The sequence below is a fragment of the Carnobacterium gallinarum DSM 4847 genome, assembly GCF_000744375.1.
Lineage (GTDB): Bacteria > Bacillota > Bacilli > Lactobacillales > Carnobacteriaceae > Carnobacterium > Carnobacterium gallinarum.
Map to the genome: position 1 here is coordinate 2,883,572 of NZ_JQLU01000005.1, position 57,671 is coordinate 2,941,242.

General features: G+C 34.5%; 51 protein-coding genes and 1 other annotated feature (2 of these 52 running past the window's edge). Of the genes, 32 read left to right on the plus strand and 19 right to left on the minus strand.

The annotated features are described in order from the left end of the window. Both BR43_RS18085 and BR43_RS18090 read right to left on the minus strand, forming a co-directional pair. Positions 1–11 carry the 5' portion of an aminotransferase gene (locus tag BR43_RS18085; RefSeq protein WP_034564542.1) on the minus strand. Its footprint begins 1,114 nt before the window's first position, so only the first 11 of its 1,125 coding nucleotides appear in the window; its start codon is at positions 9–11; the stop codon falls past the left edge of the window. A 96-nt stretch (positions 12–107) separates the two neighbouring features. After that, entirely contained in the window at positions 108–434 is a 327-nt protein-coding gene (locus tag BR43_RS18090; RefSeq protein WP_034564545.1) for a hypothetical protein, read from the minus strand. 179 nt (positions 435–613) lie between these two features. Between BR43_RS18090 and BR43_RS18095 the strand changes: the two genes are divergently transcribed. Continuing rightward, positions 614–1,516 (plus strand): ABC transporter ATP-binding protein, encoded by a 903-nt coding sequence (locus BR43_RS18095; protein WP_034564548.1) that lies wholly within the window; start codon positions 614–616, stop codon positions 1,514–1,516. Next, complete coding sequence (locus tag BR43_RS18100; protein WP_034564552.1) at positions 1,497–2,315, plus strand: ABC transporter permease subunit; 819 nt, start codon at positions 1,497–1,499, stop codon at positions 2,313–2,315. Before BR43_RS18095 ends, BR43_RS18100 begins: the two co-directional genes overlap by 20 nt. Positions 2,316–2,425: 110 nt before the next feature. Here BR43_RS18100 and BR43_RS18105 read toward each other — a convergent pair whose 3' ends face one another. The 5 genes from BR43_RS18105 to recA all read right to left on the minus strand — a co-directional run bounded on the left by BR43_RS18105 (position 2,426) and on the right by recA (position 7,845). Further along, complete coding sequence (locus BR43_RS18105) at positions 2,426–4,330, minus strand: PTS fructose transporter subunit IIABC (protein WP_034564557.1); 1,905 nt, start codon at positions 4,328–4,330, stop codon at positions 2,426–2,428. Then, complete coding sequence (gene pfkB / locus BR43_RS18110; RefSeq protein WP_034564560.1) at positions 4,327–5,271, minus strand: 1-phosphofructokinase; 945 nt, start codon at positions 5,269–5,271, stop codon at positions 4,327–4,329. Before pfkB ends, BR43_RS18105 begins: the two co-directional genes overlap by 4 nt. Then, positions 5,268–6,020 (minus strand): DeoR/GlpR family DNA-binding transcription regulator, encoded by a 753-nt coding sequence (locus BR43_RS18115; protein WP_034564562.1) that lies wholly within the window; start codon positions 6,018–6,020, stop codon positions 5,268–5,270. The genes pfkB and BR43_RS18115 overlap by 4 nt, the downstream gene beginning before the upstream one ends. Positions 6,021–6,155: 135 nt before the next feature. Further along, positions 6,156–6,665, minus strand: a complete 510-nt coding sequence (locus BR43_RS18120; RefSeq protein WP_034564564.1) for an Rrf2 family transcriptional regulator — start codon at positions 6,663–6,665, stop codon at positions 6,156–6,158. Positions 6,666–6,807: 142 nt separating this feature from the next. Beyond that, complete coding sequence (gene recA, locus BR43_RS18125) at positions 6,808–7,845, minus strand: recombinase RecA (RefSeq protein WP_034565405.1); 1,038 nt, start codon at positions 7,843–7,845, stop codon at positions 6,808–6,810. 583 nt (positions 7,846–8,428) lie between these two features. On the opposite strand from recA, the gene BR43_RS18130 reads away from it, so the two are divergent. Both BR43_RS18130 and BR43_RS18135 read left to right on the plus strand, forming a co-directional pair. Continuing rightward, positions 8,429–8,818: a GntR family transcriptional regulator gene (locus BR43_RS18130; protein WP_034564566.1), complete on the plus strand. Its 390-nt coding sequence runs from the start codon at positions 8,429–8,431 to the stop codon at positions 8,816–8,818. Beyond that, on the plus strand, positions 8,815–9,936 hold the full coding sequence (locus BR43_RS18135; protein ID WP_034564568.1) for a DUF1648 domain-containing protein: 1,122 nt from the start codon (positions 8,815–8,817) through the stop codon (positions 9,934–9,936). Before BR43_RS18130 ends, BR43_RS18135 begins: the two co-directional genes overlap by 4 nt. Before the next feature lie 107 nt (positions 9,937–10,043). Here the strand turns inward: BR43_RS18135 and BR43_RS18140 are convergent, their stop codons facing one another. Then, positions 10,044–10,811, minus strand: coding sequence for a peptidylprolyl isomerase (locus BR43_RS18140; RefSeq protein WP_034564570.1), 768 nt, complete (start codon positions 10,809–10,811; stop codon positions 10,044–10,046). A 334-nt stretch (positions 10,812–11,145) separates the two neighbouring features. On the opposite strand from BR43_RS18140, the gene BR43_RS18145 reads away from it, so the two are divergent. From BR43_RS18145 to BR43_RS18180, 8 genes are all read left to right on the plus strand, one after another. Then, positions 11,146–12,237, plus strand: a complete 1,092-nt coding sequence (locus BR43_RS18145) for a DUF871 domain-containing protein (RefSeq protein WP_034564572.1) — start codon at positions 11,146–11,148, stop codon at positions 12,235–12,237. 212 nt (positions 12,238–12,449) lie between these two features. Then, complete coding sequence (locus BR43_RS19335; RefSeq protein ID WP_051934033.1) at positions 12,450–13,205, plus strand: LPXTG cell wall anchor domain-containing protein; 756 nt, start codon at positions 12,450–12,452, stop codon at positions 13,203–13,205. A gap of 390 nt (positions 13,206–13,595) precedes the next feature. Further along, positions 13,596–14,903: a GTPase ObgE gene (gene obgE, locus BR43_RS18155; protein WP_034565412.1), complete on the plus strand. Its 1,308-nt coding sequence runs from the start codon at positions 13,596–13,598 to the stop codon at positions 14,901–14,903. Between the two features lie 185 nt (positions 14,904–15,088). Further along, complete coding sequence (locus BR43_RS18160) at positions 15,089–16,966, plus strand: acyltransferase family protein (protein WP_034564574.1); 1,878 nt, start codon at positions 15,089–15,091, stop codon at positions 16,964–16,966. Between the two features lie 94 nt (positions 16,967–17,060). Then, positions 17,061–17,999 (plus strand): ribonuclease Z, encoded by a 939-nt coding sequence (gene rnz, locus BR43_RS18165; protein WP_034564576.1) that lies wholly within the window; start codon positions 17,061–17,063, stop codon positions 17,997–17,999. Positions 18,000–18,023: 24 nt separating this feature from the next. Then, positions 18,024–18,827 carry an SDR family NAD(P)-dependent oxidoreductase gene (locus tag BR43_RS18170; RefSeq protein WP_034564578.1) on the plus strand — a complete coding sequence of 268 codons (804 nt, stop codon included), beginning with the start codon at positions 18,024–18,026 and terminating at the stop codon, positions 18,825–18,827. Positions 18,828–18,978: 151 nt separating this feature from the next. Continuing rightward, positions 18,979–19,380: a LapA family protein gene (locus tag BR43_RS18175; protein WP_034564580.1), complete on the plus strand. Its 402-nt coding sequence runs from the start codon at positions 18,979–18,981 to the stop codon at positions 19,378–19,380. A gap of 229 nt (positions 19,381–19,609) precedes the next feature. Then, positions 19,610–20,251, plus strand: a complete 642-nt coding sequence (locus BR43_RS18180) for an acetate uptake transporter (RefSeq protein WP_084679979.1) — start codon at positions 19,610–19,612, stop codon at positions 20,249–20,251. Positions 20,252–20,296: 45 nt separating this feature from the next. Here the strand turns inward: BR43_RS18180 and BR43_RS18185 are convergent, their stop codons facing one another. Beyond that, a complete protein-coding gene (locus BR43_RS18185) occupies positions 20,297–20,731 on the minus strand; it encodes a GNAT family N-acetyltransferase (RefSeq protein ID WP_034564585.1) in 435 nt (144 codons plus the stop codon). Between the two features lie 94 nt (positions 20,732–20,825). Then, the gene (locus BR43_RS18190; RefSeq protein WP_034564587.1) at positions 20,826–21,569 is read right to left on the minus strand and encodes a VOC family protein; all 744 of its coding nucleotides are present in this window, start codon (positions 21,567–21,569) and stop codon (positions 20,826–20,828) included. 180 nt (positions 21,570–21,749) lie between these two features. On the opposite strand from BR43_RS18190, the gene recJ reads away from it, so the two are divergent. From recJ to BR43_RS18205, 3 genes are all read left to right on the plus strand, one after another. Continuing rightward, entirely contained in the window at positions 21,750–24,083 is a 2,334-nt protein-coding gene (gene recJ / locus BR43_RS18195; RefSeq protein WP_034564589.1) for a single-stranded-DNA-specific exonuclease RecJ, read from the plus strand. Positions 24,084–24,105: 22 nt separating this feature from the next. Continuing rightward, positions 24,106–24,618, plus strand: a complete 513-nt coding sequence (locus BR43_RS18200; RefSeq protein ID WP_034564590.1) for an adenine phosphoribosyltransferase — start codon at positions 24,106–24,108, stop codon at positions 24,616–24,618. 276 nt (positions 24,619–24,894) lie between these two features. Further along, entirely contained in the window at positions 24,895–25,641 is a 747-nt protein-coding gene (locus BR43_RS18205; protein ID WP_034564592.1) for a DeoR/GlpR family DNA-binding transcription regulator, read from the plus strand. Positions 25,642–25,777: 136 nt separating this feature from the next. Here the strand turns inward: BR43_RS18205 and BR43_RS18210 are convergent, their stop codons facing one another. The 3 genes from BR43_RS18210 to lexA all read right to left on the minus strand — a co-directional run bounded on the left by BR43_RS18210 (position 25,778) and on the right by lexA (position 27,482). Continuing rightward, positions 25,778–26,230 carry a hypothetical protein gene (locus tag BR43_RS18210; RefSeq protein WP_034564594.1) on the minus strand — a complete coding sequence of 151 codons (453 nt, stop codon included), beginning with the start codon at positions 26,228–26,230 and terminating at the stop codon, positions 25,778–25,780. 198 nt (positions 26,231–26,428) lie between these two features. Beyond that, positions 26,429–26,722, minus strand: a complete 294-nt coding sequence (locus BR43_RS18215) for a hypothetical protein (protein WP_034564596.1) — start codon at positions 26,720–26,722, stop codon at positions 26,429–26,431. A 136-nt stretch (positions 26,723–26,858) separates the two neighbouring features. Next, positions 26,859–27,482 (minus strand): transcriptional repressor LexA, encoded by a 624-nt coding sequence (lexA, locus tag BR43_RS18220; RefSeq protein ID WP_034564598.1) that lies wholly within the window; start codon positions 27,480–27,482, stop codon positions 26,859–26,861. 182 nt (positions 27,483–27,664) lie between these two features. Here lexA and BR43_RS18225 point away from each other — a divergent pair, with 182 nt between their 5' ends. From BR43_RS18225 to BR43_RS18235, 3 genes are all read left to right on the plus strand, one after another. Beyond that, entirely contained in the window at positions 27,665–27,904 is a 240-nt protein-coding gene (locus BR43_RS18225; RefSeq protein ID WP_034564601.1) for a DUF896 family protein, read from the plus strand. A gap of 331 nt (positions 27,905–28,235) precedes the next feature. Beyond that, entirely contained in the window at positions 28,236–30,227 is a 1,992-nt protein-coding gene (gene tkt, locus BR43_RS18230) for a transketolase (RefSeq protein ID WP_034564603.1), read from the plus strand. Between the two features lie 239 nt (positions 30,228–30,466). Continuing rightward, positions 30,467–30,703: a YneF family protein gene (locus tag BR43_RS18235; RefSeq protein ID WP_034564606.1), complete on the plus strand. Its 237-nt coding sequence runs from the start codon at positions 30,467–30,469 to the stop codon at positions 30,701–30,703. Positions 30,704–30,721: 18 nt separating this feature from the next. Here the strand turns inward: BR43_RS18235 and BR43_RS20245 are convergent, their stop codons facing one another. Then, a complete protein-coding gene (locus BR43_RS20245) occupies positions 30,722–30,862 on the minus strand; it encodes a hypothetical protein (RefSeq protein ID WP_169741077.1) in 141 nt (46 codons plus the stop codon). Between the two features lie 32 nt (positions 30,863–30,894). Here BR43_RS20245 and BR43_RS18240 point away from each other — a divergent pair, with 32 nt between their 5' ends. Together BR43_RS18240 and BR43_RS18245 are read left to right on the plus strand one after the other, a co-directional pair. Beyond that, the gene (locus BR43_RS18240) at positions 30,895–32,646 is read left to right on the plus strand and encodes an ABC transporter ATP-binding protein (RefSeq protein ID WP_034564608.1); all 1,752 of its coding nucleotides are present in this window, start codon (positions 30,895–30,897) and stop codon (positions 32,644–32,646) included. After that, positions 32,646–34,436, plus strand: coding sequence for an ABC transporter ATP-binding protein (locus tag BR43_RS18245; RefSeq protein ID WP_034564610.1), 1,791 nt, complete (start codon positions 32,646–32,648; stop codon positions 34,434–34,436). Before BR43_RS18240 ends, BR43_RS18245 begins: the two co-directional genes overlap by 1 nt. A 59-nt stretch (positions 34,437–34,495) precedes the next feature. On the opposite strand, the gene ppdK is transcribed toward BR43_RS18245, so the two are convergent. Together ppdK and BR43_RS18255 are read right to left on the minus strand one after the other, a co-directional pair. After that, a complete protein-coding gene (ppdK, locus tag BR43_RS18250) occupies positions 34,496–37,120 on the minus strand; it encodes a pyruvate, phosphate dikinase (protein WP_034564613.1) in 2,625 nt (874 codons plus the stop codon). A 34-nt stretch (positions 37,121–37,154) separates the two neighbouring features. Beyond that, positions 37,155–37,958 (minus strand): pyruvate, water dikinase regulatory protein, encoded by an 804-nt coding sequence (locus BR43_RS18255; RefSeq protein ID WP_034564616.1) that lies wholly within the window; start codon positions 37,956–37,958, stop codon positions 37,155–37,157. Between the two features lie 315 nt (positions 37,959–38,273). Here BR43_RS18255 and BR43_RS18260 point away from each other — a divergent pair, with 315 nt between their 5' ends. Next, the gene (locus BR43_RS18260; RefSeq protein WP_051934034.1) at positions 38,274–39,074 is read left to right on the plus strand and encodes an ElyC/SanA/YdcF family protein; all 801 of its coding nucleotides are present in this window, start codon (positions 38,274–38,276) and stop codon (positions 39,072–39,074) included. Between the two features lie 50 nt (positions 39,075–39,124). On the opposite strand, the gene BR43_RS18265 is transcribed toward BR43_RS18260, so the two are convergent. Next, positions 39,125–39,742 (minus strand): lysophospholipid acyltransferase family protein, encoded by a 618-nt coding sequence (locus tag BR43_RS18265; RefSeq protein WP_034564618.1) that lies wholly within the window; start codon positions 39,740–39,742, stop codon positions 39,125–39,127. Between the two features lie 180 nt (positions 39,743–39,922). On the opposite strand from BR43_RS18265, the gene BR43_RS18270 reads away from it, so the two are divergent. The 4 genes from BR43_RS18270 to BR43_RS18285 all read left to right on the plus strand — a co-directional run bounded on the left by BR43_RS18270 (position 39,923) and on the right by BR43_RS18285 (position 48,494). After that, the gene (locus BR43_RS18270; RefSeq protein WP_034564620.1) at positions 39,923–41,071 is read left to right on the plus strand and encodes an exonuclease SbcCD subunit D; all 1,149 of its coding nucleotides are present in this window, start codon (positions 39,923–39,925) and stop codon (positions 41,069–41,071) included. 1 nt (position 41,072) lies between these two features. Next, a complete protein-coding gene (locus BR43_RS18275) occupies positions 41,073–44,246 on the plus strand; it encodes an AAA family ATPase (RefSeq protein ID WP_034564622.1) in 3,174 nt (1,057 codons plus the stop codon). 171 nt (positions 44,247–44,417) lie between these two features. Continuing rightward, positions 44,418–47,645, plus strand: coding sequence for a DEAD/DEAH box helicase (locus BR43_RS18280; protein WP_034564624.1), 3,228 nt, complete (start codon positions 44,418–44,420; stop codon positions 47,643–47,645). A 39-nt stretch (positions 47,646–47,684) separates the two neighbouring features. Beyond that, complete coding sequence (locus tag BR43_RS18285; protein WP_034564626.1) at positions 47,685–48,494, plus strand: DUF2785 domain-containing protein; 810 nt, start codon at positions 47,685–47,687, stop codon at positions 48,492–48,494. Between the two features lie 42 nt (positions 48,495–48,536). Here the strand turns inward: BR43_RS18285 and BR43_RS18290 are convergent, their stop codons facing one another. Next, positions 48,537–48,992: a 2-thiouracil desulfurase family protein gene (locus BR43_RS18290; protein WP_034564628.1), complete on the minus strand. Its 456-nt coding sequence runs from the start codon at positions 48,990–48,992 to the stop codon at positions 48,537–48,539. A gap of 210 nt (positions 48,993–49,202) precedes the next feature. Here BR43_RS18290 and BR43_RS18295 point away from each other — a divergent pair, with 210 nt between their 5' ends. Beyond that, a complete protein-coding gene (locus tag BR43_RS18295; RefSeq protein WP_211252976.1) occupies positions 49,203–49,913 on the plus strand; it encodes an HAD family hydrolase in 711 nt (236 codons plus the stop codon). A 48-nt stretch (positions 49,914–49,961) separates the two neighbouring features. Here the strand turns inward: BR43_RS18295 and BR43_RS18300 are convergent, their stop codons facing one another. Beyond that, positions 49,962–51,626: a peptide ABC transporter substrate-binding protein gene (locus tag BR43_RS18300; RefSeq protein WP_034564633.1), complete on the minus strand. Its 1,665-nt coding sequence runs from the start codon at positions 51,624–51,626 to the stop codon at positions 49,962–49,964. A 74-nt stretch (positions 51,627–51,700) separates the two neighbouring features. Continuing rightward, positions 51,701–51,955, minus strand: a binding site (T-box leader). 178 nt (positions 51,956–52,133) lie between these two features. Between BR43_RS18300 and pepT the strand changes: the two genes are divergently transcribed. From pepT to BR43_RS18330, 6 genes are all read left to right on the plus strand, one after another. Continuing rightward, positions 52,134–53,369 (plus strand): peptidase T, encoded by a 1,236-nt coding sequence (gene pepT / locus BR43_RS18305; protein ID WP_034564635.1) that lies wholly within the window; start codon positions 52,134–52,136, stop codon positions 53,367–53,369. Positions 53,370–53,553: 184 nt separating this feature from the next. After that, on the plus strand, positions 53,554–54,345 hold the full coding sequence (gene rpsB, locus BR43_RS18310) for a 30S ribosomal protein S2 (RefSeq protein WP_034564637.1): 792 nt from the start codon (positions 53,554–53,556) through the stop codon (positions 54,343–54,345). Positions 54,346–54,509: 164 nt separating this feature from the next. Further along, positions 54,510–55,391 carry a translation elongation factor Ts gene (gene tsf / locus BR43_RS18315; RefSeq protein WP_034564639.1) on the plus strand — a complete coding sequence of 294 codons (882 nt, stop codon included), beginning with the start codon at positions 54,510–54,512 and terminating at the stop codon, positions 55,389–55,391. A 108-nt stretch (positions 55,392–55,499) separates the two neighbouring features. Continuing rightward, positions 55,500–56,222: a UMP kinase gene (pyrH, locus tag BR43_RS18320; RefSeq protein WP_034564641.1), complete on the plus strand. Its 723-nt coding sequence runs from the start codon at positions 55,500–55,502 to the stop codon at positions 56,220–56,222. Between the two features lie 2 nt (positions 56,223–56,224). Next, positions 56,225–56,782, plus strand: coding sequence for a ribosome recycling factor (gene frr, locus BR43_RS18325; RefSeq protein WP_034564644.1), 558 nt, complete (start codon positions 56,225–56,227; stop codon positions 56,780–56,782). Between the two features lie 750 nt (positions 56,783–57,532). Further along, positions 57,533–57,671 carry the 5' portion of a BlaI/MecI/CopY family transcriptional regulator gene (locus BR43_RS18330; RefSeq protein WP_051934074.1) on the plus strand. It continues 242 nt past the right edge of the window, so 139 of the gene's 381 nt are visible here — the first part of the coding sequence; its start codon is at positions 57,533–57,535; its stop codon lies off the right edge, out of view.

Here is a 57,671-nt window from a genome sequence, read left to right on the forward strand (position 1 = left end):
GCAATATTCATAGGACATCCTCATTTCTTTCAAAAGGTCTTCCTTAACTTTACAGCAAAAAAGTAAATAAATAAATATAAATTTTTATGAATAAAGAAATACCGTTGTTAATGCTGAAATTCCAATGGCAACGAAACATATTTTTGATAATAAGCAAAACTAGCGCAATGTATAAATTCTGCTAAAGCTAAAATTGAAAGAGAGGCATTCTCAATAATAAAATAATGTGTTTCTGAAAATGTAAATGAAAGAGTATGACGATTTTGTTTTATTGAAAACTGGATATTCTCTAATTGATTTAATGGGATACAAAGTGGTTTAGCTTGATAAAATACATGTTGACGTGTAATGTAAATCGAATTCTCCTTCATAATAATCGTTACATATTGATAGTCTAAGCCTAACATATCTGATACTTCAATAATTCCATGCATTTATTTCTCATCCTTTCAAATAATCGTTTGAATGATCTTTAGTATAATTTATGAAACGCGTATCAGGTCAATAGGAATGTTCCAATTTTTAATCCTATCTATTGACTCAGTAGGAAATAAAGGGTATTCTTTGGTTGATTTATTGACCATTTGAAGTCTTATAAAGGAGTGTAGTAGCTATGAAAGCAATTGAAATTATAGGATTAACTAAAAATTATCAACACCATTCAGTAATTAAAAATATTTGCTTAGATGTGAGTGAAGGTGAGATGTATGGCTTTATTGGACCTAATGGAGCAGGCAAATCAACAACAATTAAAGCGCTTTTAAATTTTATTTATCCAACCAGTGGAACAGCTAAAATTTTAGGTAAAGATAGTGTTCGTGAATCAAAAACGATCAAAAAAGAAGTGAGTTATGTATCAAGTGATGTTCGGTTTTATCCAAATATGACAGCGGCAGAAATTATTGGGTATGCAGCTTCTTTTCATGGAATTCATCAGGCAACGAAAAAAGCAAATGATTATTATGACCTTTTTGAGATTGAACCACAGAAAAAATTAGGCGAGATGTCCTTAGGAAATAAGAAAAAAATTGCCATTGTAAGTGGTTTAATTGCAGAACCTCGACTAATGATCTTAGATGAACCAACAAATGGATTAGATCCCTTGATGCAGCATCGTTTGTTTGAATTGCTCACTAAAAAAAATCAATCAGGCATGACTGTTTTTCTGTCTAGTCATGATTTAACAGAAGTACAAAATTATTGTACACGGGCAGCGTTTATTAAAGCAGGTGAGATTTTAACTGTTGAAGATATTGATAAAGACAAGGCAGATGGTAAGATTATTCAATTACGTGGAAAAAACTTAGATTCAAAATTGTTTCAGGTTGCTGGTATGCGGAAGATTCATCAAACTGAAGATCAGCTTGATTTGTTTTTTGATGGGGATATTCAAACAGTCTTACCCTTGTTTATACATCCAACTATTACGGATATTGTTATTAAGAATCAAGATTTAGAAGATAAATTTTTAGCAATGTATGAGGGGGAATACAATCATGAACATTCTAAAAATTGAATGGAGAACACAATTTAAAAGTGTTTTTGTTTGGTGTGGAGTTGTTGGACTAATCCTATTATTGTTTATGTCTGTATTTCCTAGTATGAAGAATGCAGGTTTAGCTGATATTGTGAATTCAAAGATGAATGCGTTACCTCAAAATATTTTAAAAATATTTAATCTAAATGATAGCGGAAGTTTATTAAATGTAATGGGCTATTTTGCTTATGTTTTTCAATACATTGTTCTAGCCTCAGGAATATATGCCGTTTTGTTAGGTTCTCAGTCATTAATTAAAGAAGAAAGCGATGGAACAATTGAATTTTTATATGCTCAACCAATTACCCGTAAAGAACTGGTTTGGACAAAATTTATTGCGAGTCTCTCTATTTTAATAGTATTTTGGGCAATCACATTTAGTTTATCGACTATACTTGTTCTGCTTTTTAAAAATAGCAACGATCGATCTAGTGTTGTATTGGCAAAATTAAGTACAATTTTCTTAAATGATGGTCTTATTTTGATTGCGTTATTAGCCATTGGTTTCTTCTGTTCAACGCTTCTTCAATCGAGTAAGCAAGCAACAGGACTATCTTTAGGAATAGTTTTTGGTACTTATGTGTTAGGTGTTTTATCTGAAATAAATGATAGAGTCAGCTTTTTTAAATATATGTCACTGTTACATTATGGTGTGCCAGCTAATCTTGTAAAAGGTTGGATGGGTTGGACTTATTTAATAATTCTAGTAGGAGTTATCGTATTTTTTTCTGTAGCAAGTAGCTTCATTTATCAAAGGAAAGATTTAAAAATCAGTTAAACAAATGGAGATGACTGACTAGAAGTCAACACAATACCCCTCACAAGAAATATAAATTCCTTGTGAGGGGTATTATGTTAAGACTTATATTTCAACTTTTTTTAAACTAATTAACTTTTTAGTGCATTAACTGGTTTACGCCAGATGCCTAAAATTAAGGCAGATATCACCGTTCCAATTGCTAAGGCTAGTAAGAAGAGAAGAGCATGGTTTGCAAGTGAAATAACAAATATACCACCATGCGGAGCTGGAATACTAATTCCCCAGAATTGTGTTAAACCACCTGCAACAACAGCACCAATTACTGAAGAACCGATAACATGTATTGGATCAGCTGCGGCAAAAGGAATTGCCCCTTCTGTAATGAATGATAAGCCTAAAATATAATTAGTTAAACCTGATTTTCTTTCATCAGCTGTAAATTTATTTTTAAAAATAGTAGAGGCAAGAGCGATTGCTAATGGAGGTACCATACCCCCCGCCATAACAGCAGCCATTAACTTACCATCACCCGTATCTGTAAAGACACCAATAGAGAAGGTATAAGCGGCTTTATTAAATGGACCACCCATATCAAAAGCCATCATTCCACCAAGCAAAGCACCAAGTAAAACAGCATTACCAGTTCCTAGATTTTCTAAGAAGTCAATCATAGCTGTATTAATCCCACCAAAAATTGGATCAATAATAAAGTACATGACCGCCCCAATAATAAGCAAGCCTAAGACAGGATAAAGTAAGATAGGTTTAATTCCATCAAGAGATTTAGGTAGTTTTCTAAATATATATTTTAAGCCAACAATAATGTAACCAGCAATAAAACCAGCAGCTAAACCACCTAAGAAGCCAGCGCCACTTTCAACAGCCATAAATCCACCAACCATACCAGGCATTAATCCAGGTCGATCGCCAATACTCATAGCAATGAATCCGGCTAAAATTGGAATTAAGAAGCTAAATGCATTTCCACCAATTGAATTAAGGAAAAGAAAGGCTTCACTTTTATCGCCTGCCATATTTTCAACTAAGAAAGAAATAGCCATTAAAATCCCGCCGCCAACAACAAAAGGCAACATGTGGGAAACACCGTTCATTAAATCTTTATAAATTTTACTCCAAAGAGAACCACCACTACGTTCACTTGAATCATTAGCTGATTTTTCACCAGTCCCATGATAAATCGGAGCATCGCCTGCAACTGCTTTTGTAATTAGCTCTTCAGATTTACGAATGCCATCACTAACAGGTCGTTCTAATACAGGTTTTCCACTGAAACGATCCATTTCAACATTTTTATCAGCAGCTACGATAACACCACTAGCACGAGCAATTTCAGCATCCGTTAAGCGATGCTTGATTCCTTCAGAACCATTTGTTTCCACGCGGATTTCTACGCCCATTTCAGTCGCTTTTTTCTTTAAAGCATCCTCAGCCATATAAGTATGAGCAATTCCTGTTGGACAGGCAGTTACAGCAACAACAAAAGGTTTCTTGCTAGTATCAGCAGTTGTTGCCGCTAGTTTTATAGCTTCTTCTTCTGCCTTTTCTTCAGCATCATGTTTTGCTTCAGCAGCGGAAAAAAGTTCTTGTACTTCTTCAGGAGTGGTTGCTGTTTTCAAAGAAGCAACAAAGTCAGGATTGATTAATAAACGCGATAAACCAGCCAATGCTTGCAAATGTGTATCGTTAGCGCCTTCTGGAGCAGCAATCATAAAGAAGAGAAAGGCTGGTTGTCCATCTAATGAATCATAATCAACACCATGGTTACTTTTAGCGAATAATACAGTTGCTTCGTTTACTGCTTTTGTTTTTGCATGAGGCATAGCAATTCCATCACCTAAACCAGTTGAAGTTTGTCCCTCGCGTTTCATAATTCCTTCTTTATATAAGACTGAGTCATTAATACGTCCGCTAGCAGCTAAACTAGTAATCATTTCATCAATAGCCGCTTCTTTAGTTGTTGCTTTTAAATCCATAATCATGACATTTTTGACTAATAGATCTTTAATTTTCATGATAATTCCTCCGATATATCTGATTTGTATTGTTTTCTGGTTACATGAACTTCTGAAACTAGAGTGAAGACTTTTTCTTTAGTTGCTAAATCATCTGAGAATGCAGTGGCACTACCAGTAGCAACGCCCATTTGGAAAGCTTTTAAAGGATCAGCAGTTGCTACAAGCGTACCGATAAAACCAGCAATCATAGAATCTCCTGCTCCAACTGAATTTTTTACAGAACCTTTTGGAACATTTGATGTATAAATCCCCTCTGGAGTGAAGAAGAGGGCTCCATCACCAGCCATAGAAATCAAAGCATACTGAGCCCCAAGTTCTAATAATCTTTGTCCGTATGGAAGCATATCTTCAATGCTAGTAAATTGAACATTAAACAAATCAGCCAATTCATGATGATTTGGTTTAACTAAAATTGGATGGAAAGGTAAGGCATCCATCAGATCGGCTCCAGTCGTATCAATGACAAATTCAGCTCCAGATTGTTTGATTAATTGAATCATTTGATGATAATAATCATTTGGAAGAGAGGGCGGTTTGCTACCAGATAAAATAATAACATCCTGTGGCGTTAGTTTTTTTAATTGTTCTAACAATGCGTGTGCTTCTTCATTTGAAATAACAGGACCTAAGCCATTAACCTCAGTTTCAGAAGTCGATTTTAATTTAATATTGATTCGAGTATCATTTTTTATTTGAATAAAGTCAGTAGCTACTCTTTCTTTTTTTAACCAATCATGAATAAAGTTTCCAGTGAAACCACCAAGAAAACCTAAGGTAGTGGTGGTGTAATTTAATTGGTTTAAAACTCGTGAAACGTTAATTCCTTTTCCACCTGGTAATTTAATATCGCTGTCCATTCGGTTAAGCTCACCTAGATTAACTTCTTTTAGATGGACAATATAATCAATTGATGGATTTAATGTAACTGTATAAATCATTTTCTCACCTCTATAATTTTTGTATAATTTAAATACGTTTGAAGATGCTGTGGCTCGAGAGTCTGGGTAATAATTGTAGCTTCCTCAAGTGTGCCAACTTTAGCAAAATTAATTTTATCAAATTTACTACTATCCACTAAAACAAAATTTTCAAAACTTTGTTTTAACGCAACCGATTTTAACGCAGCTTCATCAGGATCAGGTGTTGTAAAACCAAATTTAGGATGAATACCGTTCATACCAAGAAAGGCTTTATCAAATTGATAACCAGATAATTCAGCAACACTTGTGGCCCCAATAATAGCTTTAGTTGAATTTTTAAGTTGACCACCAACTAGAAATGTTTGGATATTAGCATCTGCTAGAAGTGAGGCATGTTGAACGCCATTTGTGACGACTGTAATATTAAATTGAGTTAAAAAAGGAATGAACTCAAGAGTAGTTGAACCAGCATCAATATAAATCATGTCATTATCTTTTACAAAAGTAGCGGCTAATTCCGCAATTTGTTTTTTTTCGTGGATGTTTTTGAATGATTTTTCTTTCATGTCTAATTCAGTATCTAAGTGATAATTTCGTTTAGCACCACCGTGGACCCGAATCAGTTCGCCAGCTTCTTCTAAAAGGGCTAAATCTCTTCGGATAGTTGATTCAGAAGCTTTTAAATCAATAATTAAATCTTGAGATTTAACAATTCCATCAGTCTGCAATCGTTTTAAGATAAAGGCATGTCTTTCTTCAGTAAGCATATAATCCCCCCTTTGATAAAATTAGTTTACCATCAAAAACGTTCAAAATCAATCATAAAGTGTCAACGTTTTCAAAAAAAGTGTTAATAAAAAGCTTAAACCCATAAAATAGTGGTTTAAGCCTTTAACAATTTTTTATTTAGTAGGAAGTATTTTTTGTAATAAACTTTGATGTTCATCAAGTTCATTCCAATTTAAAACAAGAATCTCATTTCTTCCTAAAGTTTTATAAAGCAAATCAGCAACAGTTTGAGTAGCTAAAAAGTTTGTCCACAATGCATCTGCTTCATCAAATACATTGGCTAACACGATTTCTCCTTGATTCGCAGCGACTTGCATATCTTGGAAGACGATATCGATTAAGCCAGAATTCGGATAGGTACTAATGTTGCCTTCAACTGCTTCGATAATCTGCAGAATTGAAATCTTTTTTGGAGAATCAACTAGCGTAAATCCACCGTTATTTCCTGATACCGAAGTGACTAGATTTTTAACAACTAGTTTACGCATTAATTTCTTAATGTATGTAGGAGAGCCGTTTAGGCGATGATTAATGACAGCTGATGTGACTGGAATTTCTTTATCTTGAGTAGCCAGTAATGTCATAATACAGATTGCTTGTTCTAAACTTTTAGTTAGTTTCATCTTTTTACCTTCTTTCTATATACTATGGAGTAAAACTCAATAATAGTATAACATAACCTCCAAGAATGTTGAATTATCATTAAAAATTGAGTGAAACTATGTATACAAAAAAGAACAGCAGCTAAGTGCTGTTCTTTTTTGTTTATTTTTCTGTAGTCTCTGTTTCTGTTGAAGTTGGGGTTGTTGGATCAGCTTCAGCAAAATAAATGTCACGAACTTTTTTCTCGATTTCAGCATAAAGCTCAGAATTATCTAGTAAATATTTTTTTGCATTTTCACGGCCTTGACCGATTCGCTCGCCATTATAAGAGTACCAAGCACCAGCTTTATCGATAATATCACGATCAGCTGCCATATCAACTAATTCACCAGCGCGTGAAATACCTTCTCCATACATAATGTCTACTTCAGCAACTTTGAAGGGAGGAGCAACTTTATTTTTGACAACTTTTAATTTTGTACGGTTTCCTAGAATATCCGTACCCGTTTTGATTTGTTCAGCACGACGTACTTCTAAGCGAATAGTTGCATAGAATTTTAACGCACGCCCACCAGGAGTAACTTCGGGATTTCCAAACATTACACCAACTTTTTCGCGAATTTGATTAATAAAAATACAAATTGTTTTTGTATTGTTGATTGAACCAGATAGTTTACGTAGTGCTTGTGACATTAGACGGGCTTGAAGTCCAACGTGGCTTTGTCCCATTTCGCCTTCAATCTCAGCACGTGGAACTAAAGCTGCTACAGAATCTACTACTAGTATATCAACTGCACCACTAGAAACTAAGGCATCAGCGATTTCCAATGCTTGTTCACCAGTGTCGGGCTGAGATAAAAGTAGATCATCAATATTTACGCCTAAAGCTGCTGCATATTTTGGATCTAATGCATGTTCAGCATCAATAAAAGCGGCTGTTCCACCAGCTTTTTGAGCTTCCGCAATTGCATGTAAAGCCATTGTTGTTTTACCAGAACTTTCTGGTCCGTATACTTCAAGAATTCTTCCTTTAGGGTAACCACCAACACCTAATGCAACATCTAAAGCAATTGATCCTGTTGAAATAGTTTCAATCTTCATAGAAGTTTTTTCACCTAACTTCATAATAGCGCCTTTACCAAAATCTTTTTCAATTTTACTTAAGGCTTTACTTAAAGCCGCTTGTTTGCCATCGCCCATTTTTTGTGATAGTTCTCTTGGAGCTGATTTTTCTTTTGCCATTATTAATTTTCCTCCTCTAAACTATATCTCTATTTATAGTATACGAACAATCGTTCGATAAGTAAAGAACATTTGACTAAATAAGTAACATATTTTTCTGGTATAACGTAATTTTCCTTGTTCTGCATCAGCTTTGGATGAAAGCGAAGCTCATTAAAGTCGTTACATAAAGAGTATATGCAAAAAGTAGAGAATAGTGTGAAAAAATTTTAATTTAATTAAAAGGACTGCTTTAATTTGTGTTAAAAGTAGCCCTTCATTGACTTAAGCTTTTTTATTTAATTCGTTTTTTAGTTTGGTAATGGCTGTAAATAGAGCAAAACTTAAAGTGATAATTTGAAAGATGGTGCTTATTGTACGGAAAGATTGTTTCATGTAAATCACCTCCAAGGAATATAGACTTAGTTTAACTGATTATATGGTGACTGTCATTTGAGAACCCTTTTTTACTAAATTTAAAAATGTTCTATTTGTAATAGAACGTATCTGGTGTTATAGTGATGATGTGCTAAAAGAAATTAGTCTCTAAGGAGGAGCCTGCATGTACATTCGTATTCAACCGAATAGTGAAACACCTATTTATACACAATTGATTTACCAAATTAAGCGGGGAATCATCAAGAAAGAGCTGCTTCCAGGAGAAGGATTGCCTAGTGTTCGTAGTTTAGCTGGTGATATTGGAATTAATATGCATACGGTTAATAAAGCTTATAAACTATTAGTTGAAGAAGGTGTTTTAGCTCAACAGAAAAAAGGTTTCATGGTGAACCCTAATTTGATGATAGAAATGAATCAAAAATATCTCCACAATTATCGTGAACGATTGGAAGAATTATTGATTGATGCAAAGATTTTTAATTTAACAGAAGAGAGTATTTCTAAAATGCGAAATGAAATTGAAAATACGCTGAAAGAGAGTGACAAATCATGATTGAATTTGCAGGATTAATGAGTATCATAATAATTTTTGTTGGAGTGTCTAGTGGTGTGACTCCATATTTTAATCGTAGTAGTCAATTTGGTGTGACTTTACCAGAAAAATATCAAAATAACTCTTTAGTAAAAACACAACAAAAAAAGTTCCTTTGGGTAAATATTCTACTGGGGATTATTTTAGCAGTACCCATAATTTATTTTATTGGATTTGAAGATGCTGAGAAAGCTGCTCTTTGGATTTCTTTTTATTTGCTTTTTGCTTTAGTAGTATTCTTTACAGTTACAAGCATATTATTTTTGACAATTCGTAAAAAAATAATGAATTTCAAAGCTGAATTGCCTGTTTCAGAGCTAGAATTGCAAGATTTAGTGATTGATACAAACTATCGCCATAGAAAATTGATCGTTCCTAGCTACTTTATTCTACTGACGAATCTTTTGATCATTGTTTTAGTTGTAGCAATTACCTTTGTCAATTATGATCGTATTCCTCACCAGATAGTCACTCATTGGACTATTGATATGCAACCAGATAGAATGACGACTAAAACTATCTTTACGATACTTTACGTACCTATAATTCAAGTGTTTATGATGGGGATTTTTTATCTTTCTAATTATTCGTTTCAAAAAGCCAAACAAAAAATTGATCCACGACACCCGGAAGTATCTGTTGAAAAGAATCGAGCGTTTCGATATGCTTGGTCTGTATTTATGCTGATACTTTCAATTGCTGTTCAATTGTTGATGGCGGTGATTCAATTGGTAATGATTTTTAATTGGATGGATAAAATTAATTTTCCGCTAGTTCTTGTGCTATTTTTCGTCCTAATACTTGGTGGATCAATTTATCTATCATTTAAATACGGACAAAGTGGTGAACGTTTTAAAGTAAGAAATGCAACAGATTCAGAAACTAAAACAGTATCTGGTTATGACGATGACGCTAGTTGGAAAATGGGGGCTATTTATTTTAATCCTAAAGATCCTTCTGTCTGGGTAGAGAAACGTTTTGGTATTGGAATTACGATGAATATGGCTCGTTGGCAAACATGGTGCTTTTTACTGGGGCTGTTATGCTTTCCAATTATGATTACTCTGCTATTTATGTAGGCTTTAGATGCACCTAAAATTGTGGGAGAAACAATGTATAGAATAAAAAAACTCTTAGCTTTATTCCGTAATGGAATAAGCTAAGAGTTTTTTTACTAAAGAAGTTTTTATTTTGCTTCTTGAATAATATTGATTTTTTCGATTTTGATATCTTCATCAGGTTTGTCATTCGTAACTTTGACAGCTGCGATTTTATCTACAATATCCATACCTTCAATAACTTGACCAAAAACTGTATATCCACCATCTAAACTTGGATATCCACCTTTTTTATAAGCATCAACAATTTTTTCAGGGGTTGTACTTGAATTTGTTTGTCCGCTCATATCGTCTGTATTTTGAACGATATAGAACTGACTACCAATTGAAATAGGTTCGTTTGTTTTTGCCATGGATAATGCGCCACGAATGTTATAAAGCTCAGGGGAAGTTTCAACGCCAAATGGTTTGCCCCAGATACTTTGTCCACCCATACCTGTTCCATCAGGATCGCCACCTTGAATCATGAAATTCTCAATAACGCGATGGAAAATTGTTCCGTTATAATATCCGTTTTTACTGTGAGTTATAAAGTTCTCAACTGCTTTTGGTGCATATTGTGGGAATAATTTAATCTTAATCGATCCCATGGTTGTTACGATTTCAACAACAGCTTCTTTATCAGTTACATCTGTTGTCAGTTGAGGTAAGGTTAAGTTTGAGAAATCAACAGCTTCTACGCTGCTACTACTTTCCGTAACTTGACTAATCGAAGAAGATTGTGCTGTTTTAGCATCATCACTTTTATTATTATTCGCATAAACAACTCCTACAACAATTGCGATAATCGCAATAATTAATAGAATGACGCCCCAGACTAATTTTTTATTTTTCATATTTTTACCACACTTTCCTACTTTTTTGTCAGAACTCTTTTATTCTACCTGAAATTAGTTTGTTTTGAAATAGTAGGTTTATAATTTACTTGATTTTTATTTTTTCGTGTAATGAGTAAAGAAATTAAAATAGACTATACCAGTTTGGTGATAAGTAGTTTATAGAACACGCTTACAGTATTGGATGGCATAATACCAATTATTTATAGTCGGTTTTTCAAAAAAAGAATTGCGAAATTGCCTAGATGAAATTGCTTTCATTTGCTATAATGCAAGTGTTAGGCAAATGATTTGATTGTCTGTCAACTACTAACATATGGAGGTTTTATTAATCATGGGAAAATTAGGTATTTCGATTTATCCAGAACGTTCAACATTTGAAGAAGATCAAGCTTATTTAGATTTAGCACATAAATATGGCTATAAACGGGTGTTTACTAGTCTATTGGAAATTGACGGAGACGCAGACAAAGTTTTAGGTAGTTTTAACAAAGTAGTTGCTTATGCAAACAGCTTAGGCATGGAAGTGATGGTGGACATTAATCCAGGATTGTTTACACAGTTAAACATCTCTTACGATGATTTATCTTTTTTCCATAAAATGGGTGCTTATGGAATCCGCTTGGATATTGGTTTTACTGGTCAAGAAGAAGCTCGTATGACAAGAAATCCGTATGGAATTAAAATTGAAGTGAACATGAGCTCAGGTACTAAGTACATTGAAAGTATCATGGCTTATTCTCCTAATCGAGAAAATTTACTAGGCTCACATAATTTTTATCCACATCGTTATTCAGGTTTAGAGTACAACCATTTTGTATATTGTTCAAATCAATACCGCAACCATAACTTAAATACAGCTGCTTTTGTCAATTCACATGCAGCTACATTTGGACCTTGGCCAATGCAAGATGGACTTTGTTCATTAGAAGATCATCGTGATTTAGAAATCGCTACTCAAGTAAAACATTTTGTCCTAACTGATTTAATTGATGATATTATTATTGGAAATGCTTACGCATCTGAAGAAGAGTTAAAAGCAATGGCTGAAGCCTTTAATGCAGACTATCCTTCAGTGAAGGTTGACCTATCAGAAACGATTAGCGACGTTGAACGCAAAGTTGTATTAGATGAATTACACAGTTACCGTGGTGATCGTTCAGCGTATATCTTACGTTCAACAATGACTCGGATCAAATACAAGAATGAAGCATTCCCACCACACGATACAACAGATATGACTCGTGGCGATTTACTAATTGACAATGTTGATTTTGGTCAATATAAAGGCGAAATGCAAATTGCATTAAAAGATATGAAAAATATTGGGCGTGTCAATGTAGTGGGTAGAGTCAGTGAGGATGAATTATTTTTACTAGAATTCTTAAAACCGTGGTCAAACTTTAAATTAATTGACAACAAATAAATACTCTAGTCTAATAGATAGATTGCCTCGTTGGAATCTATCTATTTAGTTTATTTTAAAATTTGTGAAAGAAATTTGAATTTATTCTAGTTAGAAGTGAATTTTATAAAACAAAAAACTAAGAGAAGCGTGCGTTTTTTATAAAATAAACGTATAATAGATATACAGCATGTTTTACATAGCAAACTGGTTAAGAAGTGGAGGTATTTAGAATGAAAAATTCAACCTTGTTAGGACTTATTATTATTGGGACATTGGGATTAGGATTGGCAGTCACTGCAGTTGCTTCATTTACAGACTTAGGCCTTTTTTCAAAAGATACTGTAGATAGTAGTTTGAGTGCAAGTAGTTCAAGGGAAAAAACTGAATCAAAATCAACTAATAAAAAAGAAAGTATCGGTAGTGAAGAAAGTAAAGAAAGTAAAGATAGTCAATCTTCAGCGTCAGAAAGTCAAAGTTCTGAAAAGCAAACTTCAGAAAAAACAGAGACTGAAAGTCAAGAATCTGAGAGTAAAGAAACAGGAAACAAAGAAGCAAAAAAAGAAACACCTAATTCAGATGAGGCCACTACAGACAGTGTTGCTCCAGTTGAGACAGGTGCTGGCTATGAAAGTATTCCAGAAGAAACAGATGATGTTAATTCAATGTTCAATGTTGAGTCACCTCCGGATATGCCGGTTGATTCTACAGTACCCGAAGAAGAGACAGCTGAGGATGGCAAACAAGCAGCTGTTAGTGGTCAATCCAAAATAAATGCAACAAATCAAGAATCAGCCCAAGACACTCTGTTAGCGGCTGGTTCTTCTAGTGCGAAGACAAAGATTCAAAGCACTACAACACCCATTTATGTGACTGATACATTTCCACAAACAGGTGAAACGCAAATCAATAACAGGTTGAGCTTAATAGGAATAGTAGTGACAGTTCTAGCCTTTTTTAGTCTGTATTTAAAGAAGAGAAACGTTTAGTAGAGCCAAGCCAACCAATAAGATAAAGAAAAAACTCCTAATTTAATAGGCTTTTTTTTTGCATTTAGCTGACTCACAGGCTGGATATTTTGACTTTTAGCTAGACTATTTCTTAAAGGGATTCCTAAAAATTCAATTAAATCTATCGTTCTTTATAGACAAAGTAATCTTTGACCAGTACAATAGAGAATGGATTAAGGTGGGGTAGACTGAACATACCTCAATTAAATGGCGAATGTGTTTTGAGAATTCGCATCTTAAATTACATCTTGGAACAAGTGTAACACTTAGAGTAGTCGCAATAATCCAATGAGTAGCTTAATGAATTAGATAAATGATTAAAGTTAAATTCTCACAAACTCAGAAAATGAGGAGGAAGAAAATATGTCAATGTTTTTAGATCAAGTGACAATTAATGTTAAAGCAGGTTCCGGTGGGAATGGTATGGTTGCTTTTCGTCGAGAAAAATATGTACCTGATGGTGGTCCTGCAGGTGGTGATGGTGGAAACGGCGGAAATGTTGTTTTTGTTGTTGATGAAGGATTAAGAACTTTAATGGATTTCCGTTTCAATCGTCATTTTAAAGCTCAAGATGGTGAAAAAGGTATGAGCAAAGGAATGCATGGTCGTGGAGCTGGAGATAATCTAATTAAAGTTCCACCAGGTACAACGGTTCGTGATACAGATACTGGTTTAGTTTTAGGTGATTTAGTGCATGAAGGTCAACAATTAATTGTTGCTGAAGGTGGTCGCGGAGGTCGCGGGAATATTCGTTTTGCTTCAGCTCGTAATCCAGCACCTGAAATCGCTGAAAATGGTGAACCAGGACAAGAACGCAATTTAGAATTAGAACTAAAAGTACTTGCAGATGTTGGTTTAGTAGGCTTTCCTTCTGTTGGGAAATCAACTATTCTATCAATTGTATCAAAAGCACGTCCTAAAATCGGTGCATATCACTTTACAACTCTTGTGCCTAACTTAGGTATGGTTCAAGCAGAAGATGGTCGTAGTTTTGTTATGGCTGATTTACCAGGACTGATTGAAGGAGCTTCACAAGGTATTGGTTTAGGAACACAATTCTTACGTCATATTGAACGGACTCGTGTTATTCTTCATGTTATTGATATGAGTGGTAGTGAAGGTCGTGATCCATTTGATGATTATTTAGCAATTAACAAGGAACTAGAAACGTATAACTTACGTTTGATGGAACGTCCGCAATTAATCGTAGCCAATAAAATGGATATGCCAGAGTCAGAAGAAAACTTAAAAGTCTTTAAAGAAAAAGTAAATGCCTTAAAAGAAGATGAGTTTGCCGATGATGTTCAAGTTTTCCCAATTTCAGCGATTAGTCATAAAGGGATGAATAATTTATTAAGTGCTGCTGCTGATGTACTGGATGTTACTTCTGAGTTCCCTCTTTATGAGTTAGAGGATGAAGATGAAACGGTAATGTACAAACATACACCAGAAGAAAAAGGCTTTGAGATTACTCGTGATCCAGATGCAGCTTGGGTTCTTAGTGGAGATAAGCTTGAGAAAACATTCAAGATGACGAACTTTGAACACGATGAAAGTATCATGCGTTTTGCTCGTCAGTTGAGAGCAATGGGCGTAGATGAAGAAATGCGCGCTCGTGGTGCTAAAGATGGCGACATCGTTCGTATCATGAAATATGAATTTGAATTTGTTGAATAAAACGAATGTCTAAATAGAGAAACGTCAAACTAAAAAAATTAGTTTGACGTTTTTTAATGTAATTTAAAGTAAAATTTAAGGAATTTGACAATCAATTTGTATCGCTTATTTAACAAAGGTTTGTTAAAATGTAAAAGAAGCCTACGCTTATTTTATTGATGTGTGGAGTAAAAGGAGTTAAAAAAATGGAGAATCAAAAAAGACTAAAGAAAAGTCGTTATATGTCTGGTTTAGATGGAATTCGAGCATTAGCTGTATTAGGTGTTATTTTTTATCATTTAACTCCCCATATGGTGCCAGGTGGTTTCTTAGGTGTTCCGATTTTTTTTGTATTATCAGGTTATTTGATTACAGATTTATTGATTCAAGAGTTTGAACAAAATCAAAAAATTAGTTTAAAACAATTTTGGAAGCGACGCTTGAATCGTCTATACCCAGCATTGGTAACTATGTTAATTCTAGTTACTGGTTGGATCACTATTTTTGAACGGAATTTATTATTAAATATTCGGAATACAATTATTAGCAGCTTATTGTATTTAAACAATTGGTGGCAGATTATGCAAGGGGATTCTTATTTTGACCGTTTTGCGACACCTTCTCCGTTTGTTCACTTATGGTCTTTGGCGATTGAAGGTCAATTTTATTTGATTTGGCCAATTTTAGTAGTTGTTGCAATCGTTTTTATTAAGAAAAATATTCGGATTTTTTGGACATTTATGGGAGTAGCTTTAGTGTCGGGATTGTTGATGGCATTTTTGTATGTTCCAGGTGGTGATCCAAGTCGTGTTTATTACGGAACAGATACACGTTCTTTTTCGTTGTTAATTGGTTCTGCCTTAGCTTTTGTTTGGCCAAGTAATCGATTAAAGGCAACTATTCCTCGAAAAGGCCAATTAACCTTAGATGCTATTGGTTTAGTCGCAAGTGTCGGCTTAATTTTTATGATGGTAACAGTGACAGATAATAATCCATTTACTTATTATGGTGGGATTTTTATTTATAGTCTAATTAGTGCTGTATTAATTGGAGTCACTGCTCATCCAGCAACCTGGTTTTCAAAATTATTGAGTGTTCAGCCTTTAAAGTGGCTAGGTGAACGTAGTTATGGTTTATATTTATGGCAATATCCGATTATGGTTTTGTATGAGGTTAAGGTGGGAGACACAAGTTTACAGCCAATTCGACATTTAATCATTCAACTAGTTTTAATTATTGTTATTGCTGAGGCTTCTTATCGCTTCATTGAGATGCCCTTTAAAAAGTTAAATGTGCGAGCTATCTTAAATGGAGAAGTCCTAATAAACCGCTTAAAAGAATTCTGGCAGGAGAAATCGCCTAAAGCATGGATACAAAAAGCAGGAGTTGTCTTATTAAGTTTAGTGTTGATTGTCTCATTAGTCGGATTTATAACGGCTCCTGTTGGTGATAGTCCAGCAACCATTCGTTTAGCGGAGAAACTTAGGGCGAATAAAGCAAAAATTGAAAAACAAAAGACCGATAAAGAAAAGGATAAAAATGCTCAACAACTTCCAGTTAAGCAAGCAGTATACGGCTTAAGCGATGAACAAATGAAAGTCGCTAGTCAGATGGATATTACTTTTGTTGGCGATTCCGTTTTATTAAGTGTTGTGAGTCCACTTGAAGAAGTTTTTCCTTTAGCAACAATAGATGGTGAAATTGGACGACAATTATATAATACATTGCCTGTTGTCACTACTTTAAAACAACAAAATAAATTAGGAAATCCAGTTGTTTTAGAATTAGGAACAAATGGTGCATTCACGGATAAGCAGATAGACGATCTCATTTTGACAATTGGTGAAAAAAGAAAAATTTATATTATTAATACTCAAGTCCCAAAAAATTGGAAAAATAGTGTTAATCAAGGTATAAAAAATGTAGCAACACGTTATAAAAATATTCAAGTAATTGATTGGAATAGCTATAGTGCTGGAAAAACAGACTGGTTTTATGAAGATGGTGTTCATCCAAATGAAATAGGTGCTGAACAGTATGCCGAGTTAATTGCAAAAGCGATTTTAACAGATCAAAAGAAATAAGTTGAATAAGAATATTTCTTAGATAAATTTTATATTTTCTGATAAAATATAGGAGAGCGGTAAATAGAATTTTATAGAGATTGGATACGGATAAATGGAGTTATTATTTTTAGGAACTGGTGCTGGTGTTCCAGCAAAACATCGTAATGTAACAAGTATTGCTTTAAAACTTTTAGAAGAACGAAATAGTATTTGGTTATTTGATTGTGGTGAAGGCACGCAGCAACAAATTTTGCATACAACCTTAAAGCCAAGAAAAATTGATAAGATTTTTATTACACATTTACATGGAGATCATATTTTTGGTTTACCAGGATTACTAAGCAGTCGTTCGTTTCAAGGGGGGGATATGCCGCTAACGGTTTATGGTCCAGTTGGAATTAGAGAGTATGTTTTAACTAGCTTACGAGTTTCTGGTACACATCTAAAATATCCATTGAATTTTCATGAAATTAGTGAAGCGGGTATTTTATTTGAAGATAGTCAATTTAAAGTAACGTGTTTAGAATTGGATCATGGTATTCAATCCTTTGGTTATCGAGTTGTCGAAAGTGATCACCAAGGAATGCTACAAGTGAATCGCTTAAAAGAAGCCGGTGTTCCTTTTGGTCCTTTGTATGGACGAATAAAAAATGGAGAGCAAGTGACGTTAAGTGATGGACGGATAATTAATGGGGCAGATTATGTTGGTGAAGCTCAAAAAGGTCGGATTGTGACAATTTTAGGAGATACTCGTAAACATCCAAATAGTGTCCGTTTAGCAAAAAATGCAGATATCTTAGTTCACGAAAGTACTTTTGATGGAGCTGATCGCAAAATTGCTCGTGATTATCATCACTCGACTTCTTTAGATGCGGCTGAGGTGGCTAAAGAAGCTCAAGCCAAACGTTTATTGCTCACTCATATCAGTGCTAGGTATTTGGGGAAAGAAGCCTATGCTTTAGAAAAAGAAGCACAAACGATTTTTAAACAAAGTCAAATTGTAAAAGATTTTGATGAAATTGAGATTCAACTAGTTAGAACAGATAAGTAAAAAAGAGGATAGGGGCGAAAAAATATGTTAGCTAATCGTAAAGATTTAACGGATAAGGTTGTAGTCATTACTGGGGGATCAGGTGGTTTGGGTGAACAAATTGCTTATGCATGTGCAAGTCAAAATGCTAAAGTGGTTGTTTGTGCTAGACGAATTAATCTACTTGGTAAAGTGAAACAAAATTGTGAAGACATATCTGGTAAGAGAGCTTATGCATTTCAGTTAGATGTGGCCAATCCTGAAAATATCAAAGAGGTTGTTGAACGAATTCGAGACGAAGTTGGACCAATCGATGTTTTAGTAAACAATGCTGGCTTTGGCTATTTTGAAAATGCGATTGATTTTGATATGTCACTGGCTGAAAAAATGTTTCGTGTAAATGTTTTAGGGATGATGTACATGACTCAATTAGTTGCTATTGAAATGACAGATCGAATGTCAGGCCATATTATTAATATTGCTTCTCAAGCTGGTAAAATGGCAACACAAAAATCTTCTGTTTATTCTGCAACAAAATTTGCTGTCTTAGGATATTCAAATGCTTTACGATTAGAATTAAAGCCATTCGGGGTTTATGTTACAACGGTCAATCCAGGTCCAATTGAAACGAATTTCTTTGATATTGCCGATAAGAGTGGCGATTATCTTGAGAAAGTGGAGCACTTAGTTTTAAATCCAACTGTGGTTGCTAACCGAGTAGTTGGCTTAATGGGTGTACCTCGCCGTGAGTTAAATATGCCTGGATTATTAGAAGTAGCTAGCAAATTATATACATTATTCCCAACTGTGGGCGATTATATTGCTGCAAATATGTTTAATGCTAAATAATTAAATTGAGTAAATGGATAGCTAGCAAAATTCTTAATTGAATTGGCTAGCTATTTTTAATGAAGACTAGTTAAATGATTAGACAAAAAAACCAAAAAAAGGTATTCTTATATAGAAACAGATGTAATACTTATGGGAAGGGTGAAAGAAATTGAAAAATCAATGGCGTTTAGTAGTAGGTATTATATTAGTATTAATTGTGGCTTTGTTTGCTATTTTAAATGTTGCAGCAGTTCCAGTTAATTTTGGATTTGCAAAAGTAGAATGGCCTTTAATTATGATTATTTTAGGTTCGTTATTTATTGGAGCAATTGTGACTGTTTTAGTTTCAACTGGTTCAAGTATTCAAACAAAGAAACGATTAAAAAATGCTGAAAACGAATTAAATCAACAACAAGCAAAGCTTGATGAAGAGGTTTCTAAAGTTCAATCTGAAATGGAATCACGTATTGTTGTAAAGGACGAAGAATTAGCAGCTCAACAAAGTAAAATTCAGGCTTTAGAAGATGAATTAGTTAGTAAAATAACGGCTCCAATAACTCTAGATAAATAAAACGAGCTAAATGTAGAAATGACTAATAAAAAAAGAGTTTGCTAATTCAGCAAGCTCTTTTTTTAGAAGAAAATTTATCTTGTAAAGTTTTTAGTTTGTTCATAATGATTTCGCTTTCAATGGATGTTTTTGATAATTTGGAAATTTATACATAAAAATTGATTGACGGAAGTCGTTGGAAATGGTATTTTTATACGAGTTGATAATTTTATTTTAAAGGAGTATGAATGTGGAAAAAAATCATTATGAAGTAAAAACAGTCATTATTGATCCAACAGCGATTGGACTTTTTGGATTAGCAATTGTAACTTTGGTAGCATCTTCACAAAAATTAGGTTGGACAGAAGGAGTTAGTGGGGTTATCCCTTGGGCGATTTTCTTAGGGGGCGTGGCACAATTGATAGCTTCTGCTTATGATGCTAAACATAACAACCTTTTTGGTGCAACAGCATTTGCAGCATATGGACTATTTTGGTTTGGTGTGGGAATGAGCTGGATGACACAAAATGGATTATTTGGAGCAAGTTTGCAAAGCTCATTTGATCCAAAAGAATTAGGTTTTGCTTTCTTAGGTTACTTTATCTTTACAGTATTTATGACAATTGGAGCATTAGAGACAAATAAAGTTTTATTTATTATTTTCTTTTTAATTGATTTCCTGTTCCTTGGTTTATTTATGTCAAGCTTTGGTATTGCAACAGACTTTTTCCATATGGTTGCAGCAATTGCTGAATTTCTAATTGCACTATTTTCATTTTATGGTTGTGGTGCAGCAGTTTTAAATGGTCATTTTGGTTATACATTCTTACCAATTGGAAAGCCTTTTGGTATTATTAAAAAGCCAGTATCTACAAAGAAGAAAAAGGCTTAATAAGAAAAAAACCTGATTAACAGTTACTGTTAGTCAGGTTTTTTTCTATTTTTGTAAAAGCATGTCAATGTGAGGAATATTATCTTCTAAATATTCTTCTGATATTGGAACAAATCCAAAGCTACCATAGAATTTTTCAAGATATGCTTGTGCTTGAATTTCAACCTCACGGGTAGGGAATTGTTTTGCAATATGATCTAAAATAATGGTTAGTAATTCTTTTCCCAGACCAGTTCCACGTTGTTCTTTAGCCACAATAATCCGCCCAAAGTGAATGCGTGAATCTTGTGAGATAATTCTTCCATAAGCCAATAGTACACCATCTTCATCGGTTTTAAAAACGTGTAAACTAGTTAAATCCAACTCATCAATATCTTGATAAGGACAATCCTGTTCTACAATAAAAATCTTCACCCGTTCTTTATAAATAATAAATAGTTCTTTCGTTGTTAATTCTTCAAATGTTTTAATTGTCCACATAAATTAAACCCTCCAGAATAAATTGTTTTATACTAAAAATGAATACTTTTAGTATAAAGTTTATCCATCTAACTTACAATCAAAAAAGCTGTATTTAATGAAACTCTTCTTTAATTTCCTTTAAACGTTCTAAAGAGAGCTGCAAGTCTAGATTATCTTTTTCGGTGACCGAAATCAATGTAATATCCTGTATTTTTTGTTTGGCTAAAGAAATTCGATCTAAAGAGATCAATAAATCAATTTCTAATACTTTGGCTTTAATTAATAAAGTTATGGGAAGCTCAGACTTATATTTATGAAGTAAAAAAGTTAATGTGTGGTAGGCTGCTGGATAATCCTCTTTTGAGTAAGCATAACGATAAGCTTGAGTATAAAGTTTCTCTGTTTTTGTTGCGTTTTTTACTCGAATCTCTTCTTCTGTCATTAGCGTGGTAGAATCTCCCAGGGGTTCTCCAAATATAACAACATTTCCACTGGGATCCGTGATTGTGAATCGATAGTCTTCTGTAGTCTTATTAAGGCGTGAAATCCTGGGTAGTCCTTGAATAGGAACTTTCCCATAAAAAGCACGTAAGTTTTTTTTCATAGAAGCATGTAGTTCTGTGATATTCTCTAGAATTACATAACAGCCACTAGTATGCTCAGTAGCATCATATTTTTTATCACCATAAAAACTTAACTCCATTACTCCATTTTGGATACTGGCAAAACGATAAGGTGCTTTTTGATAGTAGCTTAGTTTAAATCCTAAAGCTATATAAAATTCAAGGGTACTATCTAATTCATAAAAACAATTAAAAATTGGGATTGTTTGGTTCGTTGTAGGTTTATTAGTCATGAATCATCCTCCTAATATTTTTTTCATTTGTTAAGAATAACAGATTTTTCTTTAAATTGCCTATAAAAAGTGAAAAAACAAAAAAATAGTAGGTGGGGGAAAACAAAGAATTATTTTTCAGTATATATGATTCGTTCCTTTATTAAATATGATATAATAAGCAAGTTAGGAGTGATTTGATTGTTAAAATCTCGAATGAACTGGAAACTAGCCAGTCAATTGTCTGATAAAAATAAGAGCAATGAACTAAGTGAACACTTAGGAAGCTCGCCATTATTTGCAACGTTATTAGTGAATCGTGGCTTAGATACTAAAGAAAAAGCCGATGCGTTTTTGAATCCAGATGAAAGTTGGATTCATGATCCATTTTTACTGCATGATATGGAGAAGACAGTTGAACGAATTACGGCAGCTATTGAAGCTGGAGAATTAATTGTTATTTATGGAGATTATGATGCAGATGGTGTGACAAGCACCTCTGTCTTAAAAGAAACGTTAGAGATGCTTGGTGCAGAGGTTGATTTTTATATTCCAAATCGTTTTACAGATGGATATGGTCCTAATGTTCAAGCTTTTGAACGAATCATCGAAAATGGTGCTGGCTTGATTTTGACTTGTGATAATGGTGTTGCAGGACATGAGGCAATTCAACGGGCAAGTGAGCTAGGAATTGATGTGATTGTTACCGATCATCATGAATTGCCAGCAGAATTGCCAAATGCTTTTGCTATTATTCATCCTCGTCATCCAGCAGGCGCCTATCCTTTTGCGGATTTAGCCGGAGTGGGAGTTGCGTTTAAATTAGCGACAGCTTTACTCGGTGAATTTCCTACTGAGTTATTGGATTTGGTTGCTATTGGAACGATTGCAGATTTAGTTTCATTAACAGGTGAAAACCGTGCATTAGTGATGCAAGGACTAAGTGTGTTAAAAGTATCCGAACGAATCGGCCTAGGCGCTTTAATCAAAGTTGCTGGTGTTAGTCAAGAAGCGATTACAGAGGAGACTATCGGATTTACTCTTGCGCCACGTTTAAATGCAGTAGGTCGACTTGGAGAAGCCGGACCGGCAGTGGAGCTGTTAACTACATTTGATGACGAAGAAGCGCGGACTTTAGCAAAATTTATTAACCAAAAAAATGAAGAACGTCAAGCTTATGTAGCTGAAATCACTGAAGAAGCCTTTCAAATGATTCAAAATCAATCAACTGAACAAGCTGTTTTACTCTTAGCGGGGAAAAATTGGCATGAAGGTGTGCTGGGAATTGTTGCTAGTAAAGTTGTTGAGAAGACTGGAAAACCAACAATTGTTTTAACCATCAATGAAGAAACGAATGAAGCAAAAGGATCCGGTCGGAGTATTTCGACGTATCATTTATATGACTCTATCAATGAAGTTCGTGGTTTGACGACACATTTTGGCGGACATCATATGGCTGTTGGTTTAACATTACCTTTGGAAAATTTAGATATGTTACAAGAGCAACTAAATAGTTTCTGGGAGCGAAATAATTTATCAGATACAAGTGGTGGTGAGCTTCAAATTGATGAAACTATTAAAATTGAAGAAATAACCATTGCTTCGATTGATGAAATGGCTCGTTTAGCACCTTTTGGAACAGATAATCCTAAACCGAGTTTTTTAATTGAACATGTGCAAGGACAGGATATTCGTAAAATTGGTGGCAACAATGCGCATTTAAAAATGAAGCTAGTCCAGTCAGGAAATCAACTAGATGTTATTGGGTTTCAGTTTGGTCCTGTAGCCGATGAAATGAGTCAAGAAGCTGAAGTTTCAGTTGTTGGGCAATTAAGCGTGAATGAATGGAATGGCAATAAAAAACCACAGCTGATGTTGGAAGATATCGCAATTGATGGAGTACAGATTTTTGACTTGCGTGGGACACATCTGCCGGAATCGATTTGGCAACAAACAGATGCTGAATTTGTTTTCTTTAATCAAAAAAATTATGAAAACAATCAAAATAAGATACCAAATACAAGCACAGCTTCCTATCTTCAATCATTAAATGAAGTAAAAGAGACTATCGTTACAAAAGGAAGTTTAGTTTTTGTAGATTGTCCTAATGAAACGGAATGGGTTACCGAATTATTGCGTAATAGTCAAGCTGAGCGTGTGTATGCATGTTTTTATAGTCAGGATGAGTGCTATTTAAATGGAATGCCTAGTCGTGGACAGTTTGGTGAGCTATTTAAATTTGCAGCTAGTCACAAGGATGTTGATATTCGCCATCGTTTAAAAGTATTGGCTGACTATTTAAAAATTAAAGAAAATCATTTAATTTTTATGATTCACGTGTTTTTTGATATAGGATTTGTTACAATAGATAACGGTGTTATGAATTTTGTTAAAGATGCACCAAAGTGTGAATTGACTGAATCAACAACTTATCAGAATCGTTTACACAAAATTGAGGCTGAAAAAATACTGGTTTATAGCCACTTCGCTGAGCTTGAGACCTGGATTAAAGATCAATTAAATAAACCAGCTTAGGCTGAATGGAGGATTTTTTAAGATGGATTTAAAGAAATATATTGCTGATGTGGTAGATTTTCCCGAAAAAGGAATTATTTTCCGCGATATCTCGCCTTTAATGGCTGATGGTGATGCTTATCGTTATGCAACAAATCAGATTGTTCAATATGCAAAAGATAAAGGTGTTGAGATGATTGTTGGGCCAGAAGCTCGTGGCTTTATTGTTGGTTGTCCAGTTGCGTATGAGTTAGGTATTGGTTTTGCACCTGCACGTAAAAAGGGCAAGTTACCTCGTGAAACAGTAGAAGTTAGCTACGGTTTAGAATATGGAACAGACATTTTACAAGTTCATCAAGATGCAATTAAACCTGGTCAAAAGGTTTTAGTTTGTGATGATTTATTAGCAACAGGTGGAACGATTGCAGCAACTATTGAGCTAATTGAAAAATTAGGTGGAGTTGTTGTTGGAACAGCATTTTTCATTGAATTAATGGATTTAAATGGCCGTGATAAAATTAAAGGCTATGATATTTTCACATTGATGGAATATTAAGACTAACTCTTTAAAAAGTTGATATAATTACTTTTTATTTGATTTAGTATCATAAGCGATACGATTTTTAAAATAGAGAAAACTGCAAGAAATCCATTTTTATAAATGTTGATTTCTTGCAGTTTTTTATTTCACTTATTAGTTTCAAAATAATAGTTTTACCTCACTCATTTTTTAGTTGGACCTAAGGTATAGATCGTTTTAATTTTGGGAAAAACACAAAAATACTTGAAATTACTTAAAAATACTTATAAAATGAACTAAGGAGGTGTAGTTATGACCCAAGAGAAAAGAATTAGCGAAATAAAAAGATTACTTCAGCAAAAAAACGAATTATCAACGAATGAATTGATTACTTATTTTGCTGTTTCAAGAGATACGATTCGTAGAGATTTACTAGTTTTATCAAAAGAGGGGACGGTTAAAAGAACTCATGGGGGGATTATGAAAATAGCTTCTCAGACATCAATTCCCAGCTACAGTGATCGTTTGTATCAACTAACACCAGAAAAAGAAAAAATAGCGCAATTAGCTAATCAGTTTATTACGTCAAACCAGTTCTATTTTTTTGATGTTTCAACTTCGGTATTGAAACTTTCACAGCTAGTAAAAAAAACGATAACAGTTTATACACATTCACTAGATAATAGCATTGCGCTTTCTGGAAAAGAAGTTGTTTCATTGCACTTATTAGGCGGAGCATTTAATCAGGATGATCGCTTTTTTTATTCATTGAACGAGGCGGAATTGGTTCAAGATGTTCAATTTGAGTGTGCATTTATTGGGGCAGGAGCGATTAATTCAGCTGGCGTTTATTTTAAACATCAGGAAGATGCCTACATTAAAAAATTGATAAAAAAACAAAGCAAGCAGGTAATTCTCCTTGCAGAAAATACAACATTTACTAAAAATGCACCATATAAAGGGTTAAACCTCCAAGATATTGATATTTGGATTACAAATGAAGAACCAACGAAGAGACAACGAGATTTATTTGATGAAAGAACTAAAATCCTTTATTGATAGGTAGTTACGTTTGATTGAAAATAATAGGAGATAGCGTGTTGTAAACGGAAATAAATTAATTTTGAAAACTATGCTAATAAAATTTATAAAAAAACACCAACATATAAATTGCAGTTTTATATGTTGGTGTTTTTTAATTAAAATATAACTCATTTATATAATTTTGATAAGCTTCAAAGATGGCATAAAAGAAAAAGGCGATATAACTTGTTAGATCACGAGAGAATTCTAATAAATCTTCATGAGTTCGCTTTAAGTCACCGGCATCAATTGCATCTTTTAAAAAGATTAAAATGGCTGTATGAAATTCAAAAAAGTAGGCATGTAGCTCTTTTAAGGGGGTTCCCATTGCTGCACGATCCTCAGCAAGGTAACGACAAACATTATCATTAGGTTGATCATTTCGGAAATTATCTATCGCTAAACCAAGATAATAAATTCCTTGTTTTCGTTGTTCATTCGCAAAATTTGTTTCTTTTTCTCTAAGTAGATATTCATTTGTTTTTGTATAGTAGTCAGAGTAATATAAATCAAACAGTTGCTCTTTATGTTCGTCTATGTAATTAACTTCATTAATATAGTCCATCATTAAACTCCTTTTTACAAGTATATTGATATTTTTTTAATATAAGAATGGGAAATTCTAACAAAAACAATCATATAACAAATTTGGTATAAAAAATAGAAGAAAATGATATTTTTTAAAAGAAGTTGTGTAATTGTGAACAAAAAAACAGAAATCTAAGTAGATTTCTGTTTTTTTTATAAGAGCAAGCAAAGTTAATTAAGCAGTTTTTGCTTTAGGTTCACGACCTAAGATAAACTCTAAAATAGTTAATACTACTAGAATACCAACAATAATCATAAAGCTTCCAGATGTTTTAACTCCAAAATCCCATGTATTGTAAATCCAAATAACTACTAAACTGTAAAGAATAGAAAGAATATTTAATGCGCCGAAAGCCCATAAATTTCCATTTTCCTTATTTTTCAAATACATTCCGCAAAGACCAATACTTAAAACGATCCAAGCAACTTGAACTAATAAACTAAACCAATAAAATAAAAATGCAACCATCTTTTTTCCTCCTTTTTTATCCACCTATTAGATTTTAGCACAAATTAAAGTAGAAACAACTAATAGGACTTAAAATAATAAAAATAGTATTCAAATCAAGAACAAACTTGACATGAATACTATGAAATTGCTAAGTTTAAGAAATATGACTACGATAAAGTCCAACTACTTTTCCAAGAATACTTACTTCTTCTAGTATAATTGGTTCTAATGTATCATTTTCTGGTTGTAGACGATAATGGGTTTGCTCTTTGAAGAATCGTTTACATGTTGCTTCATCTTCATTTGTCATAGCGATAACGATATCACCATTGTCAGCATTTGCTTGTTTGCGTACAATGACATCGTCACCATCAAGAATCCCAGCATTAATCATACTTTCACCACGAATTTTTAACATAAACAATGAATCTGCATCGTAATTAAGATGCGGTGGAATTGGAAAGTAGTCACTAGCATCTTCTACAGCTAGAATTGGTTCACCAGCTGTTACAGTTCCTAATAAAGGTATTTTATCAGAAGGCACACCTAACTTTGAAAGACCAGCAGCTGTTAATTCAATTGCTCTGGGCTTACTTGGATCACGTTGGATATAACCGTTCTTTTCAAGGCGAGAAAGATGCCCATGAACAGTTGATGTTGAAGAGAGGGAAACTGCAGTACCAATCTCACGAACAGTTGGTGGATAACCTTTTAATTGCACCTGTTCATGTATGTACTGAAGTACCTCAATCTGTCTTGATTCTGGTGTTTTACGCATAATTTAGTGCACCTCATTTCTCTTATGATTTCTTGAATATAGAATACCATAGTTTTGAATAAAAATCAAACAGATGTTCGTATTACTTTTTTAGAATAAAAAAATAATCAAAGGAATATATTTTTTTGATTATTTTTGGTATAGTAATGTAAGTAGAATGAAAGAGATGGAGTGAATGGATTATGTTAGGAAAAAATAAAATTGCACGTATTAATGAATTGGCAAATAAGGCTAAGGCCGACGGATTAACCTTAACAGAACAAACTGAGCAAAAAAAATTAAGAGAAGAGTATTTAGCTGCGTTTCGTGGTGGAATGCGTAACCATATTGAGGGAATGAAAGTCGTAGATGATGATGGAAAAGATGTCACACCAGATAAGCTAAAAGACATTCAAAAAGAAAAGGGACTACATGGTCGCTAAAAAAATGAGTTTACTAAGAAAATCTCTTAGTGAACTTTTTTAATATCTATAATTAAATCTAAATTTGGTAAGTTAAAAAGTAATTTAGATATGAATAATAGTGAAAAATACTTAAATTTAAAAAAACGAAAGTTTTTATTGTTAAATTTTATGTTAAAATTAAGTGGATTTTAAGAACTCAAAAGCTAGTTGTATAAAGGTTTTATTTACCTAAAAAGATAAAGGAAGAGTGCTACAAAAAGAAAAATCTATGAGAAACTTGCTAGAAAGCGTTGCACAAATGCAAATAAAACAGTAGAATAAAGGTATAAAAACCGAGAGGATGATTTAATTGTTCGATACAACTGACCAACTTGCAGTAAACACGATTAGAACACTGAGTATTGAGGGGATTCAAAAAGCAAATTCAGGACATCCTGGTTTACCGATGGGTTCTGCTCCAATGGCGTATACTCTTTGGACAAAACACTTAAAAGTTAATCCTAAAAATTCAACTTGGGTAGACCGTGATCGTTTTGTGCTTTCAGCAGGACATGGCTCAATGCTATTATATAGCATGCTTCATTTAGCAGGCTATCAAGTAACAATCAATGATTTACAAAATTTCCGTCAATGGGGAAGTAAAACTCCGGGACATCCAGAAGTTCATCATACAGATGGAGTTGAAGCAACAACTGGCCCGCTTGGTCAAGGAATTGCGAATGCTGTGGGGATGGCAATGGCTGAAGCGCATATTGCAGCTACGTATAACAAAGAAGGACACAAAATTGTCGATCACTTTACCTATGCATTATGTGGGGATGGCGATTTAATGGAAGGCGTGTCTGCAGAAGCAGCAAGTATGGCAGGACATCTAGAATTAGGAAAATTAGTCGTTTTATACGATTCAAATGATATTTCATTAGATGGACCAACTTCAAAAGCCTTTACTGAGAATGTAGGCAAACGTTTTGAAGCATATAACTGGCAACATATATTAGTTAAAGACGGTAATGATTTAGCTGAGATTGAGAAAGCTCTTGAAGCAGCAAAAGCTGAAACGAAAAAACCAACTTTAATTGAAGTGAAAACTGTCATCGGATTTGGGGCACCAAATCAAGGGACATCTAAAGTTCATGGAGCTCCACTTGGAATTGAAGGAATTGCAGCTGCTAAAAAAGTGTATGGTTGGGATTATCCTGATTTTACAGTTCCAGCTGAAGTAACTGCACGTTTTAAAGAAACAATGATTGATAAGGGTGCAGAAGCTGAATCAACTTGGAATGAAACTTTTGCAGCTTATAAAGGTGCTTATCCAGAATTAGCAGCTCAATTTGAACAAGTAATGTCTGGCAAATTACCAAGTGATTGGGATAGCGAACTGCCAGTTTATGAACTTGGTGCAAGTGCTGCATCTCGTGTAACAAGCAGTGAAACAATTCAAGCACTATCTAAAAAAATTCCAGGTTTCTGGGGTGGATCAGCTGATTTATCAGCATCAAATAATACAATGGTTACAGGGGAAAAAGATTTTGAACCTGGTCAATATGAAGGACGTAATATTTGGTACGGTGTGCGTGAATTTGCAATGGCAGCAGCTATGAATGGAATTGCTTTACATGGTGGCTCTCGGATTTATGGCGGAACATTCTTTGTCTTTACTGACTATTTCCGTGCAGCGATTCGTTTAGCAGCAATTACCAGCACACCAGTAACGTATGTTTTAACACATGATTCAATTGCAGTTGGGGAAGATGGCCCAACACATGAACCAATTGAACAATTATCAAGTTTACGTGGTATGCCAAATCTTTCAGTAATTCGTCCAGCAGATGGAAATGAAGTTGTAGCAGCTTGGGAACAAGCAATCACTTCAACAGACCATCCAACAGTACTTGTCTTGACTCGTCAAAACTTACCTGTTATCGAAGGCACTAAAGAAAATGCACGTAAAAATGTAGCTAAAGGTGGTTATGTAATCTCACCACAAGATGGCGCAACTCCAGCAGGAATCTTGATTGCAACAGGATCAGAAGTAGCATTGGCTATCGAGGCTCAAAAAGTCTTGAAAGCGGATGGACAAGATGTAGCTGTTGTTTCAATGCCAAGTTTTGATTTATTCTTGAAACAAGACAAGGCGTATCAAGAAAGTGTTTTACCAACAGCTGTTCGTAAACGTGTTTCAATTGAAATGGGCGCAACTTTTGGTTGGGAACGTTTTGTTGGACTTGATGGAGCGATGATTGGAATCGATAAATTTGGTGCAAGCGCGCCAGGGAATATTGTCATTGAGCAATATGGTTTCACGGTTGAAAATGTTGTTTCAACTTTTAAAGGTCTTTAAAAAATAACTTAAAGCAAGGCTGAAGATTCATTTCGGTCTTGTTTTTTTACTTAGATCAGACTAAATAATCGCACTATAGCAGACTTGAAATGGACAAGAATGAAACATAATACTACTTTTAACAGGGGATTTTTGCAAATAATGTTATTTTTTTCAAGATTCTCGAGTTTATCTATTTATTTTTAGGTCGTAATCTAGTACAATTGATAATTGAGAAGTCTAGGAAGGAGTGAATTGAAATGAATATTTGGTTAAGTATTGGATTAATTATTCTTGCTTTAGTTGGTGGCGCTGTCGGCGGTTATTTCTTAGCAAGAAAAACAATGATGGATTATTTTAAAAAGAATCCTCCCGTTAATGAGGATATGCTACGTATGTTAATGATGCAAATGGGTCAAAAACCATCTGAGAAGAAAATCAAACAGATGATGGCTTCTATGCAAGTGCAAACAGAAAAGGCAAACAAGAAAAAATAATACTTGGAATTAGATTACTTATTTCAGAGTTCCTTTTTTTGTATAAACGGGCAGATTTTTTTCTGCTCGTCTTTTTGTGCTTAGAATTGGGAATAAACTTAGACGGAAAACCGGACTTTTCTGATTTGTTTTTTCATTATCTAAAATAGTTTTAATCATTTAAATAAAGAATAGGTAGGTGAAGACACAAGATGAGTATTTTTAAGAAGTTAGGTTGGTTTTTTAAGCAAGAAAAAAAATCTTATATAATCGGAGTTACTTTTCTAATTTTAGTAGCTTTGGTTCAATTAATTCCACCACGAGTTATTGGAGTAGTTGTAGATGAAATTGCAACTGGGAAAATGACTTTTGCAACACTAAGTAAGTGGATTCTGATTTTAGTTGCAGCTGGAATTGGTCAGTATGTTTTCCGTTATATTTGGCGTTTAAATATTTGGGGAAGTGCGGCAAAATTAGAACAAACCTTACGAACAAATTTATTTCAGCATTTTACGAAAATGGACCATGTCTTTTTTCAAAAATACCGAACAGGAGATTTAATGGCTCATGCTACAAATGATCTATCTGCAATTCAAATGGTAGCAGGTGGAGGTATTTTAACCTTAGCTGATTCGATTATTACAGGTGGTGCAACTATCATAGCGATGGCGATTTTTGTTGATTGGCGCTTAACGGTGATTGCCTTGATTCCATTACCAATGTTGGCAGTAGCATCACGAGTATTAGGTTCTAAATTACATGTTCGCTTTAGAGGAGCACAAGCTGCTTTTTCAACGATGAATGATAAAACCCAAGAGAGTATTAGTGGAATCAAAGTAATTAAGACTTTTGGTGAAGAAGCAGAAGATGTCGCAGATTTTAAAAAGCAAACGGACAATGTTGTTGAAAAAAATAAACGTGTTTATTTAGTGGATTCATTATTTGATCCAGCAATTACTTTTATTATGGGGATTTCATATGTGTTAACCATTATTTTAGGTGGGAAATATGTGATGTCTGGTGCAATTTCAATTGGTCAACTGATTTCTTTTATTAGTTATATTGCGATGTTAGTTTGGCCGATGTTTGCTATTGGTCGTTTATTTAATATTTTGGAACGCGGAAGTGCCAGCTATGATCGAGTTCAAGAATTGTTGACGGAAAAATCTTCGATTATTGAGAATCCAGATGCGATTCAGCAGTTGGTTAAAGGGGATATTGACTATAAAGTTGATGAGTTTAATTATCCAGAAGACGATCGTGTAGCTTTGAACCATATTCATTTTAATTTAAAGCGTGGACGTACATTAGGCATTGTTGGAAAAACCGGATCAGGGAAAACAACGATGTTCAAACTTTTATTACGTGAATACGATGAGTACCAAGGAGAAATACGCTTTGGCACTCATGATATTCGAGATTACTCATTAAATGCTTTGCTACATGGTATCGGCTATGTACCACAGGATCAGTTTTTATTCTCAACAACTATTCGTGAGAACATTCGTTTTGCAAACCCTGAATTAAGTGAAGAAGATGTAATTAAAGCGGCTAAATTAACTGCAATCCATGAAGACATTATGGGGTTACCTTTAGGGTATGATACATTAGTTGGTGAACGTGGTGTTTCTTTATCAGGTGGACAAAAACAACGCATTTCAATTGCAAGAGCTTTAATTACGAATCCAGAACTGTTGATTTTAGATGATGCGCTATCGGCTGTCGATGCTAAAACAGAAGAAGCTATTTTATCAGCTTTAAAAACTGAACGAGCACAACAAACGACAATTATTGCTGCTCATCGAATTAGCAGTGTCATGCATGGGGACGAAATTATTGTCTTAGATGATGGTGAAGTTATTGAACGTGGCAATCATCAAGAATTAGTTGAATTAAATGGTTGGTATCAAGATATGTTTGATCGCCAACAATTAGAAGCAGAACTTAAAGGGGGTGCTAAATAATGGAAAATCATAAGTCTGATTGGCAAAAATCAATTCCCTTGAAGGAACAATTTTCGATTGTAAAGCGGATGTTTGTTTTTGCAAAACCTTTTCGTAAACAATTTTTTATTGCGGTGTTTTTTGGAGCGGGTTTAGCGATTATTAATGTTCTCTTACCGCGAGTGTTACAGATTTTTATGGATAGTTATTTAACACCTAAAAAAGCTACGACTGAAATTATTATTACATTTGCAGCGATTTATTTTGGCGTAACATTGACTAAAATTATTGTCTTATTCTGTCAGATGTATATATTTAATATGGCGGCAGAAAAAACGGTTCAAAATATTCGTAATCAATTATTTGAAAAATTGCATACTTTAGGTATGCGTTATTTTGACCAAACACCAGCTGGCTCAATTGTTTCTCGAGTGACGAATGATACGGAAACGATTAAAGAGTTTTGGGCAGTTTTCTTAACGGTTCTACAAGGTATGTTTGCAGTTATTTCGGCTTTTACCGCGATGTTTTTATTGAATCGAACCATCGCGTTGTGGTGCTTAGCCTTCTTGCCTGTTTTAGCGGTTGTCGTTTGGTATTATCAACATTTTAGCTCAAAAGTCTATCGTGGAATGCGAGAAAAATTAAGTCAATTAAATACAAAATTAAATGAATCTATTTCTGGAATGGGAATTATTCAACAATTTCGCCAAGAAAAACGACTGCAAAAAGAATTTAATCAAACAAATAGTGAGTATTATCAATCGCGCGTTTCAATGGTGAAGATTAATGCGTTGTTATTAGGACCGATTATTAATTTGTTGTATACTTTTTCATTAGCGGTGATCTTAGGTATTTTTGGATACAATGCTTTATCTGAACCAATTAGCATTGGGGTGATTTATGCCTTTATCTCTTACGCTCAAAGTTTTTTTAATCCAATGACGAATATGATGGATAATTTAAGTATTTTCCAAGATGGAATGGTTTCTAGTAGTCGTGTCTTGCGAATTATGGATGAAGCAAGTCTAACTCCGCAGCAGAATCCGGATGCAAATGCAGTCATTCAAGAAGCAGAGATTGAATTTAAACATGTCAGTTTTTCCTATGATGGAGAGCATGATGTTTTAACGGATATTAGTTTTACTGCTAAACCAGGTGAAACTGTGGCATTAGTAGGGCATACAGGTAGTGGGAAAAGTTCGATTATCAATGTGATGATGCGCTTTTATGAATTTAATCGAGGAGATATTCTCATTGATGGCCAATCGATTCGCAATTACCCGATTGAAGAGCTTCGAGAGAAGATGGGATTAGTCTTACAAGATTCATTTTTATTTTATGGTGATATTAAGCGAAATATTCGTTTAATGAGTTCTAAAATCACCGATTATCAAATTGAAGAAGCTGCACGTTTTGTTCAAGCGGATTCATTTATTGAAGAATTACCGGGTCAGTATGATGCTAAAGTAATTGAACGTGGAGCTAGTTATTCAAGTGGTCAGCGTCAGCTGATTTCATTTGCACGGACGATTGTTATCGATCCTAAAATTTTGGTTCTAGATGAAGCCACAGCCAATATTGATACTGAAACTGAAACACTTATTCAAGATGGGTTGAAGAAGATGCGTCAAGGGCGGACAACGATTGCGATTGCCCATCGTCTATCAACGATTCGTGATGCGAATTTGATTTTAGTATTAGATCACGGGAAGATTATTGAACGTGGAACCCATGAAGAATTGATTGAACAAGGCGGGGTCTATTATGATATGTATCGTCTACAGAATAGCGAAAATGCAGCATCCTAACGTAAAAAATTAAGTAACCCCACTTGTAACTGAATTGTTACAAGTGGGGTTTAGTCTTATCATGATTGTTGCTGAATAGAAGCTTGAGCAGCAGCTAAACGTGCAATTGGAACCCGGTATGGGGAGCAAGAAACATAGTCTAAGCCTAGCTTTTGGAAGAAGGCGATGGAAAGGGGATCTCCACCAACTTCACCGCAAACGCCAATTTTCAAGGTGCTTTTTTGTTGTCTAGCTTTGTTCACGGCGAATTCAATTAAAGAACCAACTCCTGCAATATCTAAAGTTTGAAATGGATCTGCTGTTAATAATCCTTTTTCTAAATAAGTTCCTAAAAATTTGCCACTATCATCTCTTGAAAAGCCAAAGGTTAATTGGGTTAAATCATTGGTTCCAAAGCTAAAGAAATCAGCTTCATTGGCAATTTCATCAGCAGTTAGACAAGCTCTGGGAATTTCAATCATTGTTCCAATTTTATAGGTCATGTGACTATTTGCTTCTAAAAGAAGTTGTTGGATGAGATCTGTTAGATTTTTCTTAACAAAATGCAGTTCAGTGGCACTACCAATTAATGGAATCATAATTTCTGGAGTCATGGTGATTCCTTTTTGTTCGCTAATTAGAGCACTTTTCATGATGGCTTCAACTTGCATTTGATAAATTTCTGGATAGCTGACAGCTAGGCGACATCCACGATGACCTAACATTGGATTGGTTTCAGTTAAGTCAGCTAAGCGATTGCGAATATCATTTTCAGAAAGTTGCATTTCTTTTGCAACTATCGCAATCTCAGCTGCTGTATGAGGTAAAAATTCATGTAAGGGTGGATCTAATAAACGAATAGTCATCGGTTTACCAGCCGTAAGCGTAAATAATTCAGTAAAATCTTGCATTTGCATATCTAGCAATGAAGATAGTGCTAGTTTTCTTTGTGTTGTAGAATTTGCTAAAATCATTTGGCGCATTTTTAACAAGCGTTCCTCAGCAAAAAACATATGCTCGGTACGAGTTAAGCCGATACCTTCTGCACCAAAATCTAATGCTGTTTGGATATCTTTTAAGGTATCTGCATTGGCTCGAACGCCTAATTGTGAAAAAGCAGTTAACCAATTCATAAAGGTTTTTAATGCTGGGTTTTCAGCACTACTTTCCATCTTGAGTTCGCCAAGGTAAATTGCGCCTGTAGCTCCGTCAACAGAAATAAGATCTCCTTCAAAAAGCTGTTTATCAGTTGCATAGGTAATTCGTTTGGCTTGTTCTTGAATAAGAAATTGACCACACCCAGCAACACAACAGGTACCCATTCCTCGAGCCACTACAGCAGCGTGAGACGTCATTCCCCCGCGACTGGTTACAATAGCTTCACTAATGACCATACCTTCAATATCTTCAGGAGAGGTTTCTTGGCGCATTAAAATGATCTTTTCACCACGTTCTTTGGCAGACCGTGCAGCTTCCGTATCGAAATAAATTTTTCCAGTCGCAGCTCCAGGGCTAGCGGGAAGCCCCTTTGCAATTGGCTGGGTTTGACTTAAGGCAGTTGAGTCAAAAACAGGATGTAGCAATTTTGTAATTGTGGACGGTTCAACTCGTAAGATGGCTTCTTGTTTAGTAATTAGTCCTTCCTGCACCATATCTACTGCGATTTGAATTGTAGCTGCAGCAGTTCGTTTACCGCTTCTGGTTTGCAATAAATAAAGTTTTTCTTGCTCAATCGTAAATTCAATATCTTGCATATCACGATAATGATGTTCTAAAATATGTGCTAATTGAATAAATTCTGCATAAATATCTGGTAGTTGAGTAGCTAATTCATTTAAAGGAAGTGGTGTACGAATTCCTGCAACAACATCTTCTCCTTGAGCATTTAATAGGAATTCACCGAAGACAGAAGCTTCGCCAGTTGCTGGATTTCGAGTAAATGCGACACCTGTTCCACTTGTATTGCCTGCATTACCAAAAACCATCGATTGAATAGTTACCGCTGTTCCTAAATCACTGGGAATCTGATGGAGTTTTCGGTAAATATCTGCTCGTGGATTAAACCAAGAATTGAAGACCGCTTGAATCGCTAAGTAAAGCTGTTCTTTGGGATCTTGGGGAAATTCAGATTTAGTTGCAGCATGATAAATTTTTTGATACTCTTTTACGACTAAGCGCCAATCATCTGCGGTTAAATCAGTATCCTGCTTTATTTGTTTAGTTTGTTTTAGCTTGTCTAAGTAGGCTTCAAATTGCTTACCAGGAATTTCCATTACAACTTCACCAAACATCTGAATCAAACGTCGATAGCAATCATATGCAAATCGAGGATTGCCAGTTATGGTTGCTAAAACATCCACTGTGTGATCATTTAGGCCTAAATTTAAAATAGTGTCCATCATTCCTGGCATGGAGTGAACAGCACCGCTACGAACAGAAACTAATAAAGGATTTTTTGAATCATTAAATTTTTTCTGCATCTTAGTTTCAAGTTTGTCAATGTGTAAATCAATCTCAGTGCATAAATCGTTAGATAACTGACGCTGATGGGTAAAAAAATCGTGGCAAGCTTTAGTTGTAATTGTAAATCCAGCAGGAACAGGTAAGCCAAGGCGTGACATTTCAGCCAAATTAGCTCCTTTACCACCTAAGAGTGATTTCATTTCTTGATTGCCTTCTTCAAATAAATAAACGAATTTTGTCATGGGAAAAACTCCTTTTTTTTAGTAATATGAAACCTTAGATTTGATCGCCAATAATTAATGTTGCTGTTTCTTCAATAGCTTTATCTTTAATGTTAATTGGTTTAATGCCATAGGTATCGTAAATAGTATAAGCATATTCTAATTCTTCAGCGATGTGTTGCATATCGGAATAGGCCGTATCTTCATTTAGTCCCATTGAACGCAATCTAGATTTACGGATAGTCATTAATTGCTCTAAATCGGTTGTTAATCCAATCAAACGTTCTTTAGGAACTTGGCTAAGCTCTTTAGGTAAAGGCACGCCAGGAATTAATGGAAGATTAGCGACTTTAAATGTTTTATTAGCTAATAACATAGATAGAGGTGTCTTCGATGTTCTGGATACACCTAAAATAACATAATCAGCTTTTAAAAAGCCGCGTGGATCTTTGCCATCATCATAACGAACAGCAAATTCAATCGCTGCAATTCGATCAAAATAATCATCATTTAGTTGATGTAAGGCACCAATTTCTTCAGAAGGGTTCATCCCTGTGGTTGCATGCAGCACATGAATTAGAGGAGCCATCACATCGACAAAAAGTAGTGAACTGCGTGTACAAAAATCGGTTGTATATTGAATTAATTCTTGGTTGACTAAAGTATAGACAACGATTCCATTATTTTGTAAAGCCTCTCGTAAAATGTCTTTAAGTAAAGCTAAATTATCAACAAATGGGTACAAATTTAAATCAAAGGGGACTAAAGACGGAAATTGTGCAGTTACAGCAGAGACTACGCTTTGAGCTGTTTCACCAACAGAATCAGAAAGAATATAAATACTTTGTTTAGTTGCCATGTAAAAACTCCATTCTAAAATTAGATTTTTTAATAGTGCGCGTTAAATCAAATGTGACGTATTATATGAGATGTTTTGATTATATAGTGTGTTTTATATAAAATCAACTACTTTTTGAAAAATAGTAGCTAGTTAAAAGCAAATCGTGATAAATAAAAGGTTGATATACATAGATAGTCGGTTGGGAAATGGATAAATTCATTGCTCTTTCACTAAAAAGTGATAAACTAATAGAGTAGATATTTTTTTAAACAACTATTAATAGTACGTCATAATTGGTGGAATAGAGTGTTTTATTTAAGAGAGGTGTATAGGATGCAGACAAAAAAGGATTATTTAGTAAGAGATTGTCATGACTTTACTATCCTTAGTCATTATTTAGCATGTCGTGATTTATCAAAGTTAACCAAACGGTCCTTGTATGAGGCATGTGGTATTCAACAAGTAGATGTGATCTTAATTGCAGGGAATTGTCTGCCAATTACTGCTAAAATAGCGGCAGATGCGTATCATAATGGAATGGCAAAGGGGATTTTTGTTGCAGGTGGTCGCGGGCATACAACTGATCATTTAATGCAACATATAAAAAAAGAGTCAGCTTATCAAAAAATTCAACTAACCCGCAATCAATCAGAAGCTGAAATTTTCCAAAAAATAATATGTCAAATCTACCATGTACCCAAAAATGTTCTTTTAATTGAATCAAAGTCAATGAATGGAGGAGAGAATGCTAGTGAATCTCTAAAAAAATTCAAGGAAGTTGGAAGAATCCCAAAAACAGGTATTCTTATTCAAGATCCGACTATGCAGCGACGGTTAGCCGCTAGTTTTCAAAAAGAATGGCAAGGAATCAAGACCAAATGGATGAATTATGCACCTTTTATTCCTAGGCTTCAAGTAAAAGATCAGATACTTACTTTCCAAGAAGATGTATCAATGGGTGTCCATTGGGAGATTGAACATTACTTGTCTTTACTATTAGGGGAGATTCCTCGCTTAATAGCTTACGGTCCTGCTGGTAAAAATTATATTGCGGAGGTTGATATTCCAATAGAGGTTGTAGCTGCATATCAGCGTTTAGAAAAACGATATCCTCAGTTGATTCGCACTATGTAACTAAAAAAACCAACAAACTAATTTTAGCTTTGTTGGTTTTTTTTAGTTATTTAATTAGCTTCATATTTGAAATCAGGATCAATTTCATAATCGAGCTGATCAAAGGCTGCTTGCATTTGATCTTCTACTTCTTTGATAACCTCTTTAGTTAATTTTGTACGTTTATCAATATAAATTGGTTCACCAAAGTTAACTGTTACACGTTTTCTTGAAAGTAGACCTTTGATTGTTAGTGGTCCTTGATAGACTGCTGGTACAAGTGGTGCACCACTTAGTTTGGCAATAGTTGCTGCGCCGCCTTTTAATTCATTAGAATGTCTGGTACCACTAGGAAACATAATCAAACTGTATTGCCCATCTTTTAAATATTTAACTGGTTTTTTGATGACGCTTGGTCCAGGATTGTCACGATCCACTGGGAATGCGTGAGCATGAACCATAATCCAACGCAAAATTGGATTTTTGAATAATTCTTGTTTCGCCATAAATGAAAAAATAGTTGGCGTGCCTGCTAAAGCGAAATAGATAGGATCAAACCAAGTGCGGTGAGGCCCAACTAAAATATAAGCTTCTTCTTTAGGTATGCGGTCTTTATTGATATAACGTGAATTTCCATTTAAAAGAAATACAACAAATCGTGCTACCTGACGTATAAATCGATAGAACACATTAACTCAACCTTTCAGTATTAAAATTCAAAAATTAGAGATTTTCTTATTTAATAGTATGCAAGATATTTGTATAATTAGCAAGAAGATAATTCTTTTTTTAGAAAAATTCTAATTGACTGGCACGAAGATTTCTTATTTTGCTATAATAGACTTGAGAGAAAACAAAGGAGATTTAAAATGAAATTTATCCATACAGCTGATTGGCATATTGGCAAAAGAGTTCACGGGTTTCAATTATTAGCGGAACAGCAAGAGGTATTTCAACAAATGCTAGAGGTGGCTATTGCTGAAAAAGTAGATGGAATTGTAATTGCTGGCGATTTGTATGATCGAGCAGTTCCTCCTAGCGAAGCGGTTGCTCTGTTAAATCAAATGTTAGTTGAGTTAAATATTCAACACCAATTTCCTATTTTAGCGATTTCAGGAAACCATGATAGCCCAACTCGCTTGGAAACTGGGGGACCCTGGTATGAAAAAACGAATTTTCATTTACACACTAAGATTCAGCAAGGAATTCAGCCGGTTGTGATTGGCAATACTCAGTTTTTCTTGTTGCCTTATTTTGAGCCGATTGATGCCCGTCTTTATTTTGAAGATCAGCAGTTAGTGACTCATGAATTAGCGATGCAACGAGTGGTGGAGGAAATGAAAGCAAATTTTGAACCAGCAATGAACCATGTTTTAGTGGCGCATTTATTTGTAGCGGGGAGTTTGCGCACGGAATCAGAGACCGAAGTTACGATTGGTGGTCTTGATCAAGTATCTGCGCACTTATTTCGTGATTTTGATTACGTAGCTTTAGGACATCTACATGATCCGAATGCAACGAAAAAAGAAACCCTACAGTATTCGGGAACATTGATGAAATTTTCTGTTTCAGAAGCTAATCAACAAAAAGGGTTCAAATTAATCGAACTAATGGAAGATGGAACATTAAAAAATAAATTTTATCCCCTTCAGCCAAGTAAGGATTTACGAGTAATTGAAGGTTATTTTGCAGATTTAATTGCACCTGATTTTTATAATAACCAAAAACAGGAAGACTATATTTATGTGAAATTAAAAGATACAGTCATGATACCAAACGCTATGAACCGATTAAGGGAAGTTTATCCGAATGTTTTAGGAATGGAACGTTTAGATCGTAGTGGATTATTGGCAACCTTGAATCGACCAACTGGCGAAGTTCTACAAAAAAAAGCACCAAGTGAATTATTTAAAGAGTACTACCAAGAAGTTATTGGGGAGCCGATTTCCCAAAAACAAGAAAACTTACTAAACGAGTTATTACAAAATCTGGATTCTAAGAAAGGGGAAGGTGAGTAAAATGAGACCAATGAAATTGCAGTTAATTGCTTTTGGCCCTTATTTAAATGAAACTATTGATTTTACCTCTTTTTACAAAAATAGTATCTTCTTAATTGCCGGCAAAACTGGGGCGGGAAAAACAACTATTTTTGATGCGATGAGTTATGCTTTATTTGGTTACACAAATGGCTTAAATCGTGAACCAAAGGAAATGCGGTCAACTTTTGCTGGACCAACAGATGAAACTAAAGTAGTTTTTACTTTTTCAGCTCAAAATAAAATTTATCAAATTGAACGAATTCCTGAGCAAACATTAGCAAAAAAACGTGGAGATGGCGAACGTGTTGTTAAAGCCAAAGCAACAATCACTATTTTTGATCAAGAATGGCAGGAACTGAATCATTTTTCTAAAACTACTGAAGTGAATCAAGTAGTTCATGAGGTGGTTCAACTTGAAGATGAGCAATTTAGACAGATTATTATGCTACCACAAGGAGATTTTAGACGTTTTTTAAATGCAAATAGTAATGAAAAAGAAAAAATTTTGCGGAAACTATTTGGCACAGAACCTTATCGAGTATTTAGTGAAAAATTAAAAGAACAAAAAAAACAAGTGGCTCTACAGATCAAAGATCAAGAAAAAGAATTAGTGACAACCTTGAATCACGCTCAGTGGCAAAATGAGTTGCCAGAAATTGTAGAAACGGGACAAGCAAGAATTCAAAAAGAATTAGAATGGCTTATTGAGCAACAAGAAGTGAAAACCAAAGAATTGGCTACTTTAAAAGTGACATTTGCCACCATAACGCAAGCTGAAAAATTAGCAGATCAAGAATTACAAGAAAAAAAAGCAGTGGGAGAGCTTTTTAATGAACAAGAAGAATTAAAAAATCAGCAAGCTGTTTTATTTCTTAATTTGTCTAAAATTCAGGAATTAAAAGTAAAGATTAGGCAAGTTCGTGAAGCAGAAAAGATGCAACCTAATTTAATCCGCGAAGTAGAATTAGTTAACGAGCAAAGTTCATATGAAAAAGAGCTTGATAATCTTCAAAAGGAAGCTGGAAATCAGTCAGAAACATTGAAAGAGTGGGAATCTCTTCTAATTGAGAAAACAAAAGAACAAGCTCAACAAAGGCAACGAGAAACGCAACTTATCCAATTAAACCAACAAAAAAAATTAATTGAAGAGTATCAAATTTGTCAAAAACAAGAAAATCAATTGACTGAAAAAGTAAATGAGTTTGAGAAACATAAAGCTGAAATTCAAGAAACAGTGGCAAGTTTTCAAAGTAAAATGACGAATTTGGAACAGCAATTAGTAAGTCAAAAAGAAATTTCCAATGAAATTAATCAATTAAAAGTCCAACAAATTACGAGTCAAGCAAGTCAAAAAATAGTACTAGATCTTCTTGAATTGGATAATCAATTGCAACAAACAATGAATCAATTGGAACAGATACAGGAGTCTATTCAAGAAAAGCAATCCGCATTACTGACTGGTGAAAAAGTGTATAAAAAAATAAAAAGTAAATGGGCAAGAATTCAGATTCTGCGTCTATCAGAAGATTTGGAAGATGGGATGCCTTGTCCAGTCTGTGGATCGATTGAACATCCACTTACTCATCAAACGCAAGTGGAAACAACTGATTTAGATAAAAATGAAGCAAAGAGTGCTAGCCAACTAGAAAAAGAGTTAGAAGTTGCAGAAGCTGATTTGACAATCTTACGAGAAGAATTAGCCGGATTGAAGAGTCAGCAAGTCTTTCTAATTAAACAAAAAGATATTCAACAAGATTCTCGAAATAAACAAGAGTCTCAATGGTTAGAAAATCAGATTATTCAAACATTAACAGTCACTTCATTACCAGAGCAGCAAGCAACATTAACAGCCAAACTGGAGACAATTGGTAGCCAACTATTAACGTTACAGCATCAAAAGATTTCAGAAAGTGACCTGCAGCACCAGTTACTAGAAGTGAAAACTAATTATGAACGTACAATAGAAGAGTTCGATTCTGTTACGAATCATTTGAAAATAATTTGGCAACAACAATTAGAAACAAAAGGGAAATTAACGCAGTTTAAACAGCAAATTCCCGAAGAACTTCTTGAAAATGGCGTATTTGTAACTAAAATTCAACAATTGGAAGAAGCGATAGTAAGTTGGTCAAAAGAATTTCAAAAAATAGAGTCAACAAAACTTGTTTTAGAAGATCAATTGAAAAAAAATGAGTATCATCAGCAACATGTGCTTGCCCAATTGAATAAAAATCAAATCCAACTGAAACAATTGAAACAGAAAATTCAAGATAGGATTCACCAATCTAGCTTTTCAACTTTAGTTGAGGTGGAGGAAGCCTTAGCGCAACTGGATGAAGCTGTTGTTTGGGAGGCAGAAATTGCTCAATTTGAACTGGAGGATTATCGTTTAACACAGCGTTTAAGTGAATTAGCACAACGTTTGGGACAGCAGGAAAAACCAGATTTGGTTCCATTGGTTGAGAAATTAACAGAGTTGCAACAAAAGAAAGAAGTGATGCAACGAGACTTGATTACAAATGAACAAGTATTAAGTCAGAATAGTCAAGTTGTTGAGGAAGCAACAGCCATTACAGCATCAATTCAAGATCAATGGCAATTGTTAACCGAAATTACTACGTTATCGGCAGTTGCAAGTGGAGACAGCGACCAGAGTAAGATGGGCTTTGAGCGATATGTTTTAACGTATTTCTTAGAAGAAGTTTTGATTGTTGCCAATGAACGTTTGCAGCAGTTGTCGAATAATCGCTATTTATTTGACTTAAATCGGCAAGAGGGATCTCGTAAAACAGATACTGGACTTGAAATTAACATTTATGATGATAATGCTGGTGGAATTAGAAATGTGCGAACTTTATCTGGTGGAGAGAGCTTTATTGCAGCGTTGTCGTTATCGTTGTCATTATCGGAAGTTGTGCAACAATACGCGGGTGGAATTCAGATTGAAACGATGTTTATTGATGAAGGATTTGGGTCATTAGATGAAGATGCGCTAGAAGAAGCGATGGATGCCTTACTTCAAATCGAAGGAACAGGTCGATTATTAGGAATCATTAGTCATGTAAAAGAGCTAAAAGAACGAATTCCAGATAAACTACTAGTTGTTTCTTCAGGGACAGGGAAGAGCCAGATTAAAATTAGCCACTTGGACTAATGAGAATATATTCAGGTTTCTGAAAAGCCAATAAAAATTGATTGAATATCGTCTTATTTCTAATTAAATTAGTGTAATTTTTTCAAGAATAGCGTACAATGGTGAGATAGGAAAAAATGTCATAAATAGAAATTTTATTGGATTGATTGGAAGAAAGTAGGAGAAGTTTGAATGAAGTGGAGCATACCAGAACGAATTATTGATCGCGGCAGAGTTTATGTAGCAGAAAAAAGAGTGCTTTCAATTACGCCATTTTTAGAAAAAAAAATATGGACAGCTGAAGTGATGGGAAGCGAAATCTATCATGTAGAACTAGATGGTACTACAAGGGAATCTGATTTTTGCGAATGTACCTACTGGAAAGATCATGGTTATTGCAAGCATACGGTTGCTGTCGAATTAGCGCTAAAAGAACAAGGTGTTAGTCGGATTATGACAGTGGAGAATGCAGAGAAAATGGCAGCGGTATTGCCAGATCCTGGTCAAGAGCTAACAGAATCTTTTACTAGAGTTTTCTTGAATGAAAATCGTGAAAGCTTTTTAACGACAGAAGAAAAATCAGAACTGTTATTAGAATATAAAATTGAAATAAAACCGACTAGCAACTCTTTGATTCGTAATAATGATGAAGTTCTAGCTTTAAGTTTAAGAGCCGGTGCGGATAAATTATACATTGTTAAAAATATTATGGAATTTTTTGAAAGCTATAGCAATCAAGGTTCGTTCAATTTAAATCCAAGTCAACTACTTGATTTTAAGCAAACTCAATTAAGCGAAGCCGATCGTTTAATTTTAAACTTTTTACAAAAACAAGCGGCTTCTAACGAAATGATGGGCGTTGGCAATAAAGATGCAAAATCCATTTATAACAATGATCGTTATTTAGTGATTGCACCAATTTTAGCTGAAGAAACAATTCAACTGATTCAAGAAACAGGGAAACTTCAGTTTTTTGTGGGAGAAAGCAAGTATAAACAGATGCTTTTTGTAGAAGAACAATTGCCTATTTCATTTGAATTGTTTCAGCAAAAGGGTAAAGTATTCTTGTATATCAATAATCAAATGACTACTCATTTAAAAGCCTACCAATGGTTTATTTCAAAACATGCTATTTTTCAACCTTCAAAGGAACAATTACGTGCATTTCAGCCACTACAGAATTTTCTACAGCGTTATGACGGGACGGAAGTAGCAATTGACCCAGTAAATATGCCTGATTTTACAGCATATGTATTACCTTTATTAGCAAAAATCGGGGATGTATCAATTGACGATACGATTCAAGATGCTTTTATTCAAGAACCTTTGAAAGCTAAAATTTATTTTACGTATCAAAAGGATGCTGTACATGCCACTGTTGATTTTAACTACAAACATTTAGTATTATCAACTAATGAAGCTCATAATCAGCTAGGGGAAGACAATATTCAAGTAATTCGTGATAGTCAAAAAGAATTGAAGATCTTAAATTCATTAAAGCAATTTGATTATCACCGTGATGAAACAAGCTATGCCAAGCGGATGGTACGAGACGAAGATTTCTATACATTGTTTACAAAGGAAATCCCTTTTTTAGAACTTGATGCAGAAGTTTATGTCGATGATTTATTAGATAGTATGTTTTTAGATCAAATCGATCCTGAAACATCGATTGATGTCCAGAATGAAGGAACATTATTGGATGTTAAATTTGATATTAAAGGCATTACGCCAGATGAAGTAGACCAAGTATTAAAAAGTTTGATTGAAAAACGGTCATTTCATAAACTAGATAATGGTGTACTGCTTTCGTTGGAAACAGAGGCTTTTCAACAAGTTAGCGAAGTTTTGGCTGAATTACGTGTAACAAAGGATTTTCATAATGGAACCATTACTTTACCTAGTTACCGAGGATTAGAAATTCAAGAAACAATTGGTTTAGAGGAAAGTAATAAGCGTAAATTATCTCGAAAATTTAAAAATTTAATTGAGGATTTAAGTAATCCAGAAGATTTTGAAGCCACTATTCCGAAAGGTCTACATGCTGATCTAAGACCTTATCAAGTGACTGGGTACAAATGGCTGAAAATGTTAGCGAAGTATGGATTTGGCGGAATTTTAGCGGATGATATGGGATTAGGGAAAACCATTCAAGTGATTACCTTTATTTTATCTGAAGTTGAAGAAAACGGGACGAATGCTCCGTTTCTGATTGTATCTCCAGCTTCTCTTACGTATAATTGGCATCATGAAATCAAAAAATTTGCCCCTCAATTAGAAAGCTTTGTTATTACTGGGAGTGCAGAAGAGCGTCAAAAAATGATTGAAGAAGCAGGAAGTAACCAGATTTTGATTACGTCTTATCCAAGTTTTAGGCAAGACGTTGAAAGTTATAAAAAGCAAAAGTTTAGCACATTAGTGTTAGATGAATCCCAGATGGTTAAAAATTATCACACTAAAACAGCTCAAGCATTGCGGGAGTTGACGATTAGAAAACGTTTTGCCTTAAGTGGAACCCCGATTGAAAATAAAATTGAAGAATTATGGGCAATTTTCCAATTAATTATGCCTGGATTTTTCCCAGCAATGAAGCAATTTAAAACATTGCCTTATGAGCAAATCGCTCGAATGATTCGTTCATTTGTATTGCGTCGAATTAAAAAAGATGTTTTAAAAGAACTACCAGATAAGATTGAAACAGATTTGTATAGTTCAATGACAAAAGAACAAAAAACAGTATATTTAGCGTATTTACAACGAATTCAAGATAGTGTTCGTCAAATGAGCGGTGATGATTTCAAAAGAAATCGTATTGAAATATTAGCTGGATTGACTCGATTGCGTCAAATTTGTTGTGATCCACGACTCTTTATTGACAATTATGAGGGTGATTCTGGTAAATTAGAACAACTAAAAGAACGTTTACAGACAGCAAAAGAAAACGGTCAAAGAGTTCTGTTGTTCTCTCAATTTACATCTATGTTGGCAATTATTGAAAAAGAATTAGCATCTGAGGGCATTGAAACCTTCTACTTAAGTGGTCAGACTAAGCCAAAAGAGCGGATTGAAATGGTGAACCGATTTAATGAAGGAGAGAAGGAAGTTTTCTTAATTTCTTTAAAAGCTGGTGGCACAGGTTTGAATTTAACTGGGGCAGACACCGTTATTCTCTACGATTTATGGTGGAATCCGGCTGTTGAAGAACAGGCTGCAGGTCGTGCACATCGTTTAGGGCAAAAGAAAGTGGTACAAGTTTGGCGTTTAATTGCAGAGGGAACAATCGAAGAAAAAATTAGTCAATTGCAACAAGAGAAAAAAGCTTTATTTGATCAAGTTATTACGTCAGAAGGCAATGATCCAAAACAATTAACTCAATTAACCGAAGCAGATATTCGTGAAATCCTAAATATTGGAGATTAAGTTCCATAGATAGTGTATTTTATTTGAGGAGTGAAATGGATGGTTAGAAAAGAAGTAAATTTGTTAGTAAAAGAAGTAAAAAATCAAAAATATTCCTCTTTGAATTCACAACAGTTGACCTTGTTACTGGAAAATATTGGGAATCCAGATGGAGCTACCCGTGATCAAGGTGTCTATACAGCTTTTTATTTAGCGGTAGAGCAAGACTGTTTTTCAATTCAACAATTGAATCAGCTAACCAATCTACTTGTATCATCTGACTATTTGATGAGAGAAGGCAATGAATTAGAGGATGATACGGTATTCTGGCGTAGTTTTAGTAGTTTGTTTTTAGCAACTATTCTTGATTATGATCGTACAAAGCAAGCTTTCCTATCCGCCAAGCAACTGTCTACAATCAGTCTGTCCTTATGTTTCGTACTAGCATTAGAGCAAGACTCACGGGGATATATTGATGAAGAAAAAGGCTGGGCACATGCTTTTGCACATTACGGTGAATTGATGGCGGGGTTAGGACGGCATCCTTTAGTAACCGAAGCTGATTTGGCTTTAATGATGACAAGTGTCGTTCAAAAATTGGCAGCTTTTCCAGATGGTTTTCAATTTGGAGAAGAAGAACGTCTTGTAAAGGGACTTATCCCAATTTTAAATCGAAGTACTGAATTAGAGCAAAGTTTTATTCGCCTAATTCAAAAACATCAACTACAGCTAGCTTCAGTCAATGAAAAAAATAATTTGACGTATTTGAATCGTTGGTATAATACAAGACGTTTTTATCAACAGTTAGTATTAGCAGCTGAGATACCAAGTTCGATTAATTTTATCGTTCAAAAATATTTAACTTCATAAAATGAAAAACCAGTCACTTTTAAATTTTGAGTGACTGGTTTTTTAAATGAAATTCATAAAGTTTAGTTCATCTGTTACTTGAATTCCAGCTTGTCTAAATAAAGCTGTAGTCAATCCCGCACCATCGATTTTTTTGCCAGAAAAACTTCCATCATAAACGAGTGTTGATCCACAAGAAGGACTGTTGGCTTTTAAGATAACTAATTGAATATTGTGTTGTTGAGCTTGTTTTAATGCAAGCAATGCACCATTTTTAAAAGCTTCTGTAACATCAATTCCAGAAAGGGTCACAATTCTTGCTTTTCCCAGCCAAACATCCTTCGCGGTGCCTCCACTAATCTCAGCAGGTTCTCGAGGCGTACCCAATCCACCTAACACTTCTGGGCAAAAATGAATTGCTTTACCATCATTAACTAATTTCTTTAATGATGGAACTAAAGTGGAATCTCCATCATATCGACAGCAAATTCCAGTCAGACAACTACTGATTCCAATCATTTTTATTTCCTCGTTTCGTTTTTTATCAGTATAACATTTATGATTAAATTAAAGTGAGTTTTTAAGTGAAAAAGACTTATTTTAATTTGCGGAAAATTTCATGAAAATATAAGGAGAGCCATTAAGAAAGCCTTTTTTTACAAAATAAGTTTTGTTATACTAATGCTTGTGTGAAAAAAGTAACTTGATGGAAGGATTTGTCAAATTTTGATTAATGCAATTGTTTTTGATGTTGATGATACACTTTATGACCAACAAGCTCCATTTAAAAATGCTTTAACCCGTTGTTTTCCAGATTATATTCCAACTTTAGATGTAACTAAAGCCTATATCCGTTTTCGTTTTTATAGTGATGAAACATTTTGTCGCTATATCTCTGGGGAATGGACATTAGATGAGATGCGTTTTAATCGAATTGCTGAAGTTTTACGTGAAAATGGACGAGCAATCACTAAAGAACAAGGCTTAACATTTCAAGAAGTTTATGAAATGGAGTTGGATCAAATTCAACTTTTACCGGAAGCAGAACAAGTCTTAGACCATCTAGCGAAAAATGATGAGATCCAGTTAGGTATTATTACAAATGGACCAACAGACCATCAAATGAAAAAAATTAAACAATTAAATTTAGAAAAATGGATCAAACCAGAAAATATGATTATTTCTGAAAGTTCAGGGTTTGCCAAACCTGATCCTCGTATTTTTGATTTAGCAGCAGATGTTTTTAATTTGGAAGCAAAAAAAACACTGTATGTTGGGGACAATTATGACAATGATGTGAATGGTGCGAAAGAAGCAGGGTGGCAAGCTTTATGGTTTAATCACCGTGAGCGTCAACAGCCAGTTAGTGATTGGCATTGTGATGCTGAAGTTAGCTGCTTTGATGAATTGCCAAAAGAAATTATAAATTGGATTAAATAGAAAAAGTGAATGTGCATTATGCACATTCACTTTTTGGTTTCTAGACGGTTATTCAGTAACAGTAACGTTTCTAAAAGTAAAATCAGAACCTAATAAATGACTTTCTAAACCTTTAACAGTTGGACGTTGCAGATAATTTGTCGTTCTTTGATACAAAGGCTGGAAAGCAGCATCTTCAAATAAAATCTTTTCAGCTTTTAAGAAAGCCGCATAACGTTTTTCAGGGTTATTGGCATTTACTGTTTTAGTGTCTGTAATGAGGTTTTGGAATTGTTCATTTTGATACTTACCGTAATTATAAGCGGCACCTGTTTCAAATAAAATAAAGAATCCTGTTGGATCGATATCTCCAGCAATCCAACCAGCAGTTGCTAAATCAAATTTCCCTGTGCGGCGTTGTTCTAGGGCTACATTTTTAGGCACACTACGAATAGAAATAGTTAAACCTTTTAAGTTCTCACTAAGACTACTTTGGATATATTCTCCTAGTTTTTTCTCCATTGCATCATCAGAAGTTACGAGCTCTAATGCGACAGTATCCCCTAGTTCTTTTTTTGCCAACTCCCATTCTTTTTTCGCTTCAGTTAAATTATAATCAAGGAATGAGCCATTTTCTTTACGGAAGTCCTCACCAGAACTAGGATTTTTCGCTAAGTTTGTTGGGATTAAACCACCTAATGGTTTTGATCCATTAGCAACAATATTTTCTGTAATAGCTGAACGATCAATAGCTAAAGAAATAGCCTTACGCAAATTACTGTTTTTTAATGGTCGATCTCCAGCAGCATTATAACTCAAATATTGTAAAGCCAATTCTTGTTTTCTAACTAAATCTGGATTGCCTTCATTTTCTTTGGCATAATCTCCAACTAAAGTAGTGACATCCAAATCACCGGCTTCATATAATTGAACTCCAGTTGATGTTTCTTTAATAACAGAGATATTGACTTTATCTAAAGAGACATTTTTCTTATCATGATATAGTTGATTTTTTTCATAATTCCAATCTGTAGCACCATCTTTCCAGTTAGTTAAAGTAAAGGGACCATTATAAAGGATTTTATCCGTATCAAGAGCGTAGTTATCACCCTGAGCTTCAACAAATTTTTGATTTTGTGGATAGAACCAACCAATGGCAACTAAACTGAGGAAAGAAGGTTGAGGAAGTTCTAGATTGACTTGTAATTCATAATCAGAAATAGCTTTAACACCTAGTTCATCCAATTTTTTTTCACCGGCGGTAATAGCTTTAGCATTTTTTATATTAGCAAATAAATAAGCATTAGGTGCTGCGCTAGCTGGATCAACAATTTTACTCCAAGCATAGACAAAATCATTTGCAGTGACGGAATCGCCATTAGACCATTTAGCATCTTCTTTTAATTTGAATGTATAGGTTAAGCCGTCAGGGCTGATTAGAGCATCCTCTTTAGCTAAAGCTAGCTCTAACTCATTCTTCCCATTAAAACGATACAAACCTTCAAAAATTTGTTCAATAACAGTAAATGTATTGCGATCAGTTGCTTTTGTTGTATCTAACGTTGTGATTTCAGCAGGTACACTCACGCTGATTTCTTGTGGAATATTTTTGGTTGTCGTTGTACCACTTTTTCCATCAGTCCCTTTTGTTGTAGAATCAGTTGAATTATTCCCACATGCTGCTAAAATACCAATAATTGCAACTAGGCTTAAACTTAATTTCCATTTTCTCATTTTCCAAACTCCTCCATACATATATTTGTGCTTTTCTAAGACAAAAAAAACGCCTGTCAAATCTAGTTATTACTAGAAAGGACGAGCGCATAAACGTCGTGTTACCACCTTGATTTATAAGAATAGAATTCTTACCTCAGCCAGTTCTTGAAAAATATTCGTCAAACTGTCGCAAGGTAACGGTTGCATCTCCGTAACAATTTAAAAGCTAAGCTACTCAATTGTTAAACTCAAAGGCCATTTTCAGAACTAAATTCATTACCTTTTTTCAGCAAACAAAGGCTCTCTAAAAATGTCATTAGTCTTACTTTCCTTCTCAAAGTCATCTGATATTCATTTAATTGCCATTAAAAAAACACTATTTTTTAATCTTAGGAATATCATAACAAATCCCTACAACGCTTGTCAACTGTCTTTTTTTATAAAAAAAATATAGTATCTCGTTACATAATCAGTTACACTAAATGAATATAAATTAGAATAAAATGAGAGAGAGAGGCTTTGTGTATGTATCCTAATTTAGTTCGTCGTTTTATTCACTACGCTAAAATTGAAACACGTTCGGATCCAACAAGCTTAACAATTCCAACAACGATTTCACAAATAAAGTTTGCCGAAATATTAGTTATGGAGCTCATCCAACTAGGATTAGTAGAAGTATCCTTAAATACTGAAAACGGCTTTGTTACAGCGATACTTCCAAGTAATATATCAGAAAAAGTTCCAACCATTGGATTTATCGCACATTTAGATACTGCTGATTTTAACGCAGTTCAGATTCAGCCGCAAATCCATCCAAATTATGATGGGAGTATTTTAACTTTGAATGAAGAGTTAGGAATTTATTTGAATCCTAAAGAATTTCCTAATTTGCATAATTATCTTGGTGAGACATTGATTACGACTGACGGAACAACGTTATTAGGTGCAGATGATAAAGCGGGTATTGCCGAGATTATTACTGCAATGGACTATTTACTTACCCATCCCGAAATAAAACATGGGACAGTTAAAGTTGCTTTTGGACCTGATGAAGAAATTGGTCGGGGAGCAGATTTATTTGATGTTCTTAAATTTTCTGCTGATTTTGCGTATACAATTGATAGTGGAACAGTTGGACGACTAGAATTTGAAACTTTTAACGCTGCAGAAGCAAAGATTGAAATCAAAGGGAAAAGCGTTCATCCGGGAACTGCAAAAAATCATCTTATTCATGCATTAAAATTAGCTTATCAGTTTGATGCGACTTTGCCACAAGGAGAAGTGCCAGAAAAAACGGCTGGTTATGAAGGTTTTTATTTGTTAAATTCATTGGAGGGAACAGTTGAATCAGCTAGACTAAATTATATTATTCGGGATCATGATCAAGCTACCTTTTTAGCGCGCAAAAACTTCTTTCAAGAAATGGTCGTAAAAATGAATCAAGAATTAGGAGAGGAAAGAATTTTTCTGACTCTTAAGGACCAATATTATAACATGGGTGAGATTATTCAGCGTGATCCATCAATCGTTGCATTAGCTGTGGAAGCCATGGAGCGAATTGGCATTCAACCTATCATTGAACCCTTTAGAGGAGGGACAGATGGGTCTAAAATTTCCTATTTGGGTTTACCCTGTCCTAATTTATTTACAGGCGGGGAAAATTTTCATGGACGTTATGAATTTATCAGTACAACAAGCATGGAGAAAGCCACTGCAACTATTATCGAAATTTGTCAATTAAATGCAGAAAAACAGCGTTAATTTTTGGGAAGTAAAGAAACCACTTGCAACTTTAAAGAATTCATAGTACAATAATAAACGGTGTAAAACACCAACTAATTTCACACCTTAGAGGATGTTATGGATTGGTGCTTGACTTGTTCAAGTTTCCTGACAGTTGAATCTGAGGGAGGAAAATAAAAAACCATATTGGAGGAAAATCATCATGGCAGTAATCTCAATGAAACAATTGCTAGAAGCAGGTGTTCACTTCGGTCACCAAACACGTCGTTGGAACCCAAAAATGAAACGTTACATCTTTACAGAAAGAAACGGAATCTACATTATTGACTTACAAAAAACAGTTAAATTAGTAGACGAAGCTTACAACTACATGAAAGATGTTGCTGAAAATGGCGGAATCGCGCTATTCGTAGGAACTAAAAAACAAGCTCAAGAAGCTGTTAAAGACGAAGCTATCCGTTCAGGTCAATACTTTGTTAACCACCGTTGGTTAGGTGGAACATTAACAAACTGGGATACAATTCAAAAACGTATCAAACGTTTGAAAGAAATCAACAAAATGGAAGAGGACGGAACTTTTGACCTTTTACCTAAAAAAGAAGTTGGTATCTTAATGAAACAACGTGAACGTTTAGAAAAATTCTTAGGCGGAATCCAAGATATGCCAAGAATTCCAGACGTAATGTTTATTGTTGATCCTCGTAAAGAACGCATTGCTGTTCAAGAAGCTCACAAATTAAACATTCCTATCGTTGGGATTGTTGATACAAACTGTGATCCAGACGAAATTGATGTTGTTATTCCAGCGAATGATGATGCAATTCGTGCCGTTAAATTATTGACAGCTAAAATGGCTGATGCAATGATCGAAGGACGTCAAGGTGAAGATGAAGTTGTTGAAGAAACTTTCGTTGCTGAAACAGTAACTGAAGGCGCAGAAACTGTTTCAATCGAAGAAATCGTTGAAGTAGTTGAAGGCGACAACGCTGAATAATCAACCAATATAACTTTTAGGCTGTCTCGAGTAAAGAGAGAAGTGAGAGCGACTTTTTACGAAGCGGCGTCATTTCTCTTTTAGAGATAGCCTATTTTTTATTTATAATTGTATAAATAATTAATTTAAAAATGAACGAACTATCTATTAGGAGGAATTATAAAATGACACAAGTAACAGCAACTTTAGTTAAAAAATTACGTGATATGACTGGTGTTGGAATGATGGATGCTAAAAAAGCTTTAGTAGCCGTAGAAGGAGACATCGATAAAGCTGTCGATCACTTAAGAGAACACGGAATGGCAAAGGCTGCTAAAAAAGCAGATCGTGTTGCTGCTGAAGGTTTAGCAAGTGTTTTTGTTGAAGGAAATACTGCTGCAATCGTTGAAATCAACTCAGAAACAGATTTCGTTTCTAAAAATGAACAATTCCAAACATTAGTAGCAGAAGTAACTCGTCAAGTTGCTGAAGCAAACCCAGCTACTCTTGAAGAAGCTCTTGAAATTAAAACTGCTAGTGGAACAATTAGTACTGAAATTTTAGAAGCAACTACTGTAATTGGTGAAAAAATCAGCTTCCGTCGTTTTGAACGTGTAACCAAAGATGACAATGCTGCATTTGGTGCTTATTTACACATGGGCGGACGTATTGCTGTGCTAGTTCTTCTTGAAGGAACTACTGACGAAGAAATCGCAAAAGATGTTGCTATGCACATTGCTGCAATTAATCCTAAATATGTTTCTCGCGATCAAGTTTCTAAAGAAGAAATCGATCACGAAACTAAAGTTTTAACTGAACAAGCACTTAATGAAGGCAAACCAGCTAACATCGTTGAAAAAATGATTCAAGGTCGTTTAAACAAATATTTAGCTGAAATTAGCTTAGTTGACCAATCATTTGTTAAAGATCCAGATCAAACTGTTGGTAAATTTGTGGCTTCTAAAGGCGCTACAATCAAATCATTCGTCCGCTTTGAAGTTGGCGAAGGAATTGAAAAACGTGAAGATAACTTTGTTGAAGAAGTTATGAGCCAAGTAAATAAATAATCAACCTTAGTCTTTAGTGAGAAAGGGAACGCATCTAAATTGAGCGCTCCCTTTTTTCTTGCAATTATGATAAAATAGAAGTAGATAAGCCAATGGAGGGAAGCTAACATGAACAAACCTAAGTATAAACGTGTAGTCTTAAAAATTAGTGGAGAAGCTTTAGCAGGAGCAGACGGTTTTGGGATAAAACCACCCACAATTAGAGAAATTGCCAAAGAAATTAAAGAGGTCCACGATCTTGGCGTAGAAATTGCCATCGTTGTTGGTGGTGGAAATATTTGGCGTGGGCAAGTTGGTTCTCAAATGGGAATGGAACGAGCACAAGCTGATTATATGGGAATGTTAGCAACTGTAATGAACGCGTTAGCACTACAAGATAATCTTGAAACAATTGGTGTTCCAACTCGTGTCCAAAGTTCAATTGAAATGCGTCAAATTGCTGAACCATATATTCGTCGTAAAGCGGTTCGCCATTTAGAAAAAGGTCGTGTTGTTATTTTTGCTGGTGGTACAGGGAATCCTTACTTTTCAACAGATACAACAGCTGCATTACGTGCTGCTGAAATTGATGCAGATGTTATTTTAATGGCTAAAAACAATGTAGATGGTGTTTATTCTGCAGATCCAAAATTAGATACAACCGCAATTAAATTTGATGAATTAACTCACTTAGAGATTATTAACAAAGGGTTGCAAGTAATGGATACAACAGCAAGCTCATTAAGTATGGACAATGATATTCCATTGGTAGTCTTTAACTTAAATGAAACAGGCAATATCAAACGTGTTGCGCTTGGTGAAACAATCGGAACAACAGTTAGGGGGAAATAAGAATGAGTCAAGAATTATTAAATGCTGCAAAAGACAAAATGAAAAAAACAGAAGAAGCACTACAACGTGAGTTAGGTGCAATCCGTGCGGGTCGTGCAAATGCATCTATTTTAGATCGCATTCAAGTTGACTATTATGGTGCTGCAACGCCACTAAACCAAATCGCATCAATTACAATTCCAGAAGCTCGTGTATTAATGGTATCTCCATTCGATAAAACAGCTTTACAAGATATCGAACGCGCATTAATGCAAAGTGATATTGGAATTAGCCCAACAAATGATGGAAATGTGATTCGTTTAGTGATTCCAATGCTAACTGAAGAACGCCGTAAAGAATTAGCGAAGCAAGTGAAAAAAGAAGGCGAAAATTCTAAAGTTGTTGTTCGTAATATTCGTCGTGATTTAATTGACGTTTTAAAGAAAGCTGAAAAGAGCAAAGAAATGACTGAAGATGATTTACGAAATTATGAAACTGAAGCACAAAAATTAACAGATGCAAGTATCAAAAACCTTGATGGAATTGTTGCTGAAAAAGAAAAAGAATTGTTAGACGTATAATATTGAAACAGCTCATTATAAAATAATGAGCTGTTTTGTTTTTTCATTCTGTTGAAAGCGTTTCTTATTTGTAGCATAATAAGCCTACTAACTTGATTCAGTCAAGAAAGGATGTTTTATATAGAAAATAAACAAACCAATCGAAGAATTAGGTTGTCCGTCACTTAATGAGTTGGGGAAAGTTTAGTTAAAGCACCTTCTCCCGTGAAAAAGAGAGATTAATGGAAAGAATTAGTAGAGTTAGTCTAGGATCATTTTGTCACAGATTCAATCAATGACAAAATGAATTGTAAAACATATAACTAGAATTACAATAGCTGGACAGAATAAGTATCAAGGAATTACCTCAGGAGGATTTAATAATTTAAAATTTTCTAGATAAATTAAAAAAACTGATTTGCCAGTAGTAGGTGATGGGGATGAGTTAGAGGCTACTCATTAATTGATTCAACGAAGAGTGTCGTTTTACAAATTGTCGACATCGTAAGGAACCAGGATGTGCTAGTCAGATTGGATCATTGGCGAGTAATCGATAGGAGGACTATTTGAAATTACAACATGAAATTGCTTATCTAGATGCTAAATTGCAACAAAAAAGAAATAAGGAACTTAAAAAGGAGCTTAGCAGCGTTTCTTTTTAGTAGATTATAAAAAAGTATGTCACTAATCATTTAAGAGAATATTTGACAAAAAAATTAGACACTGTTATTCTAAAATAATGAGAATAGAAAGGGGACATGAAGGATTATGATGCAACAAGTATCAGATTCCGAGCTTATAATTATGAAGCTTATTTGGGAGAATCAAGGAGAGATGATGTTTTCAGAGCTGACCGCTAAATTAGAAGACAATGGATATCAGTGGAAAAAAAATACGATTTTAACATTTT

What these genes read in the sequence shown, in the direction of transcription:
- BR43_RS18245 (WP_034564610.1), top strand. Translation starts at nt 32,646, where the DNA reads ATGGAAAATCATAAGTCTGATTGGCAAAAATCAATTCCCTTGAAGGAA.
- BR43_RS18095 (WP_034564548.1), top strand. Translation starts at nt 614, where the DNA reads ATGAAAGCAATTGAAATTATAGGATTAACTAAAAATTATCAACACCAT.
- BR43_RS18205 (WP_034564592.1), top strand. Translation starts at nt 24,895, where the DNA reads ATGACCCAAGAGAAAAGAATTAGCGAAATAAAAAGATTACTTCAGCAA.
- rnz (WP_034564576.1), top strand. Translation starts at nt 17,061, where the DNA reads ATGGAGTTATTATTTTTAGGAACTGGTGCTGGTGTTCCAGCAAAACAT.
- BR43_RS18285 (WP_034564626.1), top strand. Translation starts at nt 47,685, where the DNA reads ATGGTTAGAAAAGAAGTAAATTTGTTAGTAAAAGAAGTAAAAAATCAA.
- rpsB (WP_034564637.1), top strand. Translation starts at nt 53,554, where the DNA reads ATGGCAGTAATCTCAATGAAACAATTGCTAGAAGCAGGTGTTCACTTC.
- pepT (WP_034564635.1), top strand. Translation starts at nt 52,134, where the DNA reads ATGTATCCTAATTTAGTTCGTCGTTTTATTCACTACGCTAAAATTGAA.
- BR43_RS18290 (WP_034564628.1), bottom strand. Translation starts at nt 48,992, where the DNA reads ATGATTGGAATCAGTAGTTGTCTGACTGGAATTTGCTGTCGATATGAT.
- BR43_RS18275 (WP_034564622.1), top strand. Translation starts at nt 41,073, where the DNA reads ATGAGACCAATGAAATTGCAGTTAATTGCTTTTGGCCCTTATTTAAAT.
- BR43_RS18135 (WP_034564568.1), top strand. Translation starts at nt 8,815, where the DNA reads ATGATTGAATTTGCAGGATTAATGAGTATCATAATAATTTTTGTTGGA.
- BR43_RS18200 (WP_034564590.1), top strand. Translation starts at nt 24,106, where the DNA reads ATGGATTTAAAGAAATATATTGCTGATGTGGTAGATTTTCCCGAAAAA.
- recA (WP_034565405.1), bottom strand. Translation starts at nt 7,845, where the DNA reads ATGGGCGATGGCAAACAAGCGGCTTTAAGTAAAGCCTTAAGTAAAATT.
- BR43_RS18240 (WP_034564608.1), top strand. Translation starts at nt 30,895, where the DNA reads ATGAGTATTTTTAAGAAGTTAGGTTGGTTTTTTAAGCAAGAAAAAAAA.
- BR43_RS18115 (WP_034564562.1), bottom strand. Translation starts at nt 6,020, where the DNA reads ATGCTTACTGAAGAAAGACATGCCTTTATCTTAAAACGATTGCAGACT.
- BR43_RS18210 (WP_034564594.1), bottom strand. Translation starts at nt 26,230, where the DNA reads ATGGACTATATTAATGAAGTTAATTACATAGACGAACATAAAGAGCAA.
- obgE (WP_034565412.1), top strand. Translation starts at nt 13,596, where the DNA reads ATGTTTTTAGATCAAGTGACAATTAATGTTAAAGCAGGTTCCGGTGGG.
- BR43_RS18130 (WP_034564566.1), top strand. Translation starts at nt 8,429, where the DNA reads ATGTACATTCGTATTCAACCGAATAGTGAAACACCTATTTATACACAA.
- BR43_RS18215 (WP_034564596.1), bottom strand. Translation starts at nt 26,722, where the DNA reads ATGGTTGCATTTTTATTTTATTGGTTTAGTTTATTAGTTCAAGTTGCT.
- BR43_RS18260 (WP_051934034.1), top strand. Translation starts at nt 38,274, where the DNA reads ATGCAGACAAAAAAGGATTATTTAGTAAGAGATTGTCATGACTTTACT.
- BR43_RS18140 (WP_034564570.1), bottom strand. Translation starts at nt 10,811, where the DNA reads ATGAAAAATAAAAAATTAGTCTGGGGCGTCATTCTATTAATTATTGCG.
- BR43_RS20245 (WP_169741077.1), bottom strand. Translation starts at nt 30,862, where the DNA reads ATGATTAAAACTATTTTAGATAATGAAAAAACAAATCAGAAAAGTCCG.
- BR43_RS18090 (WP_034564545.1), bottom strand. Translation starts at nt 434, where the DNA reads ATGCATGGAATTATTGAAGTATCAGATATGTTAGGCTTAGACTATCAA.
- pfkB (WP_034564560.1), bottom strand. Translation starts at nt 5,271, where the DNA reads ATGATTTATACAGTTACATTAAATCCATCAATTGATTATATTGTCCAT.
- BR43_RS18300 (WP_034564633.1), bottom strand. Translation starts at nt 51,626, where the DNA reads ATGAGAAAATGGAAATTAAGTTTAAGCCTAGTTGCAATTATTGGTATT.
- BR43_RS19335 (WP_051934033.1), top strand. Translation starts at nt 12,450, where the DNA reads ATGAAAAATTCAACCTTGTTAGGACTTATTATTATTGGGACATTGGGA.
- BR43_RS18120 (WP_034564564.1), bottom strand. Translation starts at nt 6,665, where the DNA reads ATGAAACTAACTAAAAGTTTAGAACAAGCAATCTGTATTATGACATTA.
- frr (WP_034564644.1), top strand. Translation starts at nt 56,225, where the DNA reads ATGAGTCAAGAATTATTAAATGCTGCAAAAGACAAAATGAAAAAAACA.
- BR43_RS18105 (WP_034564557.1), bottom strand. Translation starts at nt 4,330, where the DNA reads ATGAAAATTAAAGATCTATTAGTCAAAAATGTCATGATTATGGATTTA.
- BR43_RS18185 (WP_034564585.1), bottom strand. Translation starts at nt 20,731, where the DNA reads ATGTGGACAATTAAAACATTTGAAGAATTAACAACGAAAGAACTATTT.
- BR43_RS18225 (WP_034564601.1), top strand. Translation starts at nt 27,665, where the DNA reads ATGTTAGGAAAAAATAAAATTGCACGTATTAATGAATTGGCAAATAAG.
- ppdK (WP_034564613.1), bottom strand. Translation starts at nt 37,120, where the DNA reads ATGACAAAATTCGTTTATTTATTTGAAGAAGGCAATCAAGAAATGAAA.
- BR43_RS18235 (WP_034564606.1), top strand. Translation starts at nt 30,467, where the DNA reads ATGAATATTTGGTTAAGTATTGGATTAATTATTCTTGCTTTAGTTGGT.
- BR43_RS18145 (WP_034564572.1), top strand. Translation starts at nt 11,146, where the DNA reads ATGGGAAAATTAGGTATTTCGATTTATCCAGAACGTTCAACATTTGAA.
- BR43_RS18170 (WP_034564578.1), top strand. Translation starts at nt 18,024, where the DNA reads ATGTTAGCTAATCGTAAAGATTTAACGGATAAGGTTGTAGTCATTACT.
- BR43_RS18160 (WP_034564574.1), top strand. Translation starts at nt 15,089, where the DNA reads ATGGAGAATCAAAAAAGACTAAAGAAAAGTCGTTATATGTCTGGTTTA.
- BR43_RS18100 (WP_034564552.1), top strand. Translation starts at nt 1,497, where the DNA reads ATGAACATTCTAAAAATTGAATGGAGAACACAATTTAAAAGTGTTTTT.
- BR43_RS18270 (WP_034564620.1), top strand. Translation starts at nt 39,923, where the DNA reads ATGAAATTTATCCATACAGCTGATTGGCATATTGGCAAAAGAGTTCAC.
- BR43_RS18280 (WP_034564624.1), top strand. Translation starts at nt 44,418, where the DNA reads ATGAAGTGGAGCATACCAGAACGAATTATTGATCGCGGCAGAGTTTAT.
- pyrH (WP_034564641.1), top strand. Translation starts at nt 55,500, where the DNA reads ATGAACAAACCTAAGTATAAACGTGTAGTCTTAAAAATTAGTGGAGAA.
- BR43_RS18190 (WP_034564587.1), bottom strand. Translation starts at nt 21,569, where the DNA reads ATGACTAATAAACCTACAACGAACCAAACAATCCCAATTTTTAATTGT.
- tsf (WP_034564639.1), top strand. Translation starts at nt 54,510, where the DNA reads ATGACACAAGTAACAGCAACTTTAGTTAAAAAATTACGTGATATGACT.
- lexA (WP_034564598.1), bottom strand. Translation starts at nt 27,482, where the DNA reads ATGCGTAAAACACCAGAATCAAGACAGATTGAGGTACTTCAGTACATA.
- BR43_RS18255 (WP_034564616.1), bottom strand. Translation starts at nt 37,958, where the DNA reads ATGGCAACTAAACAAAGTATTTATATTCTTTCTGATTCTGTTGGTGAA.